Genomic DNA, 57,671 nt, shown 5'->3' with positions numbered 1-57,671 from the left:
GATACAGCAAGAGGGGATTGCAGCTGCACACGTTGATGCTGTCCAAAACCATATTAGAAATAACTATATGCGTAATCCTCTGGCTAGTGAACTCTTTAATGAAGAAATATGTAGCTTGCTGAAAAGGAAGATTAAAAGCAGTGTTTATCATCTTGATGATTTGGGAATCAAGTTTGATTACTCTGGCGAGGTCACGTTGCAAGACTCTGAGGAAATCCTAGAAAAAATCTCTGCTATCCACAGACAGGTAGTCAAAGCCTCAATATCTACCCAGAACGAAGAACGTAAGCAGTCACTTCAATTATTTGCTGAGAATTTATCGAGAGTATTTTATGGATTTGAACCAGACTTTTTTCAGCAAAACGTTTCCAGAATTATCGATGATGTCATTAGCCAATTTCACGGTTCTCTAGAAATATGGCCAACTCTAGTAGAAATCTGTTACTTCAACAAAGATAAAAAGGATCTACCACAAATCAGGGTTAAAAACAAGAAGGTCAAGTCTAGAAATGGCACAAAATCGAGTGAAATTATCGTATAAATTAGACCTTTCGTAAACAAGCCATCTATAAGAATTTACGATTCTTCATCCAGGTAAATTCTCTTAGTACACAGTTTCGTAATTTCGTGACCAATTGAGGGTTTAAGTTTAAATGCAGAGGGACGCAGAGTATAGCGCAGAGGAGCGCAAAGTTTGTTTGAGTCCATTCGCTACGAACTTAGGCAAAGCTGTACTTAGACATATTATTTCAAGACTTAGGGACTTCCAAATAAAAAAATATCCCAAATTTTCTATGGGTGTCTTACCCATCTCATATTCAGAGTGAGCAGGACTTCGACGTGAGCGCTGAGTCGAATACTGCCCACCCTAGAAGATTAGATAATTTATTTGTTGGAAATACCTTATGCTAGGATACTTTACAGGCAGTAAGGACAAGATTAACCAAAATCAAGAACTGCAAAGTATATGACAACATAAATTATTAACAAAGATAGAACGAAAAAATTTAAAGTAGCGGATAACTTATCTAGGTGCTATTCTAAGTGCAAAAACGTTCTATATAGTAGTTAATTAAGTATGTATGCAAACATTAATTATTGATAACTATGACTCTTATACCTTTAATCTTTACCAGATGATTGCCGAGGTAAATGGGGAACTGCCTCTAGTAATTTATAATGATCAGCTTAACTGGGATGAATTGAAAGAAATTGCATTTGACAACATTGTGATTTCACCTGGTCCCGGTCGTCCAGAAAGGTCAGAAGATTTTGGAGTCTGCCGACAAATAATTGAGAACGTGGATGTACCCTTGCTGGGAGTTTGTCTGGGGCATCAAGGACTTGGCTACCTACATGGTGCAAGAGTGATTCATGCACCGGAAGTTCGACACGGTAGACTCAGTAAAATTTATCATAATGATTCGGAATTATTTCAAGGTATTCCTAGTAATTTTTCTGTGGTGCGCTATCACTCCTTGTTAGTTGCTAATGAACTACCTGAGTGCCTAGAAAAAATTGCTTGGACTGAAGAAGGATTGGTGATGGGATTGCGTCATCGCCATCTACCTTTTTGGGGTGTGCAGTTTCATCCAGAGTCTATTTGTACAGAATATGGGCAAAGATTACTAGCAAACTTTCGAGATATGACGCTGCAATTTACAGAGAAATCGTCAAGAAGTCCACAAAAGCAATATTGGATTGGATATGGATCTGTTACTCCTGTTAATGATCAACCCTGCGAAGAACAGGAAGAGAAGTTTGAATTGTATACGCGCAAGTTAGATATCTGCCCAAATACAGAACAAATATTTGTACAACTGTTTGGGGATGCACCGAACGCTTTTTGGCTAGATAGCAGCCGTGTGGAACTTGGTCTATCTCGCTTCTCGTTTATGGGTGATGGCAGCGGGGTAAATAGTTTATTGGTGCGGTATCATACCCAAACCCAAGAACTGATCGTCACACAGTCAGATACTGTGACTCATCGCAGCGAAAGTATTTTTGAGTATTTGAAGCGAGAAATAGACTGGCGATTTTGTCAATCTAATGAGTTACCTTTTGATTTTAACTGTGGATTTGTTGGCTATTTTGGCTATGAACTCAAGGCAGAGTGTGGCTCGTCATTGGTACATTCTTCACCATTACCTGATGCACTTTTCTTACTTGCCGATCGCATGATTGCGATCGATCATCAAGAACAGTGTCTTTATTTGCTGCAATTAATCAAAAAAGGACAAACAGAACAGGTAGAAACTTGGTTTGATAATATCCAACAACAACTCGAAACTCTAGATCCTCTTTTTTCCCTTGTACCCCAAGAAAATTGTCAGCCAGTTAAGTTCCGTTTGAGTCGCAATTATCAAAATTATATCCAAGATATTCAGCAATGCTTGAACGAAATTCACGAAGGGGAAACCTATCAAGTTTGCCTGACAAATCAGCTTCACACCGATGCAACCCCCGATCCATTGACGTTCTATCGCACATTACGTAAAATCAATCCGGCTCCTTACTCTGCATTTTTGCGCTTTGGTGAGATTGCGATCGCCTCTTCATCTCCAGAACGGTTTCTACGCATCGATCGCCAAAGATGGGTAGAAACTAAGCCCATCAAGGGAACGATACACCGAGGAGAAACCCCCGAAGCCGATTTCGTCCTCCGTGAGAAGCTACGCAACAGCGAAAAAGACCGGGCTGAAAATCTCATGATTGTCGATCTGTTACGCAATGATTTGGGACGAGTCTGTGAAGTTGGTAGCATCCACGTACCAAAATTAATGGATGTGGAAACATACCCAACAGTACATCAATTGGTGACAACAGTACGCGGGCGGTTACGTTCAGACTTACAAGCGGTGGATTGCGTGCGGGCTGCATTTCCCGGAGGATCGATGACTGGTGCGCCCAAAATTCGCACCATGCAAATTATCGATCGCCTGGAACAAGAAGCGCGGGGAGTCTATTCAGGTGCGATCGGCTTTTTGGGCTTGAATGGTTCAGCCGATTTGAATATTGTGATTCGGACTGCTGTTTTGACTCCCAATCAAACTTCCATTGGTATCGGTGGCGGAATTATAGCGCTTTCTGAGCCAGAGATGGAGTTTCAGGAAACGCTGCTTAAAGCTAAAGCCTTAATCCAAGCTATGGTTCTGACAATGTATGGAACCTCTGAGTCAAATAATTATCACATTTTGGGATTAGAAGCAACAACTGCTGATAATTATGAAAAATTACCTGCCTAAATCAAGGGCTGAAAAAATGATGGAGAAATTACTAATTTATAATCAAAACCCCATGCATAAATGCACTTTCTTGACTAAAGAATAAATTTCAAGATAAAAAGGAGCTACCGCAAATCAGGGTTCAAAACAAGAAGCTAAAGTCTAAAAATAGCCCAAAATAGACCAAAATTACCTTAGAAACCCGACCTTTGGCAAAGAAGCCATCTGTAAAAATTTACGATTCTTGATCTGGGAAAATTTTCTTAGATATAGCTTAGGTAACAGCAATCTGATAAGATTTCCAACAAATAGAATAATTGCTTGTTCTCTTTTTCTTGAACCCACTGATTTCGGTTATTTTTTGGGAAAGGAAAATAAAAAATGTCTCATCTATTGTGGAAAACTCTGGTATTAAGTCCAGTAGTTTTGGGAGTGACGGTGTTGGTTTCCGCTAGGGCTATGGCTGCTGAAGTAGCAAGTTATTCTGAACAGACAAAGGCAAAAGCTACTCAGACAGAAGCATCAAATGCTTCAATATTCATTCAAACAGAGCAACCAAAAGTTAATCAGCAGTTGGTTGCCCAAAAGACTGATGAAAATAACGTTTTAGAAGAGGTTAATCGCTACAGCAGCGAAGCCAAGAACCAAAATTCACTGTCTCAAGTCACATCAGTTTCTCAATTTTCTGATGTACAGCCGACTGATTGGGCATTCCAAGCTTTGCAATCCCTGGTTGAACGCTACGGTTGTATTGCTGGATACCCCAATAGCACCTACCGTGGCAATCGGGCACTGACTCGTTATGAGTTTGCCGCAGGTTTAAATGCTTGTTTAGATCGAGTTAATGAACTGATTGCGACAGCAACCGCTGACTTGGTATCAAAACAGGATTTGGCGACTCTCCAGCGTTTGCAAGAGGAATACTCAGCAGAACTAGCAACTCTGCGTGGTCGAGTAGACTCTGTAGAAACACGGAGTGCCGAACTTGAAGCTAATCAGTTTTCCACTACCACAAAATTGGTAGGTGAAGCTATTTTTGCTGTTAGTGATGTGTTTGGCGGTAATACTGGCGATGCTAATAATACTGTCTTCCAAGATAGGGTACGTTTAGACTTGCAAACCAGCTTCACGGGTAAAGACATTTTACACACCCGTCTTGCAGCTGGTAATGCACTAGCCTTTAGTCAAGTAGGGAATGGTGGTGCTGCGATCAATACTGCTGAAGGCACACAAACATTTCAAATCGGCAGCACTACTAACAATAGTGTCATTATAGACTGGCTGGCGTATTACGTACCCATAGGCCCAGTCCAAGCTTACTTTGCGGGCACCGGAGGTATTCATAGCGATTATGTTGCCACTAACAACCCTTACTTTGAGGACTTTGATGGTGGTAATGGTGCCTTGTCTACCTTTGCTTCTGAAAGTCCCATCTATCGCATTGGTGGTGGTGCAGGTGCGGCGCTGACTTTACCCTTTGGTAGCGGTAGCTTTTTCAAACCTTCACTGACTATAGGCTACTTGGCGTCAAACGCTAATAATCCTGGGGCAAATCAAGGTTTGTTGGAAGGTAACTATGCAGCTCTTGGACAGTTGAACTTTAGTGTTGGCGATCGCTTGGCGATCGCTGCTACCTACGTTCACGGGTATAATGGTGCTGGTGGTGGTAATTTATTTGATTTCGGTGGTGGTTTGGGTAGTGCTAACCGCGTCGTAGGCACCGATCAAGCTAACACCCTAAGTACCTTAAACGCATCTTCCAGTAATTCTTATGGTGTAGAAGCCGCCTTCAGACCCAGTGACAAACTGTCAATTAGTGGCTTCATTTCTTACCACGATGTCATCGGCTTTGGTGTTGGTGATGATTATGAAGCTTGGAGCTACGGTCTTGGGGTAGCTTTACCTGACTTCGGTAAAAAGGGTAACGTTTTAGGGATTTTTGCTGGTGCAGAACCCTATTCCTTTAACCGACCTGGTTTTGCTGGTAATGATATACCTTATCACTTTGAAGGCTTTTACAAGTATCGCGTTTCAGATAACATCTCAATCACCCCTGGTGTAATCTGGTTGACCTCTCCTGGTCAAAACAGCAATAACGATGATGCTATTATCGGTACCTTGAGAACAACTTTCACCTTCTAAAGGTTTACCGCAGGGGCGCACATCTGTGTATTGGTGTCAACTTAAGCCTTGGCGAATAGAATTGCCTGCGGCTACACAGGCAAAGTCCGCCTCTTTTTGACTAACGGAAAACAAGGGGCTTAAGCCCCTTGTTGAAACCCACGTTCGCGTAGCGTTCCGTAGGAAAGGTGGGTAAAGTTTCGTGTAGAAGCGGTTTCTAACCGCCCATTTCGCGTTAAGTTGACTTCTTGCCATAGCGATCGCCATTTTGAATGCCATCTTAGCTAGCAGAATCGTTGAGATGCGATCGGGAGTAGCAGCCCAAGTTTTCAATACTGTGATGATTCTTGGCTGAGGCGATCGCCCTTTAGGTAGAAGGCCATTGGAGGGTTGTATCATAGGTATCGAGTTTATTTGATTTATGCAAGCCGAGCGATGACAATATTACTGATAAAATATGCAAAATGCGAGAAGTTTACCCAGCGATCAAACCTTACTTAGAAGGTAGTTTACAGGTTTCCGATCTTCATACCATTCATTTTGAAGAGTCAGGGAACCCGCAAGGTCAACCCATCGTTTTGCTGCATGGGGGCCCTGGTGGTGGATGTCCAGCTTTTTATCGGCAATATTTCCACCCAGAAAAATGGCGGTTAGTAATGTTTGACCAGCGCGGTTGTGGTCAAAGTACGCCCCATGCTGAATTACGAGAAAACACCACTTGGGATTTAGTCAGTGATATCGAAAAACTGCGCCAACATTTAGGTATAGAAAAGTGGACAGTCTTCGGTGGTAGTTGGGGTAGCACTTTATCATTAGCCTACAGTCAAACCCATCCCTCTCGCTGCACGGGATTAATTCTGCGTGGTATCTTTATGCTGAGACAAAAAGAGTTGCGATGGTTTTACCAAGAGGGTGCTAGCTATATTTTTCCTGATGCTTGGGAAGAATATCTTAAACCAATTCCCGTAGATGAACGTGATGATCTGATCGCAGCATATTACAAACGTTTGACCGATCCAGATTTAGAAATTCAATTAACAGCAGCGCGTGCTTGGTCAATTTGGGAAGGTAGTACCAGTAGACTTTTTTTAGATCCAGAACTCATGCAAAAGTTTGGCGAGAGTGAATTTGCTTCAGCTTTCGCACGTATTGAATGCCATTACTTTATGAATAAGGGATTTTTGGAAACAGAAGATCAATTACTCTTAAATGTAGACCGTATCCGCCATATTCCGGCTGTAATTATTCAAGGACGCTATGATGTAGTCTGCCCAATGATATCAGCTTGGGAATTACATCGGGCTTGGCCAGAAGCCGAATTTATTGTGGTTCCTGATGCCGGACATTCGATGAGTGAACCAGGAATTCGTAGTGCTTTGATTGAGGCAACAGATAATATTTAATTGGGTTGAATATTTAGGCTGGGGACGATACCTACTTATTTAATGGTAATTTTAATGCGATCGCTGCCAATTAAAGTTGACATTCATGATTATTTTCGCAGCAAAAGATAAGGAATTTGTCTCATCTGGCATCACGACCATTCCCCCACTGGGGACCTTTTACTACAATCCCACTGGGCAAGGTGGTGCGCCAGATCAAATTGGAACCCCGACGAATCATACCGTCATCGGTATGAGCGCCTTTGAAATAGGTTTGAGCGAGAACAGCGTACTCGAAGGAGCCAATTTGGACTCCAGGGAAGTTAGCACAATTGGCATTCATGTGATCCAAGTTACTTCCTCGCAAGTCAGCGTTATCGAAAGCGCTCCAATCCAAACAGGCGGCACGCAAATTAGCATCGCGGATAATTGCTCCTACCAAATAACAACTTTCCAAGCAAATACCGCCCAAATCGGCTCCAGTCAAATCGGCTCCAATCAGATAGACATTACGCAAATCAGCCCCTCGCAGGTTGATATCTCGCAAAACCACACCATCGAGATCGAGTCCACTATGTTTGGAGCGGCGAAATCCATAGAGTCCATAATGAGCCAATTTGATTCCGGCAAAGTTACGTTCCCCATCAGCATACCGCTCCAGCAACTCCTCAGCAGTAATTTCCCAGACCATTATTTACCTCCCGTATTAACTAACATATACGTGCAGACTTAAAACAGATGAAGTTAAGAAGAATAGTAGGTTGGGTTGAGCGTAAGCGTTACCCAACAAAGCCTTGATAATGTTGGGTTTCGTTCCTCAACCCAACCTACGCCAGTTTTAGTTTTTAGCCTTAACTTAAATGTAGACCGTATCCGCCATATTCCGGCTGTAATTGTTCAAGGACGCTATGATGTAGTCTGCCCAATGATATCAGCTTGGGAATTACATCGCGCTTGGCCGGAAGCCGAATTTATAGTGGTTCCTGATGCTGGGCATTCGATGAGTGAACCAGGAATTCGTAGTGCTTTGATTGAGGCAACAGATAATATTTAATTGGGTTGAATATTTAGGCTGTGGGACGGGGGAGTTTGCCAAATAAGCGGGGATGTAAGACTAAATCCACGACAAGGCAATCTTTACCAAGATGCGAGAGGATTATGCAGTACCTTCACTTCGGATACTTCCATCAGGCATGATAGTTTCGTGGAAGATAGCACCTTTGCAACGCCAGATACTAAACTCACTAGCTCCTCTCAAATCAGCGTAGCTAAGATTGGCATCGTCGAAAGATGTTTCAGTCAAAATAGCTCTTCTCAAGTTGGCATGGCTGAGATTAGCACCTTTGAAGGTAGTTTGCCCAAACACAGCATTACTCAAATCAGCCCCTTCCAAATTAGCTCCTGTCAAAGCGGCTTCACCGAGACGCGCTCCCTTCAAGTTGGCATAGCTCAAGTCGGCATAACTGAGATCAGTCCAATCCAGACTAGCGTTACTGAGATCCGCTTCCCTGAAAATAGCCCTGCTAAGATTCACGTCCAGCAAGCGAACTCTTGGCAGCTTAACTCCAGTAAAATCTCTCTCCCCAGCAGCGTAGCGCTGCAACAACTCTTCAGCATTCATAATTTATCTCCTGCATCAACCAACATATATAGCAATACGCTTGGGTTAAGAAGAATAGTAGGTTGGGTTGAGCGTAAGCGTTACCCAACAAAGCCTTGATAATGTTGGGTTTCGTTCCTCAACCCAACCTACGCCAGTTTTAGTTTTTAGCCTTAACTTAAATGTAGACCGTATCCGCCATATTGCGGCTGTAATTATTCAAGGACGCTATGATGTAGTCTGCCCAATGATATCAGCTTGGGAGTTACATCGAGCTTGGCCGGAAGCCGAATTTATAGTGGTTCCTGATGCTGGGCATTCGATGAGTGAACCAGGAATTTGCAGTGCTTTGATTGAAGCAACAGATAATATTTAATTGGGTTGAATATTTAGGCTGTGGGACGGGAGAGTTTGCTAAAGGGTGGATGTAAGACATCGGAGTACTCCAACACGACTTCGGAGTACCTCAACACGACTTTGGAGTACTTCAACACGACTTTGGAGTACCTCTACACGACTTTGGAGTACTTCAACACGACTTCGGAGTACTTCAACACGACTTCGGAGTACTTCAACACGACTTCGGAGTACCTCAACACGACTTCGCAGTACCTCAACACGACTTTGAAGTACCTCAACACGACTTTGAAGTACCTCAACACGACTTCGGAGTACCTCAACACGACTTCGGAGTACTTCAACATGACTTCGAGGTATCTGTTGCTTATATAACAATACACCCTAGCCTTAGAAAGTACCTTCACTTCGGATACTGGCTCCCTTCAAATTAGCTTCGATTGTAAATTTGGAAACTTACAATGTATATGAAGCATCAGTGTAAGTAGTTCATTACAAAAAAAGAAGATATGCGAATTCTAATTGTGGAAAGCAGTATGTTGTTGCTCCTGACTGCGGTGACAACTGGCTGTGTCGGTTCTCCCTCTATTACCAAACAGACACAAGCCTTACCAAGAATCACTGAACAGCCAACGAAAGAAGCTGTGTTGACCTCAACACCCACACCGGCTGCAAAACCTATAGAGCATTCTACCCCTGAAGCCACTACTGCCACGAATCCGACGCGCTGTGAAACTAGCCAATTGTCAGTGCGCCGAGTCTTTGAAGATGCTGGCGTTGGAAATGTTGCACTTACCTACGCCTTCACCAATAACGGCTCATCCCCTTGCACCCTCAACGGTTATCCGGGATTGGCATTACTGGATGGAAAAGATCAGCCTTTGGAGGGAGTTAAAATTATCCGCTCCAAGGACACTTACTTTTCGAGTCAGCAACCTCGACAACAAGTAACTCTGGCTCCTGGAAAACAAGCCTCATTTCAGATAGCATATAACCACATTAGTTCCCCAGAGAAACAGTGCCCAATGTCTAGTAAAATTCAAATCACGCCTCCTAATGCTTACCAGCACTTTACCCTCACGGAGGAAATCAAGCCTTGTACGGGCAAAGTTAGAGTGACTCCAGTACGAGCCGTTACCACTCAACCCTAGTAAATTTCTGTAATTTACTCCAAGACCCAGAAAAAGCATAAATTTAATCAAAGCCTCTGATAAGTTCAGTATTGTACTATTCACAAAGGTTAAAAAATTCTATGGAAGGAATTGATGTTGCCGATCAAGACGGCAGAGTAGATTGGACAGCAGTAAAAAACTCTGGTAAAACTTTTGCCTTTGTCAAAGCCACAGAAGGAGTTAGCATCAAAGATTCTGCTTTTGCTCATCACTGGCAGACGATGAAAACTGTTGGTATTATTCGGGGTGCTTATCATTTCTTTCACCCCCATACATCTGACCCGGTTCAGCAAGCCAAGGAATTCTTAAAAACTTTGGGCAAATTAGAACCGGGAGACTTACCACCAGTCATAGATGTAGAGGTAAATGACAAAGTAAATAGCCAAGCTGTAATTAATGCCGCGAAGCAGTGGTTAGCAGAGGTGGAAAAAGCCCTTTTACAACAAACAAAAAAACCAATCAAACCAATCATTTATACCTTCCCCAGTTTCTGGACAGAACTTGGGAATCCATCTGATTTTGCTAGTTATCCCTTATGGATTGCCCACTACGGAACCAAAAACCCAACTATTCCTGGTGCTTGGCAGGGACAATACTTAATCCATCAATATGAAGGTGATATATCTGGTGTAACTGGTGTTAGTGGTCGAGCCGATTTGAATAGATTTAATGGATTACAGCTAGGAGATTCTGGGCTAAGAGTAAAACAATTACAACAGCAATTAAAAGATATTGGATTATATACTGATGCCATCGATGGGCATTTTTCTGAGTCAGTTAAGAATGCAATTGTTAGTTTCCAAACATCTAAGAAATTGCAAGCTGATGGAATTGTCGGAATAAAAACTTGGGTAGCTTTATTGTGGATTTAAGTAAGGAACGTGGATTAAATAAAATGCAAAACTTCATCCTGTCTCACCCTCCCTCTCCTTTAGAGGATGTTTTAAAAGTCCTCTTGTCGGTATCAAAACATTTTAGATCCCCCTAAATCCCCCTTAAAGAAGGGGGACTTTGAGAGAGGTTGCCCCCCTTTTTAAGGGGGGTTAGGGGGGATCAAAGTGCCTAAAATCACAGCCAAATACTTTTAAAACATCCTCTTATAAAGGAGAGGGATTGAGGGTGAGGTAAGCCAGGGACATAAATTGTATGTTATTTAATTCTTATTCCTAAGTGGGCGTGAATAAGTAAAGGTTTGTAGTAAGGGTTGGAGCCATTTACTACAAACCCTTAGTTCATTTTATATTGCGTAATATAGTTTAATTTATTCTGGCCCACTTACTTAACATCGCAATGCACAAAATTGAGATTTAACCTGGAAAAAACCTTTAAGGATTCGTTTGAGTGAATTAAACTTAACCCGCCTGATAGCTTTATTCACCTCTACCCATTGCCGTTTTCTTTTACTTGCTTCTGGATAATCTTCACTCAGCATTTCTACTGGTAATAAATACATCTTAACTCGGTAAATTTTGCCTTGTTTGCGGTACTTATAAGTGCCTAATTCATTTGCATCTACCTGCCCTATCACCCCTGCTTCTTCCCACGCCTCTTTAGCTGCTGAAGCAGGTGGACTCATGCCATCAGGAATATCTCCTTTCGGAATCACCCAGTGTTGAAAGTCACGGGTTGTAATTAGCAAGATTTCAACTTTACCATTGTTTACTCTGTAAGGAATTACCCCGGACTGTTTAAACACTTTGCTGACTTTTCGACTCATGTAATTTACATCCTGTATGGCCTAGCTTTTTTGTACAATGTTTACTTCAGAAAGTCGAGAGCTGATATAGAATAAGTTTTGGTTAATCTTAGATTATGAAAAGGTTAAAATTGCTTTTTTACCTATAAGAGTTAATTATTCAAAGTAGGGACGCACAGCTATGTATGAGGGCTGTGCGGCCATATCATCTGGAACATCTGCAAACTCGCAGGGTATGAGAATAGCTAGGTTTGTAATCTTACAAATATAAAAGTAACTGCTGTAAAATGTGTATTCCTGATGACTGATTTACAAATGCGGCACTCTTAAAAACATCACATATTTTGGCTTAATGCCAGAATATATAGCCATCCTATTTGATTTTTTCACAAAACTCAGATCCCCGACTTCTTAAAGAAGTCGGGGATCTCGTTCTTCACAAATAATTTATGATTGCTATATGTCAGCAATATAACTAAGTTTAATTTTTCATATTTTGGTAGATATATAGCGAAGATATTGTATTTAAATCTACTTTTTTAGGCTCCTCTTCATCCTCATTAGTATTTTTAAACAGGACTGTAAACGCACCAGCACCTAACCTATCTTGAGGGAACATCCGATAACAAGGCATCGTAGTTAAATGCGATTGATATTTGGCTAAATTACTAATTTCTATTGCCTGAAAGTGGGGAAAACGTTCCAAAAACCATTCACAAACTTGCTCATTCTCTTCTGGTGAATAGGTGCAAGTCATATAAGCGAGATAGCCTTGTGGTGAAACAATTTTAGCAGAGTTAGCTATAATGCGCTTTTGCCGATTCGCACTCTTATTAATAGCAGTTGGGTGAAAACATCCGGGTGCTTTTTCACCTTTGGCAAGTAAAGATTGTCCTGTACAAGGAGCATCTACTATTACTAGATTGCTAGAGCCGGGAAACATTTGGGCAAAAATACTGGAATCTCGATTAACCACTGCGCTAGGGCTAATCTGGCAACGCTTCAAATTAGAAATTAGCATTCCCAGACGTTTACCAATTACTTCATTGCTGATGAGTAAGTCAGGTTGTAAAGCTTTCCAAGCAAAGATACTTTTACCTCCTGGTGCTGCACACATATCAAAAACTAAACTCACTGACTGAGGAATAGCTAACAAACTAGTAGCTGCAAACACCGAAGAAAAATCTAAACAATAGAAATATCCTTTTTGATGCAAGGGATGCTGACCAGGTTTTTCTCCCAGAGATAAGCGGTCTATAAATTGTGGTTGCCAAGAGGTTGGTGTTTCTACTACTAAAGGCGAAATATCAGGCTTTTCTTGACACCAAAGAATACTGGGTGAAAAAGGCTGAGGATTCATTAAAGCCTCGATAAATTTTTCTTGATCATCTAGATTAGTGAACAAACGCCGCGAGACTTTAAGTAATAAATTAGAAGGTTTTTCCATGAAGATTATGAATTATGAATTAATAGAAGTACGTTGTATCTGAATCAAAATCAAACTGTTACACAAGAACAATGTAATTAAGGCTTTTGGCTTCATACTCAAAATATAATGACCGCCATTGGGATCGCAATGGCCAAGCTACCCCACTGCACCGGAGAAGGTCATGATCTTAGATAGTTTTCCGCAAAAATTACGCAAAGAAGCACACCTATGGAGGGATGAAGGATTAATTAGTTCTTCGCAGTATGAGCAGATAGCAGAACGTTATCAATTTAAAAACCTGGAAGCTGCTGCACGCGATCGCAATAAAGCGATCGCGATCGCGATCGGCAGTATACTTTTATGCTTAGGCATAATTACCTTTGTAGCAGGAAACTGGCAGGGAGGATCGCGAGAAATCAAATTTATTCTGATGATGAGTTTGTTTTTTGCGATCGCAATCACTGGATTTTACACCTGGAGGCCACCTGAAGGAAAGAAGCCACAACAAAGCAAACGCTTACTGGGAGAAGGTTTACTAATTTTAAGCGCCTTCATTTTCGGTGCAAATTTACTGCTGATGGCCCAGATGTTCAATATTACCGGTTCAGTTTCCCAATTGTTTCTCGCCTGGGGGTTGGGTGTTGTAGTAATGGCCTTCGGTTTGTGCTTAAATTCTTTAGGACTTCTGTCAATTGTCCTTGTGGAAATCGGGTACTGGACTGGACTAGGAGACTTATGGTACGCTTCAGGTGAGTTAACTTGGTCGCGTCTAGTAGTGCAGCATCTGCCTTTGTTGGCATGGCTGGTGTTTGTACCCTTAGCATACTTATGTCGATCGCGTTGGATTTTTGGTCTAGCAGCCTTTGTTTTTGCTAGTTCCTTACAAGCCAACCTTAATCCTCTGCCACTGCTGAATTATGCTGATATAGCCCCTTGGGTGGCATCTTTTGCTTTTGCACTCCCACCTGCATTATTCTGGAGTTATGATGATTTACTGTTTCCAACCATAAATTACAGATTGTTTCAATCTCTAGCCCGTAATTTAGCGTTGGTAAGCTTCGGCGTTGTCTTTTACGTTCTGTCTTTTCGTTGGGTCTGGGAATCTCCAGATTATAGTTATAATCAGCCAACGAATGTGACAAACTTGTTCGAGTCTCTGCCGATCATCGATTTGGGGATTCTCAGCGGCTTGGCGGTATTGCAATGGTTGTTTCTACTGCGCCAAAGAAATAACCCTCCGCGCCGCGAAGTGATTTTCACAACTGCTGTCATTAGTACATTTCTTGTCTTTATTGCAATAGTACCTTTTTGGCATCAAACTATCAGCCGGATTGATGAGCTTGGCATTTTTATTTTCAATGTACTTCTTGCAACATTAGCCTGGGGACTAATTCAAGAAGGATTGAAATTAAGCAACAGAAGTTCCTTCTGGGGCGGTATGCTGTTAGTAACACTGCAAATTATCAGTCGCGTGCAGGAGTACGACACCGACTTACTTTTTAAGTCGCTGGTCTTTGTCCTGTGCGGTTCTGCTTTAATTAGCGCTGGACTCTGGTTTGAACGCCGCTTACCTGGTGGCTCTAGCTCTACAAGTAAAAAGTAGTGCAAAAGATGAAAGAATTCAGGAGTCATATCATGTCCGCCAAATTACCCATAATAAAAGAACCCCACCCCCAGCCCCTCCCCGCTCTTCGGGAGGGGAGACAAAGCACAGCTTTGGCGGGGTGGGGTTCTTCGGGTTTAATGAGCAATCAAACGGACATAATATCAGAAGTCAGGAGAAGCCCAATCATAAAGTGATGGAGTTTCAACATTGATGATTTCACCTTGCACTCCTAACTCCTAACTCCTAACTTATTCAGAAATCTCTGTGCGTCAAAATTTTTAAAGTTTCTCTGCGTCAGTCCTAATCTCGTTACTTTTGAACTCCTCAAGACCTCTGCTTTTTAGGACTACGCTCATGACTAATACTTCTTCTGAATCTAAAAATAAACCCTTGTCTCCCGAAGCCGAATTTTCCAATAAGGTGACTTTTCGGGATTACTTGATTGCTACTGAACAAAAATCGAATAAGCCCTTACCTTTTTGGCGGTTACTAGCTCCCCTGGCGCTGCAAACAGGGCTAATTATGGCAGTACCAGCCCAAGCGGTTTATACAGATGTGACAGGTAAGACGGTGATTTTGCAAACCGTACCTGTAGACCCTAATAATGTGCTAGAAGGTAACACCTTAGACTTAGATTACAACATATCCCGTACCTCAAATTTGAGCAGATTACCTGGCTGGCAAACATTAGTCAGCAAAGGTCGTGGAAGTGGCAGAAGATTGCCCGAAGGAACCAATATCTACGTGACTTTGCAAGAGCAATTATCTTCTGGTCGTGGTGTTCCGAGAGCTTGGAGACCATTACGAGTAAGTAGCGATCGCCCCACAACTCTTAGAGCCAACCAAGTAGCCTTAAAAGGTGTTTATCAGGATGGCTCTGTTAACTACGGCTTGGAAACATATTACATCCCAGAAAACCAACGGCAGCAAATTAGGAACGACTTACAAACCCAACGCGCCCGCAGAGGGCAAGTACCCCCCATTGTGGTGAAGGCGAAAGTAGATCCACAAGGTAAAGCAGTCCCAGTTAGTATGTGGGTGCGCGATCGCAACTATCGCTTTTAATTGTTGAACCCCAAGAACCCCGCGTCGTTTGCTACTGTGTACACACGTGAAAAAAATGTAGAGACGTAGCATTGCTACGTCTCTACAAGACTTCTAGGTAAAGCATATTTAATTTCTGGAGATGTCTCATGAGAAATCGCACCCTATTTAACTTTCAAAGAAGGTAAAATTATAAGTAAAAGTATTAAGAATTTTAAAAAAACTGCTCAATGTCCAGCATTTCTCTTGACAAAAGTAAATCTCATGTCGTTGTTATCGGTGCGGGAATAGGTGGACTGACTGCTGGAGCATTATTAGCTCATAAAGGTTACAGCGTCTTAATTTTGGATCAGGCCCTCGTACCAGGAGGCTGTGCTTCGACCTTTAAACGGCAGGGATTTACCTTTGATGTCGGAGCAACTCAGGTGGCGGGGTTGGAACCAGGGGGAATTCACCACCGCATTTTCTCAGAATTAGAAATAGATTTACCGCCAGCAATGCCTTGCAATCCGGCTTGTGCGGTGTATCTACCTGGGGAAACTACACCCATCAACGTCTGGCGCGACCAAGAGAAATGGCAAGAGGAACGACAAAAACAGTTTCCTGGTAGCGAACCGTTTTGGCAGTTGATGGCAACTTTATTTGATGCTAGTTGGGAATTTCAAGGACGCGACCCGGTACTACCGCCGCGTAATTTATGGGATTTATGGCAGCTAACTCAGGCGGTACGTCCCAGTACATTAATTACCGTACCCTTCACTTTATTTACGGTAGGAGATGCTTTACGGTTATGTGGACTGGGTAATGACCGACGACTGAGAACTTTTTTGGATTTGCAACTGAAACTATACTCCCAGGTGGATGCAGACGAGACAGCATTGCTTTACGCAGCAACGGCATTGAGTGTATCCCAACTGCCCCAAGGATTGTTTCACCTCCAGGGAAGTATGCAAGTATTAAGCGATCGCTTGGTACAATCCCTAGAGAGAGATGGCGGCAAGTTGTTGATGCGCCATACTGTAGAAGAAATCAAAATAGAAAACGGCAAAGCCAGTGCTGTTGTCATTAGAAATCAGAAAACTGGCGAAGTTTGGACAGAAGCAGCCGACCAGATAGTTAGCAACGTCACCGTGCAAAATTTGGTGCAGTTGTTGAGAGAACAAGCGCCATCTGGTTATAAAAATCGGGTGGAAAAACTGCCCCAAGCATCGGGTGCTTTTGTGGTGTATTTGGGTGTAGATGCCAGCGCGATTCCGCCTGGGTGTCCTCCCCACCTGCAATTTCTGTATGATGCTGATGGCCCCATTGGCGAGAATAATTCCCTATTTGTTTCCGTCAGTCATCCTGGAGACGGTCGCGCCCCGGAGGGGAAAGCGACAATTATTGCTTCTTCATTTGTCGCTCCTGCACAGTGGTGGCAGACTGAAGATTATGAAGGACTAAAAGAAAAGTTTACCCAAGAAGCGATCGCTCGTCTTGCTCAATACTTTTATCTCAAACCAGAAACTATTATTTATCAAGAAGCGGCAACACCCCGCACCTTTGCCCATTTCACAGCCCGCGATCGCGGTATAGTTGGTGGTATCGGTCAAAGAATTCCCACCTTTGGCCCCTTTGGATTCGCCAATCGGACACCAATCCCGCATCTGTGGTTAGTTGGTGACTCCACCCATCCAGGGGAAGGTACGGCTGGGGTGAGTTATTCGGCGCTAACAGTAGTCAGGCAAATTGAAGCGCAAATATAGTACTTTATCAAGTTGGTTTTGAGGGTTTGTAGTAAGCACTAAAGTGCTTAGAAAATAAGGACTGAAGTCCTGACTACGAACTTATTTACCACTATTTAGATAGAGCCGGGATTTTATTAAATGCTATAACTCATACTTATAACCGATGGCAAACAGGACGCAAAACTGATGAAATAAGGTTAGTGTTGCGAATCTGGAGTAATGACAGACAGCATTTTAATTATTGGTGGACGAGGGCGGATTGGTAGCAGTGTTGCCGAGGATCTAGCTACCCATACGCAGGCAAAAATTACGATTACTGGACGTTCTGCGGAGTTTGGGAAGGCTGTTAGCTTGTCTTCGGGGGGACAAGTGCAGTTTTTGATATTAGACTTGGTAGAAGTTGACAAGCTGCGAGATGCGATCGCAAACTCTAACTTAGTCATTCATTGTGCTGGCCCATTTCACTATCGAGATACTAATGTTCTCGAAACCTGTATTGCTCAAGGCGTTAATTATCTAGATGTCAGCGATCATCGTTCTTATACCAGCAAAGCTCTTAATTATCATGAAAAAGCTGCTGCTGCTGGCGTGACAGCAATTATTAATACTGGTATTTTCCCTGGTATTTCTAACAGCATGGTACGCCAGGGAGTTGAACAATTTGATCAACCAGAAAAGATCCATTTAAGTTATTTAGTTTCGGGTTCTGGTGGTGCTGGCATTACAGTGATGCGGACAACTTTTCTGGGGTTGCAGTATCCTTTTGAGGCTTGGACAGATGGAAAATGGGAGATAGTCAAGCCTTATAGTGAAAGGGAAATAGTTGAATTTCCATCTCCTTATGGACGCAGTGGAGTTTACTGGTTTGATATGCCAGAAACCTTTACATTGCCCCACGCCTTCCCATCAGTAAAAACTGTAATTACCAAGTTTGGCTCTGTTCCAGATTTTTACAATCATCTAACTTGGATTGCAGCACATGTTTTTCCCAAGTGGTTAATGCAGCGTCGTTACATGATTGAATTTCTCTCTCATGTCAGCCATTCGATGACAGATGTCACGAATAATTATAGTGGAATTGGGGTAGCAGTTCGTTCTGAGGTGACAGGGCAAAAAAATGGTGAAACAGCCGTTTATTGTTCAACTATAGTGCATGAAAATACAGCCGTGGCTTCTGGTTGCGGCACAGGTAGTATTGCCCAATTATTGCTAGAAGGTAAACTCAAAAAACCAGGAGTTTTTCCTGTAGAAGAAGCACTACCAACAAATTTATTTGAAGAAGTAATGCAAAGCCGAGGAATTAAAATTAATCACAGTTGGTCAGAAGTGGCTATCCGATAATCAAGTAAAAATTTCAGTCTATTTGAGTAGACTTGAGCTATTAGTCGAGAACTTGAGTTCTGGACGGGATATCAGTAAGCACGATAATTTAGGGCTATAGTGATTCTCATTTTAATGAGGTACACGGGTAAGATTATACAACTTTGTACTCCTACTCAATCATTCGTGAACAATTAAATACCCAACTTCTTAGATAAGTCGGGTATCTGAGTTTTGTGAATAAGATTACTATAGCTAAAATTAATATACCTTGAGGTAGAAGTAAGAACTGTACCTAAACACTTAGGATGCCTGTGAGCCTAAGATATTTAATCTATCTTATACGTAAAAAGGCTCATAACAAAAGATTAGGAGATTTTTTCCATGCAAAAAATTCTATTAAGTTTAAAGCAAGCGTTACGTTCAAGCTTTTTGGTTGTTGGCTTGATGGTTTTCATCAGTTTGTCAGGTTCCTTCATTTTCGTTCAGCAACCTAGTTATGCAACTACTCTTGAAGAATTAAAACTAGTACCTCCAGAATATAAACCAAATTCTGAAGAAAAAATTAATCGTGCTAATGAATACGATCCAGGTGTTGCCATTCAAGAAGAAAACCGACAAGAAGCTTATGAGCAAGCAATAAAAGATTCAAAAAATCTTAATACTATAGAGAAGACTTACGAAAGGAATTTGAAGGCTGAACAAGAACAAAATCCTCCAGAAAGTTTTGGTGAAAAAGCGAAAGAAGTTATTGAAAAAGTGACAGGTAAATAGGGAATCTAGACCTAACCGTAACCCCTTTCTTGGTAGGAAAGGGGAATTAATACTCAAAGCGCTTCTCAAGTTTGGGGTAAGGTTCAGATAATTAAATTGTAGCGCCTATCTTGAAAGCCGCTACAAAAATTGCTTTTACTCAAATTCATCGATCGTAGTGGGAGGAGTAGTCTTTCTCTTGTTAGCAAAATTGCGCTCATACCACTTCATTAATGGAGTTGTACTAATTCCATGCACAATCACCGAAACTACTATTGTAGTGTAAGTTATCCAAGCAATTTGTTCGCCTACTTCACCTTTTAAGCCATGACTAAACGCATAGGCTAGATAATATAAAGAACCAACACCACGAATACCAAACCATCCAAATAACAACCGAGTTCCTGGGTGCAAGGTTCGGCGGTGTGAATCTAGAGGGCGTTTACCTATGGTGCTAATCCAAACTCCTACAGGTCTGATGATCAAGAATAACAAAATTATCACTAACAAAGATTGCATACCATAATTCAGCATTGGCTGCAATAATAATATTGAACCCAATAGTAAAATTGTCCCAACTTCCAGCAGCTTTTCAACTTGCTCAATAAATTCTAATTGTGCTAGCGGTTTTTCAGAATTTTTGTAACTGCGTTGGACAACTAAGCCAGCAACAAATACTGCTAAAAATCCATAGGCATTCACCATTTCTGTTAAGGAATAAGTTATTAGAATTGTGCTGATAGCAATAAAGTCTTCCATTAACTTATCGGCAGCACGGCGTTTTTGAATTTTTGTTTCAATCCAAACTATAGATTTGGCAACAATAATGCCCATAATAATGCCAACTGCGATCGCCCAGATTAAATCAACCGTAATCCACTGTTTAAACCAGTTGCCCCAGTTGTCATCTTCTAAGGCATGAATGCCAAAATAAACGAAGGGAAAAGCTAAAGCATCATTTAATCCACCTTCAGAAGTTAAACCAAATCTCAACTCATCTTGGTCATTTATATCAGTCAGTTGTACTTCTGATGCTAATACTGGATCTGTAGGTGCGAGAATTGCTCCTAATAAAATCGCTTCTCCCCAACTCATCCCTAAAAACAATTTACCCACAGCAGCCAGAGCAAAAATTGAAATTGGCATCAGAAATACAATTAATCGCACTGTAATATCCCAAACCCCCAACCTTAGAGGTCGAACAATTCTTAAGCCGCAGCTAAATACAGAAATAATTACTACAAGTTCTGTTATTTTCTCCAGTAGTTCGGTGTTAAAAACGTCATCCCGACGTAATTGAATCAGCCCTAAGCCATAAGGGCCTAGAAAAATACCAACCAGTAGGTAGATAATGGCAAAAGAAAGAGGTAAGCGAGTAATCCAACCTGACCCTAACGTTACTATCAGCAAAAGTAGACCAATTACAAATAGGTCAATAATATAGATATCTACCATATAGCGATTTATATAAAAATTAGGTGTTGCTTTGTAAGCTTAGTTGCAATACCTTTGTATTAGAATTTACCTATGGGCAGATTTTATGGTATTGAAGATTCAGACGCGCCACCAAATTGGAGATAGAAGGGAATAGATAAATTTGGCGTTGGCGTAGCCTGTCGTAGATATCGCGCTTTGATTATTATTCGTTGGAAGTCCCTTAGCCCCTAAAACAATGGGATGTCGCACGGGAATATAGCTAATACACACCTGTAGGCTACTGCGAATGGTCTATATTCCTTACTTTCTGACTCAGACATCACCCATTTTAGTACAAATATACTATAATAGATATAGCGTCCACAAAGCCTAGCCAAATGCATAACGGCTCTGTGAAAACCTTCTGGAAGATGGATTCAAGGGTTAGTTCGATGATGAAGCATTACATTCTCAACCTCAATCCGACTGCCAAGCATGAATGGGATCGGTGTATTTTACGTGATCCGCTGACTGCCAAACGCCCAGACATTGCTAAACTAATTGCCGAAGCGGTTGGTGCTGATACAGGTAGTTATTTGGTCAGCGTGAATATTGAAGTTCAAGTTTTGCAGCAAGCGGCAGTACCTCAAGCAGAACAACTCTCGCTTTCATTTCCAGAGGTGGGTGTGCCGTCACAACCACAACTGCGGGAAGCAGCTTGAGCGACAGTGCAGAATTTAGCAAAAAATATAAAGCAAATGCGATCGCTCATTTGGAATATCTTGTAGCTAAGTTGGAAGCAAGATTAGCGTAGCTTGCCAAAGTAGGCATCCCTCAACAACTCTCTGATTTTGAATCTCGTGAATTAGTTGGTTTGTAGTCACACCTGAACCGTAGTCTGATTATACAACTGCTAAGGAGGCTAAGTTACCCTTGTAGCCACTAATCTCAATCACGGCATCCGTGAGGGCAGAGAATCCATTAGTGTTATCGTTGAGTGCCAGAAAAGTCTGCTGATGATTGCCTGTACCAAGGGTAAAAGTTGCCGCACCTTTAGCTACAAAAGCAGTTGCAGTCAATATCTGTTGTACATCTGAGAGATTTAGACTTGCAACTTTGCCAAGTTGAACTAAATTAGCCGCGCTAACTGCATACAGCCCATCAATTTTATCTTGACAAATGTTCAAGTCAGTTATTTTATCAAAGCTAGACAGCAGGGAATCACTCAGACTGTTGAACACAAATTTATCAGCGCTACAACCGCCTGTGAGGGTATCACGTCCAGCGCCACCATTGAGGATATCACAACCATTACCACCAATTAGTTTGTCATTTCCGGCTAATCCAAAGAGTTTATCGTTGCCGTTTTTGCCGGAAATTTGATCATTACCAGCCCCACCACTGAGTTTATCTGCACCATTGCCACCGTTTAAGGTTTGGTTTGGCACATTTCCCTCTGTGGTGGTTTTGCTGTTTAATTGACCATTGGTATCATACAGATAAGTGGCAACTGCATCAGTAATACCATCACTGTTGTTGTCAATATCTGCGGAAATTAGTTTGCCGTTGCGATCGTAGTTGAAAGTGGTAATCTCATTAGCAATGCCATCATTATTTTTGTCAGCTACCTGTGCAGCGAGTTTGCCGTTAGCGTCGTAACTGTAAGCGGTGACTTCATCAAAGATGCCATCACGATTATTGTCAATTTTTTGCGATGTCAGCTTGCCGCTAAAATCGTATCTGTAGATGCCAACTGCATCAATTACACCATCATTGTTGAAGTCATAGCTGGCGGATGCGCGTCCATAAATAGAGGTGTTGACAAAATCAACTTTGCCGTCGCCGTTGTTGTCATAGTTATCGGATGTCAGGTTGCCCTTGGCATCATAAATAAAAGTTTCGACAGAATCAACTTTGCCGTCGCCGTTGTAGTCATAGCTATTGGATGTCAGTTTGCCCTTGGCATCATAAGTAAAGGTTCCGACAGAATCAACTTTGCCGTCGCCGTTGTTGTCACGGCTATCAGATGTCTGGTTGCCCTTGGCATCATAAGTATAGGTTTGGACAGAATCAACTTTGCCGTCGCCGTTGTTGTCAGCGCTATAGGATGTCTGGTTGCCCTTGGCATCATAATTATAGGTATCGACAGAATCAACTTTGCCGTCGCCGTTGTTGTCAGCGCTATAGGATGTCTGGTTGCCCTTGGCATCATAAGTATAGGTTCCGACAAAATCAACTTTGCCGTCGCCGTTGTCGTCATCGCTATAGGATGTCAACTTGCCCTTGGCATCATAAGTAGAGGTTATGACAAAATCAACTTTGCCGTCGCCGTTGTTGTCATAGCTATTGGATGTCAGGTTGCCCTTGGCATCATAAATAAAAGTTTCGACAGAATCAACTTTGCCGTCGCCGTTGTTGTCATAGCTATTGGATGTCTGGTTGCCCTTGGCATCATAAGTATAGGTGTTGACAGAATCAACTTTGCCGTCGCCGTTGTAGTCAGCGCTATAGGATGTCAACTTGCCCTTGGCATCATAATTATAGGTATCGACAGAATCAACTTTGCCGTCGCCTTTGTAGTCATAGCTATAGGATGTCAGGTTGCCCTTGGCATCATAAGTATAGGTGTTGACAGAATCAACTTTGCCGTCGCCGTTGTAGTCATAGCTATTGGATGTCAGGCCATAGCGGTAGGTAATAACTGAGTCTGTTATTCCATCACTGTTGTTGTCTGTCCTCTCAGATATCACTTTGCCATCGACATCATAAGTGTAAGTTGTGGTTGAGGTCATAAAATTAGTGTTCTTTATCTGCTTTGATTCCACTTGTGTACTGCTATGTGTTTTCATCACACATAGCTATGTTCTGCAAAATCTTTTTATCTACCAAGTCTAGGTAGTTAAATGTATTTTTGCTGCATCAGTCACAAAAATGATATGATATATAATTTTTTAAGTCAATCTTGTTAATAACATTATTTATATGACATACATTATTGCTAACTTAACCAACTTGGTATACTCATTCCCAGGGAAACGCAAAGTTTTGAAATTCCATTGGCTGGAAACTTATCCCCCACGGGTGGAGAGGCTTTGAAACCTAATAGGGGCACACAATTACAAGCTGTGCGCCCCTACGAATTGTCTGTACTCCACGCAATTTAAAACCGCTATATGTCTATTTAAGCGGACGTGATATGAGACAGCAGTTGGGCAATTTGCTGATTAATAATTGCGATATCAAAATGCTCACTAGCAATAATCCTGGCATTCTTGGCTATAGTTGCAGTTATTTCCGTCTCCTGAAGACAAGTGATAATTACTTGTGCAAGTTCCTGGGGTTCTCCTGGTGTCACTAAAAAACCATTAAGTCCATGTTCTACTAATTCCATTACACCCCCGGCTTTGGCTGCAACTACAGGTTTTCCGCATAGCATCGCCTCTACAATCACTCTACCAAAGGGTTCTGGGGAAGTAGAGGTATGTGCCACCAAGTTGCAAGCTGCCATTAACTGGGGAATATCAGAACGAAATCCTAAAAATTTGACGCGGTTTTCTAGTCCCAGTTGGGCAACTTGTTGGTGTAACTTTTGGACGTAATCTTGTTCGCCAAACAGTGCATCACCCACTAAAATTGCTGTCACTTCTTGCGGACATTTGGCAAGGGCATCAATTAAAATATGCTGCCCTTTCCAAGGTGCAAGACGGCTAAAGTGTCCGATTACAAATTTTCCTGATAATCCTAACTGTTGTTGTAATTGCTTAATGTCAAACTCATCAGTTTGATAAATTTTTGGATTAAAGCCATTATAAACAACCTCAATGATGTCTGGGCGTCCTCCTGCTTGCACAAAGGCTGTTTGACTAGCTTGAGAATTAGCAATTACTAATGATGCAAAACGATTAGCCAAGTTAACAGCGATGCGAAGATTAGTTTGGCTAAAATGTTCTTTGGAAAGAATATCGTGTAAATGATAAACTAAAGGGCGACGACTGAAAAAACTTGCCAATGCTCCGACAACTAATGCTTTTTGGGTATTGGCATAGATTAAATCGTATTCACGCGCTTTTTGAACTACCTTAGTAATCAGAGGTGCAAGTTGTCCTAAACTCTTGAATCCTTGTAGCAAACTGCTTTCTTTGCGAACTTGGATTGCTTGAGTTGCGAGAACCTCTACCGGGATATGATTTTGCTCTAGTAAATGTTTAAATGAGCCATCTGCAAATAAACCTACCAAAGCGCGATCGCCATAAGGTTTAGCAATATCTATTAAACATAATTCGGCACCGCCTGGTTTACCACTTTGGTCTAGAAAAAGAATTTTCATCAAACCTCTTTACTTCTTTAATTTAATAGAATATTCCGTACTTGCTGGGCAATTTGATTCCAATCATAGTGTGTAGTAGCATACTGGCGACAGGCTGATCGTGAAGGTATGGGGATATTTCCCAAAAGTATTTGCTCTAATTTTTCAGCAATAGCTGAGGCATCTGTTGAAGTAGTAATTAAATCTGGTGAAAATTCTGATAAAATTTCTGGCATTCCCCCAACTGGAGTACATAAAACAGGAGTACCACAGGCTAGAGACTCGATTATTACTAATCCAAATCCTTCAAAAGATTGACTAGGCATGATAGTCAATTCAGCAGCTTGGTAAGCTATAGGTAATTGCTCATCAGGTAGAAAACCTAAAAATTTAACGTTGTCGTCTAGTCCTAACTCTGTAGCCTGTTGTTGTAGTGCAGCTTGGATGTGACCACGACCTGCGATCGCAAGCCAAACATCTGGTATTCTGGGCTTAATTATAGCCAGAGCTTGCAATAGTTTGTCAACTCCCGTTCGATGTACTAAGCGGCGTGATGTAAATAGGATACGGCGATTATTTGGCCAGCCTAGCTTTGTACAAGCCTCCTGGGGTGATAAATTTGACTGAAACCAGTTAATATCAACTCCACCAGGAATAACATTAATTTTGCTCCACGGGACTTGATATTTATCATGTAAAATTTTACCAAATGCTTTGCTCAAAACAATGAAGCGATCGCAGCGATTATAAGTGTTTTGTTCTATTAGCCAGTGCTTGATCAAAAGACTGAGGTTTTTATTAACTACCTCTTGCTGACTCTCAGAAGCCCAAGGGCCATGAAAGTTAAAAGTAACTGGTACTCCCTTTGGCAAAATATCTAAAATAGGAAAGCTGTATAATGCAAAGTGCAAATTAATAGCATCTGGTTTGCTGGTTCTTGTTTTCTGGAAATTCGTGCGAATCGACCATAATCTTTGCCAAATAGCGCTATCGGGAGAAGCCAAGTTAGTCAGCTTAATTGGTGAATTTAGTTCCGCCTCTGGTAAACCGACTCCGCATAATTCAATTTGGTCTTGATTTGCTGCTAATTTATGAGTTAGTTCATAAATATACCTTTCTAATCCTCCGGGACTTTTGGGAAACCACCCTAATCCAAGGGTGAGAATAGATGCTGATGCTGAACCAAAACTTCTTTCTTTATTACCTTCCATCGATGTGTCTCCGATAAATGTATTAAAACAGTAGGGGCAATTAATAAATTGCCCCTACTACGTGTTGTATTCCAACCTAAATTACTAAAATTTACGAATACACATTAAAAATAAGATTTTTTTTGGGAGAATACCAATTTATAAACTATTTATATGTCCACGTCAACAAGGAATTATAATCTGTGTTTTTATTAACCAGGTTACACCGACTAGGACAAATATGATACTTACCAATCAAAGACGTGAATGCTAGACAGTGAGAAGGATGAACTACTATAAATCAATAAGTACCAAAGGAATGTGTCTTAATTTTGACTAGATTTTCTGGAAGGCTAGTAACTATTCATACATTGAATAATATTTTTTTAAATATTAGCTAACTATGTTCTTTTGATAAAGTTTATGTAAATAGTATTTTTTTAATCTTGTTCCTTTGTTATTTGTATACCATTAAATTTAATCCTTACACAAAACTTGTATTTTACCCAGTTAAAAATAGTTATATTTTTTGCGGATTTTATAAAAAATGATTGTATATAAATAATTAAAAGCTTAAAAAATATATGAGAAATAAATTACTGACGCAGTTAGGAAAACTCCGTCATCAGCTCAATCAGCACATCAATAAATTATCTCAGCCTAGATATTTACAAAGAAGTAAAACTTTCAACTTTTTACTCAGTCTGACTGTTGGAGTCATTGTTACTAGCATTGGAATTACAACAGACTGGGCAACAACACAAACACCCACGCTTACATCCAAAACATCGTCGATAAGTAATTCTATTGGCAGTGCAAATCTGCTGGTACAAAAAAATACTGAAACATCTACGCTTACCTACAAAACATCGTGGATAGGTAATACTATTGGCAGTGGAAAGCTGCCAGTACAAAACAATATTGAGGCAATGTATGTTGCCCCTGATGGCACAGTTTATACCAATAGCCATTGGGATGAGGCGGGAATAGAGGCTGGAATATATCAGGATGGCAAAGTTATTAGTGCCCTTGGAGATACTCACGGCTGGAGTCGTGGCGGTGGCAAAGCTGTAACAGCAAATAGTAAATATGTTTACATTGCCATGACTCAGGGTTCGAGGGGCAAAACAAAAGAAGATTACCCACCGGAAGGAACAACTTGGCACTGCGTTAGACGCTATGACTTATCGGGAAAACCTGCACCGTTTCCGAATGGGCGTGGCTGGGATAAAAGTATGTTGATTGCCAGTACTAAAAGTGAAATCACTGGATTAGCAACTGTAGAAAGCGAGTTCTATGTGAGTGATTCTGCTACTAACCACATTCGTGTCTATAATACTGATACGATGAAGGAACTCCGCAGCTTTACCGTTGCTAATCCGGGAGCAATAACTATTGATCCACAAAAAAATCTCTGGATTATTCAAAGTAAAAATGGTGGTAATCCTGCCAAGATTTTACATTATTCCCAGAGTGGAAAGCAATTGCCCCAACAGATTGCAGATATCGTTGAACCAACAGCGATCGCAATTGATCATCAAGGTAAGCTATTAGTGGCAGAAAATGGCCCACGTCAGCAAATGTTGATTTATGACATCAAAGATCAGCCGGTGCAGGTAGGTAGTTTTGGCCGCAAGGGCGGTATCTATGCAGGAGTTCCTGGTGAAGTTCGAGATTTGAAACTTTACGGACTTACCGGAGTTGGTACAGATGCTTCAGGTAATATCTATATAAATAGTAATGGTTTCAACAAATCAGGAACAGATTTGCGGAAATTTTCGCCATCGGGAAAACTGCTGTGGCGATCGCTAGGATTGATATTCGTCGATAATGCAGATGCCGATCCTAAAACTGATGGTGTAGATTTATTCACCAAACAAGAACACTATCTGATGGATTACAGTAAGTCTGCTGGTAAGCAATGGACTTACAAAGGCTACACTTTAAATGCTTTCAAATATCCTCAAGATCCACGTTTGCATACATCCCCAGATGGAACCTTTGTTCGCCGCATCCAAGGGAAGCCGTTTTTGTTCCTCACAGATATGTATAGCAGCTTTCTGCAAATATACCGTTTCAATCCAGCCACAGATGGCCAAGTTGCCATCCCCGCCGGAATGTTTGTCGGTACTAATGGCGATAAAAAATCAATAGCGGGAAATTGGCCACCGCATCAACCAGAACAAGCGGAATGGATCTGGCGCGATCGCAACGGTAATGGCACATTTGAAAAGAACGAATATGATTGCAGTAAAGATTATCCCTATCTCGGCGGCTGGTGGGTAGACAGCAAAGGAGATGTTTGGAAAGCTTTGCGAACCCAAGATGGTACTGCTATCCGACACTATCCTTTACAGGGAATAGATGGCAAAGGCAACCCCATCTACAGCTATAGTTCGATGGAAAAGCAAACGACTCCCAAAATATTTAACGACTTGCGGCGGCTCGAATATTTCCCCCAAACAGATACCATGTATTTGTCAGGCTTCACAGTCGATCACCCTGCCTTCGGCGACGATACAGGAGTTGCTGGATCTGAGATTGCCCGTTTTGACAATTGGAGTCAAGGTAATCGTACTCCCAAGTGGCGGGTTGTGATTCCCTATGACAGCACCGGCAAACGTGAAGTCTCTACAGCTGCGATAAGTGTGGCAAAAGATTATGTATTCGCCGTGACAGTTAAAACCGCAGAGGTAAATGTCTACAATGCAAAGACGGGAGTGAAAGTACAACAGTTAAAACCAGGACCAGAAGTTGGAAGCGAAAGTGGCTGGATTGATATACCTTATGGTATCCGCGCTTTTCGACGTTCAAATGGTGAGTATCTGGTATTTGTGGAAGAAAATTGGAAAGGAAAAGTGATTGTGTATCGGCTGGCAAGTTGAGTATTTACAGCAATTACTAAGCAAGCCGCAGATCCCCGACTTCTTTGAGAAGTCGGGGATCTTGTTTCTGCGCCTTTGATTCAGGATTGCTATATGTAGAAGAATATGTGATTAAATGTATCGCATATTTAAGAAATAAATAAAATGCTCCATGCGTCGAGACTCAATTTTTTACAAACTGTTTCAACAATCCCCCACTCTTTTGTTTGAACTCTTGACAAATCCGCCGACAAATGCAGATGCTTATCGATTTGATTCGGTAGCTGTCAAGGAACCCAAATTTGAAATTGACGGGGTATTTTTACCACCAGAAAGCGAGACTCCTGGAGTTGTATATTTCTGTGAGGTACAGTTTCAGAAGGATGAACAGCTTTATGAAAGAGTATTTGCTGAATCTTCACTATATTTCTACCGCAACCGCGCCAGATTTAACGACTGGCAAGCAGTTATAATTTATCCATCTCGCAATACCGAACAAAGTAACATTTACCCTCATCGGGGATTTCTCAATAGTAACCAAGTGCATCGGATATATTTGGATGAATTGGGGGATATTCGCCAATTACCTTTATGGGTAGCACTGATGGTACTAACTACGGTAGAGTCAGAACAAGCACCTGAAGAAGCAAGGTATTTGTTAACAAGAACTCGGCAAGAAGTATCATTAGCAGAGCGTCGCGTCATAATAGAGATACTGACGACGATAATGATGTACAGATTTGAACAATTGAGCCAAGCGGAGGTAGAGTCTATGCTAGGAATAACACTACAGCAAACGCGAGTTTACCGAGAAATCAAGGCAGAAGGACGAGAAGAAGGACGAGAAGTGATGGCTAATGCTATTTCCCGACTATTGACTAAGCGGCTTGGAGAATTGTCTGAGGAAATGCGCTCCTCAATTTCTGGTTTATCTTTGTCTGTTCTCGCAGATTTGAGCGATGCGCTGCTTGATTTTACTACCTTGACTGATTTGCAATCTTGGTTACAAGGGCGAATAAATTAAACTACCTCTTGGTGCTTTTGAGTTAAATACATCGCAATTCCTTTCTCGTAGTAAGCTGCTTCATTAATAAAAATAGGATAAACAGTAGACGCTCCCTCATAGAAAATATCTTTTCCTTCAAAAGTCAGAAACATTGGATCACCGGGATTCAGAGGTTGATAATCTCTAAACTGAAGCTGGGGATGAATCATGGCTTGAATCTCCCCGCTATCGCTTCTAGGATAATCGATAGTCCCAATGTATTGATAGAGTGTAAGCGTGCTGTTTATCTGCGGAATATTACCTTGGTTGCACCCTTCAAAATAATCTAAAACTGCATAAATAAGCTGCTCTGTTTCCTGAAATAATTCGGCGTTTAAAACATTCTGAGCCACAGCACCAACTTCTATAACAAAACCCAATTCGCACAGAGAACGGAGAAAACCATTTTCTTTAGATTCCTGATTAACACAGACTTTCACCAAAGGATTAATAGAACTTAAATAAGCACCTAACCGAAGTAATAAAGGATGCATATCACAAAAAATCAGAGTTAACCCCATGTTTGCAGTTGTGCTGTGCAAATCAACAATTACATCGACAAATGGCTGATTTTGCGGTTGCAATATTTGGTGAATTGCTTTTGCCCGCGTATCTTCGTAACTTGAGAGTTGGGGATTTTGTAAGCCTTCATTAGTGAAGCAACGATTTAAATCTTTTTCAATGTATCGTTTGCCTTCTTCAATAGCTTTGAGATTGCCAAGTAATGCCAGAGTTTCAAAACTTGCTCTGTTGATTAAATTAGGAAACTTCTGAAACTTTTTAACTAGATGTACTCCTGTTAACTCATTACCGTGGTTTCCTCCAACGATCGCAACTCGTTCAATCTGACTCATAACAACCTCATATCTAAAAAACTACCCTGCGGTTATTGAGAATGGTGCAAGATACAAGATAGAAGTATACCTGCTGCTGACTAAATCTTGTAAAAGACTGACGCGATGTCTACGACGGGCTACGCCTACGCTCCATGCTCAAGCCAAAATATGATAACTGTTAAGCTGTTGGTTCCAGCACAAAAGGGGAGGAAATTTATGGAGAAGGACTTTCAAGCGATGCCGAAGGCGGGCTACGCCTACGCTGAACTTTACAAAAACGCCCTCCTCAACGATGTACTCCCATTTTGGGAAAAATACTCCCTCGATTGGCAGCAAGGCGGCTATTTCACCTGTCTCGATCGCTACGGCAAAATTTATGATACAGACAAATTCATCTGGCTGCAAAACCGTCAGGTGTGGACTTTTTCCATGCTTTACAACCAGCTAGAAAAACGCGAAAACTGGCTAAAAATTGCTAGCAATGGCGCTAATTTTCTTGCCCAACACGGCAGAGATAGCGATGGTAACTGGTACTTTGCCCTCACCCGTGAAGGTAAACCACTGGTTCAGCCTTACAACATCTTTTCTGATTGTTTTGCGGCGATGGCATTTAGTCAATATGCACTCGCTGGCGGCGAAGAATGGGCAAAAGATGTGGCAATGCAAGCTTATAACAACGTATTACGCCGCAAAGACAACCCAAAGGGCAAATATAATAAAACCTATCCCGGCACACGCCCGATGAAATCATTGGCTGTACCGATGATTTTAGCCAACCTGACTCTAGAAATGGAATGGTTGCTGCCAAAAGAAACACTAGAGAATGTTTTAGCTGAGACAGTCCGCGAAGTGATGACCGATTTTCTCGACCCAGAACGGGGACTAATGTACGAAAACGTTGCCCCTGACGGTTCCCACATAGATTGTTTTGAGGGACGGCTGATTAACCCAGGTCACGGAATCGAAGCTATGTGGTTCATCATGGACATCGCCCGTCGCCAAAACGATACTAAAACTATTAACCAAGCCGTTGATGTGGTGCTAAATATCCTGAATTTTGCTTGGGATAGCGAGTATGGCGGATTGTATTACTTTATGGATGCAGATGGTCATCCCCCACAACAATTGGAATGGGATCAAAAGCTGTGGTGGGTTCACCTAGAGTCTTTGGTTGCATTAGCGATGGGCTATCGCTTGACCGGGCGTGAGATTTGTTGGGACTGGTATCAAAAGATGCACGATTACGCCTGGTCACATTTTGCTGATTCAGAATACGGTGAGTGGTTTGGCTATCTGAATCGGCGTGGAGAAGTATTGTTGAACCTCAAAGGTGGCAAATGGAAAGGATGTTTTCACGTACCGCGTGCATTGTACCTTTGTTGGCAGCAATTTGAGGCGTTAAGTTTGTAGTCAGTTTAATCTTCAGGGAAAACGCATCTTATTTTTTATGCTCAAAGAATTATTTGACGGCGTAGACTATACAACCGATCCACTTTGGATAGTGAAGTATTACTTTAATGCAATAGGGGGTATCTCTTTTCCTTATGCAATCAATACTCTTCCTAAAGGTACTGGTTATGGCAATGAATATAATATGTGTGCATTTCCTTGCGAAGATGAGGATGATATGTTTGATGGAGTTCGCTTTAGCTTTCTTGATGAAGATAAAATAGTTTCTGAAGACATATTCAAAAAATATCTCAAAATAGCGGCTGAAAGCTACATTGAACTTAATCCAGAAAGGGCAGATGAGGTTCAAAATGTACTCAAAAAACTATCTGAATAGCACTAGGAAGTTAAATAATTAGACAAAATAAACACAAAATGATTTGATTGAAGGTATTGCCCAAACAAAAAACTTTTAATATGAGAAAACTGTCTCTGCTTCTCCCCTTAGCTATCCTAGCTTTTAGCAGTGTAGTTGTTAACAGCCAAGAAACGTCCTCACCCAATACTTACACTCAATCTGTTACCCGTGAAGTTTTAGCGAGTGGTTATCCTACTCAAGATAAAAAGCAGATTCTTGAGCTTGTACGCTATACCATCGCAGCAAGAGCAAAACTCCCTACTCATACTCATCCGGGAATGCAGATTGAACGAGTAGAGGCGGGAACTTTAACTTATACTGTTGTGGAAGGAGAAGCTAAAGTAACGAAAGCTAACGGCACAGAATTGATTCTTCAAAAAGGGAAAACTATACAGCTTACAGTGGGAGATTCTTTAGTTGAATCTGCCGGAATGGTTCATTATGGAGAAAACCAAACGAACAAACCGATTATTCTGTTGTCTGCTTCTCTATTTAATGCTAATCAACCAAAAGCTATTTTAACCAATCCTGAAAACAGATAAATTTGATGAAAGATTTCGACTTTTGCCAGATGTTTACTCATTACTATTTGAAATGGCATCATACAGATGAGGATATGAGTCGCCAGAGTTCTCAGCAAAGTACCATCTGCCAGACTTTAATCGTGTTAACCCTCTCAAGTTAAATGTGGAAGAGCTTACCAACTTTGCAAAGTGTTACAGAAAACTGAAGATTTAAATAATATTCTAAAGAAGGTTTTTCAATCTGCTTATAGCGGTTCTCGGTTCAGTGAGGTACAAGAACCCCACCCCCAACCCCCTCCCCGCAAGCGATGAGGGGGCTATGATGTACCTCATCTGGTTAGGAAACGCTATATTATTTTGGCTCAGTGTCTTGATTATTAATCACAAACTAAATTCTGCTGCGCCATCTTCATCCACATCTGCATCCTCACCCATAGCAGTAGGTTTAAATTTAGAGCCATGAATTAATTCAGCAAACGCAATTCCTGGATTTTGGTGAAGAATATTCAGCACACTCATAAAATCTCGCACAATTTCCCCTGGTGTCAGTAATGCTTCTGCACCCAAGCGATTAATAATTTCTCGCACAAACTCCTTCAACTCACGATTTGTCAAAGTCTGTTCATACCCAAAATTGAGTGCATGAATCTCAGCTAAACGTTGCAAAAGCGTCAAAATTTCTGCTTCACTCAACGGATTTAGCCGAATCACTGGCCCCAAATATTCCTGAACATTAGCTTGTGCAACAAAACGACTTTCTTTTGTACGTCTTTGCCAAGCTTGGTCTGCAAAAAGTCCCCGTTTGGGGTCTTCTAAAAATTTGGTTGTTCCACCAACGACAATGCCAAGATGTTCAGCTTTGCACTGCATGGTGTCGTTAAACATTGCGAGGAGTCGGTTATAATTCTTTTCCCGCGTAACCGTAGTAGATATTTGATATAAATGTACGGCCTCATCAAGTATAATTAACAGTCCTTTATAGCCAATTTCAGCGACAAATTTACCAAACAGTTTGATGTAGTCATACCAACTATCATCATCAATAATGACGCGCACTCCTAAAGCTGCTTTCGCCTCAACTTTAGTAGTAAATTCTCCACGCAACCAGCGCATCGCCGCATTTTTTAAATCATCATCATCCAATCGATAGCCACGCCAATAAGCGATAATCACGCTACCAAAATCAAAACCGTGAACTAAGTCTTCAATATGCTGAACTACTTCCCTAATTTTCGATTCAACTTGGTCATCAAAACCATCGTCATTGGGACGCATTTCAGTTTCTTTAACCACTTCTTGTTGAATTTTATTAATCCATCCCTCTAAAATCGAGACTAAAGCACCACCATCAGGACGAGTTTTTGTAGCTAGGTGGCTCATTAATTCTCGATAGGTAGCTACACCTTCATGGTTGCTTCCAGCTAATCGACGTTCCGGGGATAAATCAGCATCAGCTACTACAAAACCTTGCTCCATCGCCCGGTTACGAATTAGTTGCAATAAAAAACTTTTCCCGGAACCGTAGTTACCAATTATAAAGCGAAATGCTGCTACACCTTCTGCAATATCATCGAGATTTTGTAATAGGCTTTTGAGTTCTTTTTCTCGACCTACTGCTATATATTCAACTCCCACTCTTGGTACTACTCCCGCACCAAGTGAATTGATTAAAGCAGTGGAGATTTTTTTCGAGATTTTCAGCTTTGCCATGTATTACACTTTACTTTATTCTAAACGCAGAGGCACGCAGTAAGTAGGTAAAGTACATATTCACTTTACGACTAAATCTTACGACAGCAATAATAGTTTAATTTGACGAAGTATGTCTAGCCATGAGGTCTTCATACATTTCAATCATTTTTTTGATATGGGTTATATGCTCGTGATAAACTTCTGGACTTTCCGAATCTGTATTAATTATTAATTCACCAATAGTATCATTTGCCCGTTCATTTATAGAATCGATTAATAAATTTGGCATAGTAATGTTTGCTTCGGCAATTTTTTTAATCGCACCATTAGGATTATCTTGTTCAACTATAGCTTTTAATACTTGTAACTCATATTCTGGGAGATTTTCTAAAAAATTAGTCCATTCTTCGGGTATATTCTCCGATGTCTCAACTTCCGAAGTGTCTCCGATTGCTGAATTTTCAATTATTTCCGAAAAAGGAAACAATTCACTATCATCTTCTGGAAAATTCTCAGATAAAGGCTGTGGATTGAATGTTTCTACTTGTTGAAGTAATTCCCATACTTGATTTTGCAATGAGTCTCGTTCTTCTTGCAATAATGAAGTTTGCCCTTGCAACTGCTGTAATTCAGCTTGTTGTTCTGCTAGTTGAGTTTGTGAATAATTCAGGATAGCTTGGATATTTTCTCTTTCGGTTTTTGTCGCTACAAGCAATTGATTTTTTTGGGTTGTCTCAACTTCTAGCTCTTGAATTGCAATTCGCAGTTCGTATAGTTTTTCTTCTAATTGGGGTTTGAGTCTGCCTAAAAGAGTTAAATTGCTTTCAACTTCTTGTTTCTCGTGTTGTAGTTCGTAAATTTGACTTTGCAATTGCGTGATTTCAGCGCGAGATACATTACAATTTGACTCTAGACGGCGCTTCTCTGCTGTGAGGATAGAAAAAGCATTGTTCAATTCTGTTTGATTTTTCTGCAAATTATTAATTTCAGTTTGCAGGCTAATAATTTCGGTTTCTAATTGCTTCTTTTGTCCGGCAAATGTTCTTAATTCTCGATGTAGACTATCTCTTTGGCTACGGCTTTCTATGACTTGATTTTGCAGATGTTGTGATTCAGCATACAATAAATTATGATGTTCTTCAATTTGATTGATTTCTCTGACAACACGAGCCTTCAATCCCTCCATATCTTTAATTCGCTTGCGGAGAGAACCTAAAACAAACATTTCATAATTTCGGCGTCGCTTATCTACGAATAATGCTGCTGCATAGATAGTAACGGCAGTAATCATACCTGTGAGAAAGGCTTTATTAAAATCCCAGCTTGGGACAAGGCTCAGACCAAAACTCACACTAAAGGCAACTATCACTAGTATAAATCGATTGCTGATCATTACTGATTGCATATTGCTGGTTTTTAGCGTAGTTAAATTATCAGAATAAGTAGCTCTCATCGTCGTAATTCGTAATTCTTAATAACGCTCGATAGCGTTCGCGCAGCGTCTCGTACAGAAGCGTTAGCGAGTCATCGAGCGTCGGACTCGCTAACGCTGCGCTAACGTAATTCGTAATTAAAATATACATAGGAAAATACTTAATGCTAGGTGTTGGATGTATTGTTATTTGCATGAAAAAGTGTTAAGTCTGCTTTTAAAAAATCAACAAATTGCCGTGCTGTGCGTCCAGAACGACCATTATGGCGAGTTGCCCATTGTAATGCTTGAAATTCTAAATCTTCTTGGGTAATATTAATTTCAGCTTGGGCGGCTAGATGTTGTACAATTTTTAAATAAGTTTTTTGATTAGCTGGTTCAAAGGTCAAGGTTAAACCAAAGCGATCGCTAAACGAAAGCTTCTCCTGCATCGTATCCCAGGCATGAATTTCCTCGTTATCCTTGGGGGTAGGTCTATCCACAAAAAACTCCCGAATCAGGTGGCGGCGATTGGAAGTAGCGTACACAACTACATTTTGAGACCGCGCAGTTAAATTCCCTTCTAAAACTACCTTGAGAGCTTTAAAAGCATCATCATCTTCTTCAAATGAAAGGTCATCGACAAAGATAATAAATTTTTGTGACACACCCCGTAAATGTTCCACAATTTTTGGTAAGTCTTTTAAATCAGATTTTGCCACTTCCAACAAGCGGAGGTTGCGTTGGGCTTTGCCCTTGCCGGAGGCATTGCTATATTCATTCAACAAAGATTTCACCAAAGAAGATTTGCCTGAACCGCGACTACCGTAAAGTAATACATGCAGTGCCATCTCTCCTGATAATAAAAACTCTGTATTTTTCAGCAAAGCATCTTTTTGAGACTCGTAACCGACAAGCGCACTCAGCTTAACCGGGTCAGAATGCCGGATACCGATAAACTGCCCCGCTTGCCACCGGAAAGCGCGATATTGTGCAAATAAACCAGAGCCACATTGTCGATAATAAGCTGCTAACTCTTCTACAGCATCACCCCAATTATCTAACTCTTGTAAATATGTAGGGAACTTTGTCTCTACTCCTAGCAATTCTTGCTCTTTATACCACACTACTGGTGAAATCGGCATATAAGCAACGCCTTGTACCCACTCGCTCAAAGAAGCGCTGCTACATTCATAGAGACTTTGCAATATTTGTAAATCATGCTGAACTGCTGCTACTAAAGCTGGGGACAAATCTTCAAATTCTCGCACTCCAGCCAGCCTTGTAAAAGGATTCTCAGAGAAGAGAATTTGAGTAATTAAATAGTCTTCCCAGTTTTGATTTTTAGCAGCCAAAGCGTGGAAGTAACTGCCGTAGGCTTGGAGACAACCTCTTGCATCGGCTTCAGTGTAACGTATAGCTTGTAACAGTTCTAGAAATGCCATCCCCACTTCGCCTTGGAGAACAGACTGGTACAGTAAAAGTGAGGCTGCTTGGCGCTGGAGATATTGAACCTTTGTATATAAGGAAGTATTTGCCATTGGCATCGCTTGATTATCCATCAATCAACTGTGTGGTATAGCTAAATAGCTATGGTAAATTGTCTGCTGACCCTGGCAGTAAAGTCAAAGTCTACATAGGTTTTAACAATGAATTTAAGTATAGTTGCTGCTTTTGCCTATGGCATATTAGCGATTGTTGGTGGCATTATTGGCTACGTTCAGGCTACAAGTATAGTTTCACTCCTAAGTGGTAGTATTAGCGGTTTATTGCTAGTAATTGCCGCTTTCTTTCAACTCCAAGGGCAAACCTGGGGTTCAATTTTAGCAGTGTTAGTTACTGCCGTTTTAGTAGTCTTCTTTGCATTTCGACTTGCAAAAACACGCAAGTTTATGCCAGCAGGATTAATGACGATTTTGGGTATGCTGGCATTGGCGGTGATGGTAAATCAAATTGTGGCTTTCAGGTAATATCAGTCTCGAAGCAATAACCATCCTCCTGTTTTTTTGATATGGTATGACTCTTTTGCTTTGAATTATACTAGTACATTTATATTACTATGACTTGTTACTCTTGCCTGATTAACTTCCAGCATTCTCAATGAGTTATGGTGATTTTTGTTTAAATAAGCTATGTGGGTAGAGAGTTAAACGTACTTTAACGTGAATTCGACGGACAATATATGAGCCGTCGAATTAGCTGAATCAAAAGACCACTAAAAATTGGCGTTGCTGCTCTGTTTCAACCTTCACAAAAGTACAGTTAGATAAGATGCGCTCATGTAGCCTTTGTTTGCGATCGCCCATAGTCATCTACAATTTGTAGGTGACAAAAATAACGTGATAACAAAGCTTCCAGACATAAATTCGGAAAATTAAATCAAAAAATAATTACGAATTGCCGAAAAACTCCGGTTTTTTTAGCTTTGTGATGATAAATAAAAGTAATAGCGTTGAATGTCATGCTTCGTACCGCGAAGGATTACTGAAATTCTTCGCTGCTTTCAGGATGACTACTGAACATCAAACAACATTCGTGGCCAATCAGTTTTTTGCTAGGGATGCTTCTTTGCCACAAAAAAAGGAGATGCAGCTACATCAAAAAGCTCTACCACAAAACTTACTCTAGATGTATCTAAGTAACTATGCTGATAAAGTGTAAAGATGTGACGGTATCTAGGAGCAAATTTTAAAGGAATTGCCAAGGACTTGGTGCCATTTTGGCAGGTTTTTCTCCCAAATATGGGATATTAGTAGATTGTACAAATCTTTATTGTTATTCACATCTGCCTTTTTGCACTAGTTACTATCTACTGAAAACTGTTAATACCAAGCAAATTTGACACAGATAAATTTAAGTAATTTAACGAAGTAGGAAATAATACATGGTATTATCACTGTCTTCTCATAACGTTAGCCAGTATCTGCAAGACGCGGGTCTGTGTAGCTCAGAAGATGGCGTATCAGACAAATCTGAGTTGCCAGGAAGTAGTAAGAACAATTTCAATTTACTAGTGACTTTAGCAGATAATCGTAAACTGCTCCTTAAACAAGAACGTCACGTTAACAACAATGACGCCGCGCCTCATGAATTGTTTCAGGAGTGGCTCTTTCACCAGTTGCTCCAACAGTTTCCAGTTCTAGGTAATACTTCAGCTATCGCACCATTAGTTGTGCATTTTGACGAAGAAAATTCGATTCTCGTCCGTAATTACTTGAGTGAATATCTGGAACTTGCGACATTATACCACAACAATGAGATTTTTCCCCAAGAAATTGCCTCTGCGATCGGCACGACTTTAGCGGGATTGCATCGCGCCACCTACAACCGCCGAGAATATCGGGATTTTATGGCAACTGCTCCGCAAGGAGAGTTTCGCTATGGCTTTTACAATCCGGCGCAAGGTGTAGGGTCAATTGGGCCGGAGATTTTTGGGAGTGTTCCCACGGATGCACTGAAATTCTATCTTCTCTATCAACAGTACGAGAGTTTGGAATCTGCGATCGCAGATTTGGCATCTAGCTGGAATCCTTGCTGCTTGACTCACAATAACCTGAAATTGAACAACATTTTGGTTCATTCCAGGTGGGAGCAACTAGACAATTGTCTAGTACGACTAATTGACTGGGAAGCTTGTTCCTGGGGAGACCCAGCCTTTGATTTAGGAACGTTACTAGCAAGCTACTTAGGAATTTGGCTCAAAAGCCTCGTTGTAGACCCCACCATTGAGTTAGAAGAATCTCTACATTTGGCGTTGACACCGTTAGAGATTTTACAACCTTCAATTATTGGCTTAATTAGGGCTTATATAAATGCTTTCCCGATGATTTTGTCATACCGCAGTGACTTTATTTCGCGCGTTATCCAGTTTGCGGGGCTGGCACTAATTCATCAAATTCAGGATATGATTACGTGCCATAAATACTTTAATAATGCTGATATCTGTATGCTCCAAGTAGCTAAAAGTTTGCTGACAATGCCGGAGCAAGCTGTATTGACCATTTTCGGGATATCAGAGTCAGAAATCCTAAATCCTGTGGCAAAAATCCATAAATTTCCTCAGCCTGTAAAGGAGCCGCAGTTACTTCGCATTTATTACGAAAAAACTCGGCTGCGTGGTTGTTAATAGCAGGAAGCAGAACCATTTAAAAGCCATATTGAAAATTTAATTAGACTTTGGGAATTGTTCTGCGTCTTCTCTTATCAGAAATCTCCGAGTATTTTTGCCCCAGAGTGGCTTGATAATTTTTGATTTTAAAGTTTAAGTTCTGAATGGATTAATGCTAAATTCCTCTATCAATCAACCGCTAACTTCTCTATTTGATATTGCTAAGAATATCCAGATTGAGGCCAATTTTTGTATTTATCATCCCAAGTATCAACCCTTTGCTCTGCCGACTAAAATAGCCGACAGATTTCAGCAAAATTCCGTAGATTTACAACAGAAGTATCTGACTCTCCTGCTGCGAAATTTTCTCTATGGAATCTATTACAATGGCTCCCTGCAAAGTACTTTGGCAGTCAATACTGATAGTACTAATCATCCGCCAAAGCATAATTTAGCAGATAATTCCATTTTGGAGATTGATTGGGAATTTTACGAGCAACTGCACACCAGTAATCACGGCATAGGTTACTTTGACCCTCGATGGCAGGTGTTGCGAAAAGAACCTGATGGGACTATGGCGGTGACTAAAGGCAGTTTAACACTTTATGTTGAGCCAGACTGCCATCTAGAATCCAGTAAAAAATCTACCAAAGTGGGTGACATGGTAGCAATCTGGATGCCCAAAAATCGACTGCAAAATGGCTGTTACTTAGCAGTTAGCAATGTTGGACAGGAACGGCAAAGTAACCCAGACGCCGATTTAGGAGCAGGGCGAATCTACTTTAATTTTACGGCATCAGGTGCGATCGCTCTCATGGAAAGCTTGACACTGCAACTAAATGCAGCCTCCATTCCCTTTAGTTTTCAGGTTCTCCACAACCCTTCTGCATACGGACGCTATGATTCGGGGCTACTTTACTTTGAACTCCCCGACTATCCAGCAATCCGCACCATCCTTCAGACTGTTTATATCGAAAATCAATCCCATTTTCAGCCCAAAATTCCCTTGTTTACCAAATTTTTAGCCCCAGGATTAGGTTTAGCTGAGGAACCAACCCAAAAATTTGCAGCACAAGAAAGTTTTGGGATGAACCGTTGCCAAATTGTTGCTAATGCTTTATTAGAAGCTTGGCAAAAAGGTAAGAATGCGATGGAGGAACGGATGAGGACGATTGACCAACACTTTGCGCGGCATCTAATAGATTTACAGCGTCCTTATCTGAACCCTAGTTCTGAGGATATATATAAACCGTTAAATTGATGGGGAGTAGGGAAGTAGGGACTGGGGATTGGGGACTAGAAGACCGATTCAGTATTCAGGGTTATGACGAAAAATTTGGATTTTAGGCGCAAGAAGGGAATTGTGCTTGAAATGACCTAAAAATCTGGTTGTCCAGTCTCGCGTTTTATTACTGAATTGGTGTTCTAGGGACTAGGGAGAATAATAATGCCCAATCCCCAGTCTCCAGTCCCCAATCCCCAATTTAAAATTCCACAATTACCGGCACATGGTCGCTGGGTTGCGTTAATTTTCTAGGTGCGACATCGATGATACAACTTTTAGCACGATCATATAGTACGGGTGTCAAATAGTGATGGTCAATCCGCCAACCTAAGTTGCGCCGGAAGGCGGCAGAGCGATAATCCCACCAGCTAAAATTTCCGCCTTCTGTGGTGAATTTGCGAAAAGCATCGGCAAATCCCAGTGTCAGAATAGCTCGTAAGGCTTGGCGCTCTGATTCTGTGGCCATAATGTGATTTTCTGTACTCACTTGCTCGTGAATATCCTTGTCTTCCAGGGCGATGTTGAAGTCGCCGCACACACAAATTGCAGATTCCGACAGCACGAGCAATCGCAAATACTCGTGTAGGGCTGTTAACCAGCGCAGTTTGTATTCGTATTTTTCAGTTCCTACCGCTGCACCATTAGGAACATATAAGTTAACAATCCGAACACTACCAATTACACCTGTAATCACCCGCTTTTGCTCATCCCATTCGTGGTGTAAATCTGGCAAAATCGCCCGAAAGCCGCTACTTACGTCTATCAGTGGCTGGCGGCTAATCAGGGCTACGCCGTTATAAGATTTTTGTCCTGATATATAAAGGTTATAGCCTAACTGCTCAAAAGGCGATCGCGGAAATTCAGCTTCCACAACTTTGGTTTCTTGCAAGCAGAGAACATCAACAGGATTCAGGGTTAACCAATCGATAACCTGTTCAAGGCGAGTGCGAATTGAGTTGACGTTCCAAGTAGCGATTTTCATTAGTTAATTATCAGAGTTTTTGTAAATTACTAATTACAAATTATGTAATTATTGTACAATTAGTTAATATTTATAATTTATGTTCACTTTCCCAATTACGTTTAAATGAAGCTTTAATGACTTGATCCTATTGAGTATTTTAGTATTGTCAGCTACCAAATATGCAATTTTGTAAGTTCTGCTACAAAATATTCTACCTCATTATGATCCCCAAGACAGATGCAACAAATAATAGATTAGCTATACGGTTAGAAGTGTAGCTCAGAGTTGACTTTTGCCGATAGTGCGTTAGATTTGTCGGTAGAAAATTTCCGGTACGGTTAACCTTTATTGCGCTTTTGGTAGCCTGTTAGGTTAATTTAAATGTCAAAAGAGTAAGTACAAATGCTCTTTACTCATAAAATAATGATGTAGCTCATTATTGAGGACAATTTCATCGACTGAACCAAAAAAACTTATGAAAATCGCTCAAGTTGCCCCCTTATGGGAAAGGGTTCCACCTCCAAATTATGGAGGAATAGAATTGGTAGTGAGTCGATTGACTGATGAACTTGTTCGTCGCGGTCATCAGGTAACTTTATTTGCCTCTGGTGATTCTGAAACTTTGGCTCATTTAGAAGCAGTTTATCCACGTGCATTGCGCTTAGACCCAAATGTGAAAGAGTATGCAGTGTACGAAATGCTAGAACTAAGCCAAGTTTACCAACATGCTGACCAATTCGACATTATCCATTCTCATGTAGGGATTTCGGCATTACCTTTAGCGAGTTTGATAACAGCAACTTCTACAGTTCACACCCTGCACAATAATTTTACAACTGACAACCAGCACGCATTTAGCTACTACCAAAAGCAACCATACATCAGCATTAGTAACTCGCAGCGTCAAATCGATCTTAATTATATTGGCACGGTTTATAACGGAATTGAGCTAGCAGATTACCCATTCGTAGCCCAACCGTCAGAACCTCCATATTTGGCATTTTTAGGTCGTTTTTCGCCAGAGAAAGGCCCCCAACATGCGATCGCCATTGCTAAACAGAGTGGTTGGCGCTTGAAGATGGCAGGAAAAGTTGATGCAATAAACTCAGAGTTTTTTGAACAAGAGATTGCTCCCCACATTGATGGTCAGCAAATCGAATATCTCGGCGAAATTAACCACGCCGAAAAAACTGAACTTCTGGGCAATGCTGCCATAACTCTTTTCCCCATTAACTGGCAAGAACCTTTTGGCTTAGTAATGATTGAATCGATGGCAACCGGTACACCAGTGATTGCCATGAATTTAGGCTCTGTACCTGAAGTTATTGCCCACGCTAGAACAGGTTTTATCTGCAATAGCTACGCAGAAATGGCAGCAATGATTCCACCAGCTTTGGAACTCAATCGTCAAGCCTGTCGAAAATATGTAGAAAACAAGTTTAGCGTTAGCCAAATGGTTAACGGATATGAAGCTGTTTACAGACAAATTATTAAAGACCGCATAGAATCGAATGGCCGCATTCATGCAGCTAAGATTCAGTTTTAATCAACTGTTTTTTTTATTGAGTTTAAAACAACAATTTTTTTAAGGAGAATATTGGTATGAGTACGAGAGCCAACACCTGCCCATGCTGCGGTGGTTCCCTCCTGCGTCATGCCCGTCATGGTGAACTATATTGGTTTTGCCTGTCGTGCCGACAAGAAGTGCCACTGTTAACTGCAACTCGCCTGCCTAATGTGGAAACGCGGAACACCGGAGTTGTACCACAGCCAGCGGTGAATAGCTAGTTTTTCAACAGATAAAACTTACTAAAAATCAATAGTGATTTAATTTAGACCTATCAACTAACTTCAACTGGTAAAATCGGATGGAGTTAATTGATAGGTTTAAATTTTTGTTAGCAGCGTTACTTTATGGTCAAGAAGATTTACGCCTAGAGGAAGTTACTGACCCCACTCCGGCGGCTGGCGAAATTGTGATCCAGGTGGGGGCAGCAACAACTTGTGGTACAGATTTGAAAGTCTGGCGGCGCGGTGGTCATGCCAAAATGCTGATACCGCCGACGCTGTTTGGTCATGAAGGTGCTGGGCGAATTGTTGCTTTAGGTGCAGGGGTGACAAATTGGCAAGTAGGCGATCGCATTATCGCTAATAATTCTGCACCATGCATGAAGTGCTTTTTTTGTCAACACCAAGAATATTCATTATGTCCAAATTTGACCTGGAATAATGGTACCTTTGCCCAATACCTGAAAATTCCCGCCCCGATAGTAGAGCATAATTTGTTGCAAATTCCCGATGAGTTGCCGTGGGAATTGGCAGCGATGACGGAACCTTTAGCTTGTGTGTTGCATGGTGTAGCGCGTTCTAATATTAAGTTCAAAGATCAAGTAGTCGTCTTGGGAGATGGGGCGATCGGGCTAATGTTTGTGGCAGCATTGAGTGAGAAAGCTGAAGTTTTGCTGTGGGGAGGTAATAACCACAGACTAGAAATTGGTCAGAAATTGGGTGCAGCCCAGACCTTTAATTATCATCAGATCCCGGATATTCCCAGTGTGGTGAAAGAACTTACCCAAGGATGGGGTGCAGATGTCGTAATTGAAGCCACTGGTGTACCAAGTGTTTGGGAAACTGCGATCGCTTGTGCCCGTCCGGGTGCAACAGTCAACTTATTCGGTGGATGTCCACGCGATACCAGTATTACTGTGAATACAGAACAGCTACACTATAGCGAGCTTACCATCAAAGGCGTGTTTCATAATACACCAGAGTATGTGCGAGCGGCGTTATCAATGATAGCTAGTCGCAAAATTCCCTTTGAGTTACTTATTAGTGAACAGCGACCATTAAAAGATTTAGAACAGGTGTTTTCTGAAATGAAGGCGCGTAAAGTAATTAAGGTGGCGATGATTCCTTAATTTTTTGGCAGCCAATTCACAGCGTACACTACAATGACTAGATATAGAGGCTAAAGTACTATGACTCCTCAAGTCATTACCCCAGTATTAATGATTCAACCCTCGTCATGGCTCCGCTCTGGCATCACCATCGAGAAAGTTGATAATGTTAACCTTGCTAAGTTCACAGATGAGTTACATACTCGTCTAGAAGAATTGCTTGAGAAGCGAAAAGCTGGATTGCTGACTCCTGAAGAAGAAGCCGAATATGCTGGAATTGCTGAACTAGAGCGCATCCTAACTTTTGTTAACGCTAAACTGATTGCCAGTCGTGGGTGTTAAAGATGGCACTCGGCAGTTTGTGCGCGAAAGAGCTAAATATCTGTGTGAATATTGCCACTCTCCAGAACGCTCCAGTTCAGATCGCTTCACAATCGATCATCTTGTTCCACAATCATTAGGCGGCTCAGATACAGATGACAACTTAGCTCTAGCTTGTCGTCGCTGTAATGAGCGTCGTTACAACTTCACAACTGGCGTTGATGTTCAAACTCAGCAAGAAGTTGCCCTATTCAATCCTCGTCAGCAACGGTGGGTAGATCACTTCATCTGGACACGCGATGGACTAAAGATCATTGGCAAAAGTGCTACAGGTCGAGCAACTTGTCATCGACTAGATATCAATGATGAATTTCACAACCAAGGATTTATCCAAGAATCTAGGCAGTTATGGATACAAGGAGGGTGGCACCCACCTGTAGACGATCCTCGTCTTTGATGCTTGAACTTACAAACTAGCCGGTAAGCGTAGAGCTACGTCACTTTGGTGCTGAGATATAAGCGATTCGTGCGGTTTTAACCGCATTCAGAATTAATTTTTGGTACGAGGCCTAGTATAATTGCGTTATACCACAGGTAGAATAACCGCGCTTCTCAAATGGATAACCAACCCCAAAACGACTGGCTAGGAAAAAATAATTGTTTTGTGGGTAGCGAAAACACTCGCGTTTTTGTTTACAATTGTTTCAGATTCTTTATGTCATAATTCATCTGCAAGAAAGTAAGTAATAAAAATTCCAATATAATTAATACAATCAATAAATTTGTTACATAAAATAGTAGTGATTAAGTCTGTATTATTAATACTCTGTATACTGCTCATAACATCTATCAAAGCGTGTTTAAGAGTTTCTGTTAACTGCTTTTTAATCTCTGGTTTACCAGTTTGACCTGCATAATTATAAGTACACATCTGTCTGCCACGAATATCAAATGGCAGTTCTTCAACTTGACCTTGAGAAGTGTTCACAACACAAATTATTTTCTCCCAACCAAGAGTACTAGCTGCAAAACCTAATTCAATTAATACATTAGGATTAGATGTTAATCTTTTGGATTTTGGGGCTAATAAGCGAGTTATTTTTCGATTCTAGACGAAGGATTTATTATGGTAGTATCGCATACAAATATATGACTATTTGATATTTTATTAAAAATAGATGCAGCAATATCTGGAGATCCAGAGAGGCTGTCTGTGGCAGTATCTATACGCATCTCAAGTTTGATCTCTTCGCTGCCTTTGTTAAGTGATTTTATAGCCTTCTCTAGAGCATCTTTGATTAAATTTCGATTTGTATACAAGGGTGAATCTGACTGCCAGGAATAAAATATATTAATCATATTACAAATTCAAATTGTTCTACCTGCTTGTCCAATAGATTCACGATATTGGTTATTATCGTTCTAGCTTGGGAAAGCTAACAAGTTGTTGACATTTTTGATTAAACGCATATAAAAGTCGCTCACCAGCCTCAACATTTTCTACCGCGAAATAATCTGCGATCGCTTGTAAATCACGAGAAGCAGGGAGCGAGATAATGTACCGATTCATTCCTAAGCCTCTTTTGCTTGCTTCAATTGTGTTAAAAGCTGATTCACAAAAGTTTCACCATCAATTCCTTCTCCTCTTTCAAGTGATGCTATCCCTTCATCAATCTTGGTGCGAGTTTCTTCAAGCCATCCTTGGTAAGAAAGAGTCTCTTCTGCTAAAAGGCGTAATGCAGTTTGAATTACTTGATCAACACGGTTAAATCTACCTGTTGCTAGTAAAACTTGAATTATTTGTTGTTGCTTTGGGCTGAACGTAATGCTCATAACGATTCCATTCCTTGGCTTTTTCTATGATAGAGCGTTGATAAGTAAGATCCCTGATGTCTTAAGTTGGGTTGACGCTTGAAATAATCTTGCTGAAAAACGGGAAGACTATGATTACTCCCTAATGGGGAAATTTCCATAAAAGTCCTGAACAGCAAAATGCTCAAAAAATCTCTGCTTAACTGTTTAATTTTGCCTTTATCCCTAGTGCCCTGGCTGTGCGTGGGAACGCTTTTTGATTCCCAAGCCAATGCTTTACCAGGGCAAAGTACAGAGGAAGTAGGCACCTGGATTCAAGCACATCCCACACTCCGCCCCAGAAGTGGGGAAAAATTATTTGTGCAAAAGACTGATACTGCTGCCCAACGATTCACTTTTCAAGCGTCGGTATTGCCTCCCGGTAGAGTGGAGTTTTCCAAAGACCGAGGCAGAATTCGGACTGAACGTATTGCTATGTATGATGCTATTAACGGCATGACATTTGCGCGTCTCCAAGAATCCTTGCGGGTGATTTATGGCTTGGAGATTTATCAAGACTACGATCGCGCCCAAGTCGTGTATCAATATCCCAACCAGAGCGTAATTAACTCGGCGCGTCTTGCCAAAACTCCCATTCGGGAAGCTTTAAAGGGAGAATTACGAGTAGGCGATCGCTATGTATATTGGGTGGAAATTGCCCAACCCAAGACTGGCAAAGCTTTTACCGGTCAAATGACGGTTTTGCTCAAAACTGACCTAGACAAGTTAGAAAGTGAACTGAAAATTCGTTAATGGGCATTGGGCATTGGGCATTGGTTATTTTCCTCTGTTCCCTCATCCCTTCTCATTTAAAGATTACTGAATCCGTATTCTACAACTTCCCCAACTCCATCTGAGCTAGGGTTTGCCATGTACCCGAAAAGATACTTTCAGATGCTAAGGAAATTCGTAGCAAATCTTCTTTCAGTAGTGGCGGCCAATCAACCCCGGCTTTACGCCCTGCGCTAAATAGCTGTTGCGCCTTAATGCTTAACTGATAAAGGGCTAAAGCCAGTTCTCGGTCTAGGCTCTTTGCATCTTTGAGGGCTTCAAACACCACTTTCAATGCTAATAAAATCGAAGTGATCTGACCGGGTACCGGCGGTTTCCCCTGTTTCATACGCGTTAACAGCGCATCTGGGTTTTCCTCGGTTGTGATTGTCTGATCTATGAGGAGTTTCCTAGCTGTTTCGTAATTCATGTAGCCAGTTTAGCGTACATTTTGCTTCAGCAGGAATACCTAATTAAAAAGTCATAAAACTGGCTTTTGATTATTTATAGCAATCTCTGATAATTTGTGAAATGATAGGCGTGGGGAAAATGATGGGGAATTAGCGATGCTCTAGGTTAACCAGATAGACTGAATATAATATCTTTGAAAAATACACCTTACTGAGAATCAGAAGCAAAATGATATCACCGAATTTACTAGAAATTGAGCGCTCCGTCCGTGCCTTGTCTGTAGAAGAACAACTTTGGCTGTTAGAGAGTATTGCTCGACAAATCCGAGAAAGTGAGTATATAAAAGATAAATTGGCTGATGATAAAAATCTAGAAGAACAACTGGAAGTAAGGGCTACTGAGCCAAATATTCAAACAGAAATTACTGCTATAAACGATGAGTTTGCGATTTCTGAAATACTCTGAGATGTAAGAGTAAAAATTATGAGATTGCCTAACTTAAAAAGTCAAATATAGAAGTTATTGGTGAGCGATCGCTAAGAAAATTGCTGACTGCGATCGCAGTCTCTAAATTAATCATTTACATAGCAAAAGCAGTGCTAATCAGTAATTGCAACATTTTTTTATGTCACCAAGATAGCCAAGTATTTTCTGTTTACACGGGGAAGTGGCGATCGCAAAATCAGATTATTACCCAAAATACCCATAGTTAAAATTAGGAGATTTCCCGATTCTCTTTTAATTTTGTTTCATCTATCTTTACGATTTAACCCTGTTATGGTATACCACTGTGGTAAATACGCTCTGATGATGTTGCTGATTAATCAGTCAATAGGGGCAATCTCGCAAAAACAAATATCTTGGGTGCTTATTACATTGTTTGAAGTTATGTAGCCTTTTGATTACGGCCTATCAACCACTGCGGTAGACTATGCGTTGATTATGATTCTTTCGCAGAGAAGAACACTCGAAAGGAGCCGTTTATTCAATGTCTCATTCCGTAAAAATCTACGATACCTGCATTGGCTGCACCCAATGCGTCCGCGCTTGCCCTACTGATGTACTTGAGATGGTTCCTTGGGATGGCTGTAAAGCTGCTCAAATTGCCTCCTCACCCCGTACAGAAGACTGCGTAGGCTGTAAGCGTTGCGAAACCGCTTGTCCCACCGACTTTTTGAGCATCCGGGTTTATCTGGGCGCTGAAACAACTCGCAGTATGGGTCTAGCTTACTAAAAAGCTGAGTGCTGAGACAGAAAGAAGTAAATCAGAAACACAATTTCTTGATTCTTCACTCAGCACTCGCAACTCGGCATTCAAGACTTTTTGAATGTCTCAATAGCAAGCACCTTTAGCAAGCATTTTGAGAGCGGATACAATCTCTGAGTATCTAAATCTTAGAAGCCGTATTTGTACCGTCAGGTCAAAAGCTGACGGGGAGTCCGCTGTCAAAACCCAAAATCCATAACAATACCTAGTGGTAGAGGGAGTAAATTACTCCCTTTTTTCTTTGCAAAACGTCCACTTTGTGCTAGATACTATACTGGATTTAATCATCCTGAAAAAAAGTGGCGTGAACAATGTGCGGAATTGTTGGATATATAGGCACTCAAGCGGCGACAGATATTTTACTGGCTGGGCTAGAAAAACTAGAGTACAGGGGCTATGATTCTGCTGGAATCGCCACTATTTGGGAAGGTGAGGTAAATTGTGTGCGGGCAAAGGGTAAACTCCATAACCTGCGTTCTAAACTAGAACAAATAGAAACCCCCGCTCAAATTGGTATTGGTCATACACGTTGGGCAACTCATGGTAAACCAGAAGAGTACAACGCCCATCCGCATTTGGATACAGCAAAGCGAGTGGCTGTGGTGCAAAATGGCATTATCGAAAACTACCGCGAGTTACGCGAGGAACTCAAAGCAAAAGGACACGAATTTCGTTCTGAAACCGATACCGAAGTCATTCCCCATCTGATAGCCGAATTTTTAAAGAATCTTCCTCCCTCATCTCCTTCATCTGCCTCATCTCCCTTCCTAGAGGCAATTCGCCAAGCCGTTAATCACTTACGTGGGGCGTTTGCGATCGCAGTTATTTCTGCTGACTACCCCGATGAATTGATTGTTGTTCGCCAACAAGCGCCTTTGGTAATTGGTTTTGGGCAAGGGGAGTTCTTTTGTGCATCTGACACACCTGCGATCGTTGCTTACACCCGTGCAGTGCTACCTTTGGAAAATGGCGAAATTGCCCGCCTCACACCTTTGGGCGTTGAGATTTACAATTTTGCTGGCGACAGGTTGAAAAAACAACCCCGGCTGCTCAACTTCAATCCGGCAATGGTTGAAAAGCAGGGATTCAAACACTTCATGCTCAAAGAAATCCATGAGCAACCAGGAGTAGTAAGAGCTAGTTTAGACGCTTACTTTAATCCAGGCGAATCTACCGAATCGCCAATCAATCTTGGTTTACCTGCCGATTTATACACTGATTTAGAACAAATTCAGATCGTCGCCTGTGGTACCAGTTGGCACGCAGCATTAATCGGAAAATATTTACTCGAACAACTAGCAGGAATTTCAACTCAAGTACATTACGCTTCTGAGTATCGTTATGCACCATCACCCGTGACGGCTAACACCTTGATCGTTGGCGTTACCCAATCAGGTGAAACAGCCGATACCCTAGCAGCTTTGACGATGGAAAAAGAACGTCGCCAAGGGAAAGAACCCAAATATCAAGCGCGACTACTGGGAATTACCAATCGTCCTGAAAGCAGCCTTGGTCATTTGGTACCGCATATTATTAGTACCCTAGCGGGAATTGAAATTGGGGTAGCAGCGACGAAAACTTTTACCGCTCAACTGATGGCGTTTTATGCTCTGGCATTGGATTTAGCAGCTCGTCGTCAGACAGTTTCAAAAGATACATTAGAGAAAATTATTAATGGGTTGCGGCAGATTCCCAAAGAAATTGAAGCAACTTTAGAAAGTCAAGAACGTTTAACCGAACAGCTAGCCCACGAATTCGCCGAAACCCAAGATTTCATTTTTATAGGAAGAGGAATTAACTTCCCCATTGCTTTAGAAGGGGCATTGAAATTAAAAGAAATCAGCTATATTCACGCCGAAGGGTATCCGGCGGGAGAAATGAAACACGGCCCGATCGCACTTTTAGATGCGAAAGTACCAGTAGTTGCGATCGCAATACCTGGTAGTGTTTACGAAAAAGTTATTTCTAATGCCCAAGAAGCCAAAGCCAGAGATTCTCGGTTAATTGGCGTGACTCCCGTCAACGATGGCGAAACTGCGGAAATCTTTAACGATCTTCTTCCCGTCTCTCATGTGGACGAGTTACTTTCTCCGATTCTCACAGTAGTTCCTTTGCAATTGTTCGCTTATCATATTGCCGCCCGTCGTGGTTTGGATGTCGATCAACCTCGTAACCTTGCTAAAAGTGTCACTGTAGAATAGTATAATTCTATACTTTTTATATGACTGTAGACAAATAAACAAGTTGTATAATAAATAAAAAAGTTATACAATCCTGTGGGTGCATAAGCAAGCATCTACAGGAATTTTTATGAAACCAACAGTAATCTAATATCGATAATATTACATCTTCTCACGATCGCCAGCGTTTTCTCAGCCACCAAACCATAAAACCAACAATAATTCCAAGTATTAGACTGCCACTTAAAGGATACTTGCAAAAGAAGTTAACTTGCTTAAAAATATCATCACAACCTTTTGCCGTCTCTCTTACCAGAGATACTGTTGCTATACCAGCACCTGCAACAGCTACAAGCTCTTGGAAGTTACGCTCTCGTTCAGATTTTTCGACTTCTACACGACTGCGAGTAGAGTTAATTGTATCTTCTAAAAGTTGCAAGCCAAGCTGCATATTTTCGATATCTTTGGTAATTTGTGGTAAGTATTTTTTGTTGGCTATGCCGCTAAATTTTTCTAAAAAATCTAGCTGATTATTTTGACCTGCTTTTTCTTTAATCAAAGCCAAGCGAAGTTGATAATTAGATAAATTAATTTCAATAATGTTTTTTTGAAAAGAGAGGTTGAGTAAGTCGATTGTATATTGCTGGAGAATGTTATCAATATTATTTAAAATTTTGCGAGAGGTGGTAATATTCTGCTTTTCTTGCCGAGAATTACTTTGATTGGTAATTTTTCTATTTTCTTCAATCTGTTTATAATGATTGAGCAGAGATTTTTTGACTAAACGACTTTGCCAATAAGCCCACGAAATCTTATTTCGATAACAAAATAACCCCATCCAATCTTTATAAAATTCCGCAGCTTGTTCTGCGCTCTCTCGATTAGTATAAATAGCAATAATCACATGATGCTCATGACTATTTAGAGCATTGGTTGCTTTCTCTAAGCTGTAATTTTTATTTTCTGAATGCCATATCTCAAAAATTTTACCGTCTAAAAAAGTACCTTCTTCTGGTTGCCAATAATTATCTTTAAATAAAGCATGGTAGCAATCTTTGGCAATATCCTCAGGATTTTGAGACGAGTTTTCTGGTAGCCAACCAGAAAGTAACCAGGTTTTTCCAATTGTTGCCAGTTCTTTATTTAGTTTTTGTTCGATTTCAGTTTTTAAGATTGCAAAAGACTTAGCTGGTTGAGTTTCAACTTGATTATTAATAGAACAATCAAGTTGTAAGCCATAAGTGTCATTTAATCTCACAGCATAATAGTATCCTTCTAAAGTTTTCTTCTGGGAAATAAAGTTAATTTGAGTAGGATAGGTAATCTCTAAATACTCGGTTTCAATGTCAGGATCGTGGAATTGAGTGTCAGAGGGCAATTGAGCTAAAAAAGCTGCTTGGTTTTTTTGTGTTTCTGCATCAGTTGTGTTTAAAGAAGTTTTTAAAGCATATAAAAACAAATCGAGTGTAGGATAGATTAAATTGCTCATCACAATGGAAAAACTAATTTGATGGATTGGATTGAGATAAAAGTTGTTTCCATTTCTCTAAAAATGTGGCTTGTTTAACTGTTTCTTCTGGTTTTTCAGAACTACCAACAATGACTACAACATTATTGAGTTGGCTTTCGTAGTCTGTAGCCTCATATTTTGGTTTAAAGCCTTTAGCTATTGGAGCCTTGTCACGAGAAACGAGTCTACTAATTTCAGTTTCAGTAGGAAGTAAATTATGAGGAATCTCTTCTATATTCTCTAATTGAGACTGATAAAATTGATAAGACTGATTTAATTCATAATTAGCAGCAATTATCTCTAACAAACGTTCTTTAATATGGACTTCCCAAGCTTTAGGTTGGGTTTCTAATTGCTTTGCAACGTCCTTTAAATTCTGTTTATGTTGTTCTCCGAGGGCGGTTTTTAAGTCTTGAAATGCTAAGAGAAAAGCGATGATAGTATTGTCAGGCTTTGTCTTCATAGGTTTTTATATCAAACTTAACTTACTACGACTATTATAAACATAATTCAAGTGAGATGATTACAGCAGATATTAGATATTCTGTTTTGATTTTTTATGTCTAGAAAGAATAATTTACATAATCAAACGTTGTTTATTATACATTTTTTTGCGTAAATTAATATAGCTGATTGCACGGTTTTCTAGTTATTTTCCGTAAAAACTAAAGAATGCTGTGAATTAGGTATTAAAGCTGTGGACAGATTTTGCCTACAGTTTAACAAAAAGTTCTAATGGTCAGTCAGGTAAGAAAAATGGCATCGGAATGGGCTGCTCAAGTTATTGGAATTAATTATTACCCAGAGTACACCACCCTAAAGCCGCTAACAGCAGCAGCAGAGGATGCAGAGAAAATTGCCCAACAATTAGAACAATACGGTTATAGACCTTTTCACGCTCAGTGTTTACCTAGAACTTTAAACCAGAAGGGAGAAAGTAAAATCGATCGCCAAGGGGCGGTAAAGGTGCAAGAATTGATAGAAGCGATCGCTAATCTTTTCAATCCTCCTCCTCCTAACCCCATCCCAGAAACAGCGTTATTCTTCTTTTCAGGACATGGGTGGTGCAAAACTGTGGCGGGTAAAGAAGAAGTATTTCTAGCTACCAGTGATGTCCTACCTGATGCAGAAATCTATGGTATTCCCTTAAGTTGGTTGGGAGAGCAGTTGCAAACAAGTCAGGCTAAACGAGTCGTTGTTTGGCTAGATTGCTGCTATAGCGGTGAATTGTTAAAATTTATTCCCACAGATAAAGACTACTGTTTTATTACTGCAACCCGTTCCTACGAAACTGGATTAGAAATTCCCCATACGCAGGGGTTGTTGACGGAGGCGTTACTTGCAGGATTGAATCCTGAAAATGACGCAGATGGGATCGTCAACAGCCACAACTTGGCAGATTTCATTATCAGAGGAATGTCGAATACAGTCCAGCGTCCGTTAATTGCCAATTCCACACGAGCAATTCTGCTGACAACTAAGTTTTCTCAAAAAAGCTTTCAGGATAAGTGTCCTTATCGTTCCCTGTCATATTTTACCGAAACAAAGGAAGATGCTGAGGTTTTTTATGGGCGGAGTGCGCTGACTCAGGAGTTGATTCAACAGGTAAGAGAGAAGCATCGCCTAATTGCCGTATTAGGTGCTTCCGGTAGTGGAAAATCATCTATGTTACGGGCTGGGTTACTCTACCAGCTAAAGTTAGGACAAGATATTCCAGGGAGCGATCGCTGGACTTATATTACTCCGTTTACGCCTAAAGAAACTCCTGTTAACAGTTTACAGGAGGCTTTTGCACTCTCCTTGCCTAATCTTTCGTTCACCCCCCTTAATCCCCCCTTGGAAAGGGGGGAAACCGGAAAATCTAACTCCCTCCCCTTTACAAGGGGAGGGTTGGGGAGGGGTAATCTTGCCCATGTCATCGCCGAGGGCTTAAAAGCATTAAACACACCAGTCATCTTGATTATCGACCAGTTTGAAGAATGCTTTACTATGTGCGATGACAGCCAGCGCCAAGAATTCTTTGACTGTTTGCAAGAATTAATTGACTGTACAGATAACCTCTATATTTTCATTGGGATGCGATCGGATTTTCGGGCGAGATGGCGAGAATATCCCAAATATGCCAGCAGAATCCATAAACCTTACATCAACGTCGAACACTTAACCCGTGAGGAAATTGAAGAAGCGATTACTAAACCGGCTGATTGGGTAGGATTAGGCATAGAGGGCAGGTTAAAACAGCAATTAATTAATGATGTTGAGGATTACCCCGGAAGTTTGCCCTTGCTGCAATATACCTTGACAGAATTGTGGCGTGAGTCGAAAAATCAAGGCGATGAGGTTCTCAGCCTGAAAACTTATCAGGATTTAGGCGGGGTGGAAGGAACACTACAAAAACGCGCTGATGCAGTTTATGAAAGTCTTTTACCAACAGAAAAAACTGTGGCGCGGCGGCTTTTTCTAGAATTGACGCAAATGGGAGAAACCACAGATGTACGGCGGCGCGTGCGTTTGGGCGAGTTGGTTAATTCCCATCATTCCTTGGAACTTTTGCAACAGGTGAGTGAGAAGTTAGCCGATAAAGATGCACGATTAATTACAAAGACGGATGAGCCAGATTCCCAGGATGTAATTTTAGATGTTGTCCACGAAGCCTTAATCCGCCACTGGCAAATGTTGCGGAATTGGAAAGAGGAATATAAGTTGGGAATAGCTATTGAGCGACAGATGGAAGCGGAAGCCCAAGAATGGGAGAGGAATGATAAAAAACCAGGGTTTCTTAGGAAAGATGACAGATTAGCAGTAGCAGAAGCATATTTAACTAGATTTGGTGATTGGCAAATGCTGAATGGGGTAGCCGAGGAGTACATTCAGGAGAGTCAAAAACTGCGAAATCGCCTTGAGCGAGAGGAGAAAGAACGCCAAGAAGAAAAGCTGAAAGCAGCACGGCGGCAAAATCGAATTGTTATCTTGTTTAGTATGGGGTTAGCTGGAGTAGCTATTTTTGCCGGTTCTCAATGGTATGATGTCCAAAACAAAACCAAGCAAGTAACAAACAAAGCTAAGGAAGCAACAGAACAAAGTGCGATCGCTCTGGCGCAAAGTTCTGAAGCTTCGCTACTATCTAACAGGCAAATTGAGGCTTTAATTGCAGCTACACAGTCAAACAGACAATTTTCAGATAGAACACCTAGGGAAGATGTCAATTTAGAACAAAGAGCCAAACAGCAAGCTGTAGTCGCACTAAGGCAAGCAATTTACAATATGCAAGAGCAAAATTGCTTGGAAGGGCATAGCAATTATGTCTATAGCGTAGCATTCAGCCCCGATGGCAAGACCATCGCCTCTGCTAGTGGTGACAATACCGTGAAACTCTGGAATGCGGCTACAGGGAAGGAAATTACTACCCTCAACGGGCATAGCAATTATGTCTATAGCGTAGCATTCAGCCCCGATGGCAAGACCATCGCCTCTGCTAGTGGTGACAATACCGTGAAACTCTGGAATGCGGCTACAGGGAAGGAAATTACTACCCTCAACGGGCATAGCAATTATGTCTATAGCGTAGCATTCAGCCCCGATGG

The 57,671-nt window shown here is 41.1% G+C and carries 50 protein-coding genes and 2 pseudogenes (1 of these 52 running past the window's edge); 32 read left to right on the top strand and 20 right to left on the bottom strand.

What is annotated here, in order from left to right; translation table 11 throughout:
* The 3 genes from V7K62_RS17605 to V7K62_RS17595 all read left to right on the top strand — a co-directional run.
* On the top strand, positions 1-541 hold the 3' portion of the coding sequence (locus V7K62_RS17605; RefSeq protein ID WP_334866156.1) for a hypothetical protein. The gene continues 920 nt to the left of window position 1, outside the view; 541 of the gene's 1,461 nt are visible here — the last part of the coding sequence; its start codon lies off the left edge, out of view; it ends in the stop codon at positions 539-541.
* A 541-nt stretch (positions 542-1,082) separates the two neighbouring features.
* Positions 1,083-3,245, top strand: a complete 2,163-nt coding sequence (gene pabB, locus V7K62_RS17600; RefSeq protein ID WP_334866154.1) for an aminodeoxychorismate synthase component I — start codon at positions 1,083-1,085, stop codon at positions 3,243-3,245.
* Between the two features lie 360 nt (positions 3,246-3,605).
* Positions 3,606-5,366, top strand: coding sequence for an iron uptake porin (locus V7K62_RS17595; protein ID WP_334866152.1), 1,761 nt, complete (start codon positions 3,606-3,608; stop codon positions 5,364-5,366).
* A gap of 36 nt (positions 5,367-5,402) precedes the next feature.
* Here the strand turns inward: V7K62_RS17595 and V7K62_RS17590 are convergent, their stop codons facing one another.
* Positions 5,403-5,744, bottom strand: a complete 342-nt coding sequence (locus V7K62_RS17590; RefSeq protein WP_334866150.1) for a hypothetical protein — start codon at positions 5,742-5,744, stop codon at positions 5,403-5,405.
* 65 nt (positions 5,745-5,809) lie between these two features.
* On the opposite strand from V7K62_RS17590, the gene pip reads away from it, so the two are divergent.
* Entirely contained in the window at positions 5,810-6,748 is a 939-nt protein-coding gene (pip, locus tag V7K62_RS17585; RefSeq protein ID WP_334866148.1) for a prolyl aminopeptidase, read from the top strand.
* Between the two features lie 121 nt (positions 6,749-6,869).
* Here the strand turns inward: pip and V7K62_RS17580 are convergent, their stop codons facing one another.
* Positions 6,870-7,418, bottom strand: coding sequence for a pentapeptide repeat-containing protein (locus V7K62_RS17580; protein ID WP_334866146.1), 549 nt, complete (start codon positions 7,416-7,418; stop codon positions 6,870-6,872).
* 159 nt (positions 7,419-7,577) lie between these two features.
* Between V7K62_RS17580 and V7K62_RS17575 the strand changes: the two are divergent.
* Positions 7,578-7,781: pseudogene (locus V7K62_RS17575) on the top strand (alpha/beta hydrolase); the annotation flags it as partial.
* A gap of 102 nt (positions 7,782-7,883) precedes the next feature.
* Here V7K62_RS17575 and V7K62_RS17570 read toward each other — a convergent pair.
* Positions 7,884-8,348 (bottom strand): pentapeptide repeat-containing protein, encoded by a 465-nt coding sequence (locus V7K62_RS17570; RefSeq protein WP_334866144.1) that lies wholly within the window; start codon positions 8,346-8,348, stop codon positions 7,884-7,886.
* Positions 8,349-8,499: 151 nt separating this feature from the next.
* Between V7K62_RS17570 and V7K62_RS17565 the strand changes: the two are divergent.
* The 3 genes and pseudogenes from V7K62_RS17565 to V7K62_RS17555 all read left to right on the top strand — a co-directional run.
* Positions 8,500-8,703: pseudogene (locus tag V7K62_RS17565) on the top strand (alpha/beta hydrolase); the annotation flags it as partial.
* 490 nt (positions 8,704-9,193) lie between these two features.
* A complete protein-coding gene (locus V7K62_RS17560) occupies positions 9,194-9,835 on the top strand; it encodes a DUF4232 domain-containing protein (protein ID WP_334866142.1) in 642 nt (213 codons plus the stop codon).
* A gap of 101 nt (positions 9,836-9,936) precedes the next feature.
* The gene (locus V7K62_RS17555; protein ID WP_334866140.1) at positions 9,937-10,728 is read left to right on the top strand and encodes a GH25 family lysozyme; all 792 of its coding nucleotides are present in this window, start codon (positions 9,937-9,939) and stop codon (positions 10,726-10,728) included.
* A 407-nt stretch (positions 10,729-11,135) separates the two neighbouring features.
* Here the strand turns inward: V7K62_RS17555 and V7K62_RS17550 are convergent, their stop codons facing one another.
* Positions 11,136-11,573, bottom strand: a complete 438-nt coding sequence (locus V7K62_RS17550) for an NUDIX hydrolase (protein WP_334866138.1) — start codon at positions 11,571-11,573, stop codon at positions 11,136-11,138.
* A 460-nt stretch (positions 11,574-12,033) separates the two neighbouring features.
* The gene (locus tag V7K62_RS17545; RefSeq protein WP_334866136.1) at positions 12,034-12,999 is read right to left on the bottom strand and encodes an RsmB/NOP family class I SAM-dependent RNA methyltransferase; all 966 of its coding nucleotides are present in this window, start codon (positions 12,997-12,999) and stop codon (positions 12,034-12,036) included.
* Between the two features lie 163 nt (positions 13,000-13,162).
* On the opposite strand from V7K62_RS17545, the gene V7K62_RS17540 reads away from it, so the two are divergent.
* The 5 genes from V7K62_RS17540 to V7K62_RS17520 all read left to right on the top strand — a co-directional run bounded on the left by V7K62_RS17540 (position 13,163) and on the right by V7K62_RS17520 (position 19,452).
* Positions 13,163-14,584 carry a DUF2157 domain-containing protein gene (locus tag V7K62_RS17540; RefSeq protein WP_334866134.1) on the top strand — a complete coding sequence of 474 codons (1,422 nt, stop codon included), beginning with the start codon at positions 13,163-13,165 and terminating at the stop codon, positions 14,582-14,584.
* A gap of 357 nt (positions 14,585-14,941) precedes the next feature.
* On the top strand, positions 14,942-15,652 hold the full coding sequence (locus V7K62_RS17535; RefSeq protein WP_334866133.1) for a GDYXXLXY domain-containing protein: 711 nt from the start codon (positions 14,942-14,944) through the stop codon (positions 15,650-15,652).
* 209 nt (positions 15,653-15,861) lie between these two features.
* Positions 15,862-17,376 carry a C-3',4' desaturase CrtD gene (gene crtD, locus V7K62_RS17530; protein WP_334866131.1) on the top strand — a complete coding sequence of 505 codons (1,515 nt, stop codon included), beginning with the start codon at positions 15,862-15,864 and terminating at the stop codon, positions 17,374-17,376.
* 201 nt (positions 17,377-17,577) lie between these two features.
* Positions 17,578-18,699: a saccharopine dehydrogenase family protein gene (locus V7K62_RS17525; protein ID WP_334866129.1), complete on the top strand. Its 1,122-nt coding sequence runs from the start codon at positions 17,578-17,580 to the stop codon at positions 18,697-18,699.
* A 363-nt stretch (positions 18,700-19,062) separates the two neighbouring features.
* The gene (locus V7K62_RS17520; protein WP_334866127.1) at positions 19,063-19,452 is read left to right on the top strand and encodes a hypothetical protein; all 390 of its coding nucleotides are present in this window, start codon (positions 19,063-19,065) and stop codon (positions 19,450-19,452) included.
* Positions 19,453-19,587: 135 nt separating this feature from the next.
* Here V7K62_RS17520 and V7K62_RS17515 read toward each other — a convergent pair whose 3' ends face one another.
* Entirely contained in the window at positions 19,588-20,886 is a 1,299-nt protein-coding gene (locus V7K62_RS17515) for a cation:proton antiporter (protein ID WP_334866125.1), read from the bottom strand.
* 413 nt (positions 20,887-21,299) lie between these two features.
* Here V7K62_RS17515 and V7K62_RS17510 point away from each other — a divergent pair, with 413 nt between their 5' ends.
* The gene (locus tag V7K62_RS17510; RefSeq protein WP_334866123.1) at positions 21,300-21,569 is read left to right on the top strand and encodes a hypothetical protein; all 270 of its coding nucleotides are present in this window, start codon (positions 21,300-21,302) and stop codon (positions 21,567-21,569) included.
* A gap of 180 nt (positions 21,570-21,749) precedes the next feature.
* Here V7K62_RS17510 and V7K62_RS17505 read toward each other — a convergent pair whose 3' ends face one another.
* The 3 genes from V7K62_RS17505 to V7K62_RS17495 form a co-directional block, all read right to left on the bottom strand.
* The gene (locus tag V7K62_RS17505; RefSeq protein WP_334866121.1) at positions 21,750-23,639 is read right to left on the bottom strand and encodes a bluetail domain-containing putative surface protein; all 1,890 of its coding nucleotides are present in this window, start codon (positions 23,637-23,639) and stop codon (positions 21,750-21,752) included.
* Positions 23,640-24,028: 389 nt separating this feature from the next.
* Entirely contained in the window at positions 24,029-25,174 is a 1,146-nt protein-coding gene (locus V7K62_RS17500) for a glycosyltransferase family 4 protein (protein ID WP_334866119.1), read from the bottom strand.
* A 17-nt stretch (positions 25,175-25,191) separates the two neighbouring features.
* Complete coding sequence (locus V7K62_RS17495; RefSeq protein WP_334866117.1) at positions 25,192-26,364, bottom strand: glycosyltransferase family 4 protein; 1,173 nt, start codon at positions 26,362-26,364, stop codon at positions 25,192-25,194.
* 563 nt (positions 26,365-26,927) lie between these two features.
* Between V7K62_RS17495 and V7K62_RS17490 the strand changes: the two genes are divergently transcribed.
* On the top strand, positions 26,928-29,228 hold the full coding sequence (locus V7K62_RS17490) for a hypothetical protein (protein WP_334866115.1): 2,301 nt from the start codon (positions 26,928-26,930) through the stop codon (positions 29,226-29,228).
* Between the two features lie 151 nt (positions 29,229-29,379).
* Positions 29,380-30,231 (top strand): Rpn family recombination-promoting nuclease/putative transposase, encoded by an 852-nt coding sequence (locus V7K62_RS17485; RefSeq protein ID WP_334866113.1) that lies wholly within the window; start codon positions 29,380-29,382, stop codon positions 30,229-30,231.
* Here V7K62_RS17485 and V7K62_RS17480 read toward each other — a convergent pair.
* The gene (locus V7K62_RS17480; RefSeq protein WP_334866111.1) at positions 30,228-31,106 is read right to left on the bottom strand and encodes an aspartoacylase; all 879 of its coding nucleotides are present in this window, start codon (positions 31,104-31,106) and stop codon (positions 30,228-30,230) included. The genes V7K62_RS17485 and V7K62_RS17480 overlap by 4 nt on opposite strands.
* Positions 31,107-31,304: 198 nt before the next feature.
* Between V7K62_RS17480 and V7K62_RS17475 the strand changes: the two genes are divergently transcribed.
* The 3 genes from V7K62_RS17475 to V7K62_RS17465 all read left to right on the top strand — a co-directional run bounded on the left by V7K62_RS17475 (position 31,305) and on the right by V7K62_RS17465 (position 33,437).
* Complete coding sequence (locus tag V7K62_RS17475) at positions 31,305-32,498, top strand: AGE family epimerase/isomerase (RefSeq protein WP_334866109.1); 1,194 nt, start codon at positions 31,305-31,307, stop codon at positions 32,496-32,498.
* A 37-nt stretch (positions 32,499-32,535) separates the two neighbouring features.
* Positions 32,536-32,874, top strand: coding sequence for a ribonuclease toxin immunity protein CdiI (cdiI, locus tag V7K62_RS17470; RefSeq protein ID WP_334866107.1), 339 nt, complete (start codon positions 32,536-32,538; stop codon positions 32,872-32,874).
* An 80-nt stretch (positions 32,875-32,954) separates the two neighbouring features.
* Positions 32,955-33,437 carry a cupin domain-containing protein gene (locus tag V7K62_RS17465; RefSeq protein WP_334866105.1) on the top strand — a complete coding sequence of 161 codons (483 nt, stop codon included), beginning with the start codon at positions 32,955-32,957 and terminating at the stop codon, positions 33,435-33,437.
* Positions 33,438-33,800: 363 nt separating this feature from the next.
* On the opposite strand, the gene V7K62_RS17460 is transcribed toward V7K62_RS17465, so the two are convergent.
* From V7K62_RS17460 to V7K62_RS17450, 3 genes are all read right to left on the bottom strand, one after another.
* Entirely contained in the window at positions 33,801-35,129 is a 1,329-nt protein-coding gene (locus V7K62_RS17460) for an ATP-binding protein (protein ID WP_334866103.1), read from the bottom strand.
* Positions 35,130-35,226: 97 nt separating this feature from the next.
* Entirely contained in the window at positions 35,227-36,564 is a 1,338-nt protein-coding gene (locus V7K62_RS17455) for a tellurite resistance TerB C-terminal domain-containing protein (RefSeq protein WP_334866101.1), read from the bottom strand.
* A 146-nt stretch (positions 36,565-36,710) separates the two neighbouring features.
* Positions 36,711-38,084, bottom strand: coding sequence for an ATP-binding protein (locus tag V7K62_RS17450; protein ID WP_334866099.1), 1,374 nt, complete (start codon positions 38,082-38,084; stop codon positions 36,711-36,713).
* Between the two features lie 87 nt (positions 38,085-38,171).
* On the opposite strand from V7K62_RS17450, the gene V7K62_RS17445 reads away from it, so the two are divergent.
* From V7K62_RS17445 to V7K62_RS17435, 3 genes are all read left to right on the top strand, one after another.
* Positions 38,172-38,492, top strand: a complete 321-nt coding sequence (locus V7K62_RS17445) for a TMEM14 family protein (protein ID WP_334866097.1) — start codon at positions 38,172-38,174, stop codon at positions 38,490-38,492.
* Between the two features lie 914 nt (positions 38,493-39,406).
* On the top strand, positions 39,407-40,648 hold the full coding sequence (locus tag V7K62_RS17440; protein ID WP_334866095.1) for a phosphotransferase family protein: 1,242 nt from the start codon (positions 39,407-39,409) through the stop codon (positions 40,646-40,648).
* A 154-nt stretch (positions 40,649-40,802) separates the two neighbouring features.
* Positions 40,803-41,891 (top strand): T3SS effector HopA1 family protein, encoded by a 1,089-nt coding sequence (locus V7K62_RS17435; RefSeq protein WP_334866093.1) that lies wholly within the window; start codon positions 40,803-40,805, stop codon positions 41,889-41,891.
* A gap of 223 nt (positions 41,892-42,114) precedes the next feature.
* On the opposite strand, the gene xth is transcribed toward V7K62_RS17435, so the two are convergent.
* Positions 42,115-42,897, bottom strand: a complete 783-nt coding sequence (gene xth, locus V7K62_RS17430; protein ID WP_334866091.1) for an exodeoxyribonuclease III — start codon at positions 42,895-42,897, stop codon at positions 42,115-42,117.
* Positions 42,898-43,354: 457 nt separating this feature from the next.
* Between xth and V7K62_RS17425 the strand changes: the two genes are divergently transcribed.
* From V7K62_RS17425 to V7K62_RS17405, 5 genes are all read left to right on the top strand, one after another.
* On the top strand, positions 43,355-44,425 hold the full coding sequence (locus tag V7K62_RS17425) for a glycosyltransferase family 4 protein (RefSeq protein WP_334866089.1): 1,071 nt from the start codon (positions 43,355-43,357) through the stop codon (positions 44,423-44,425).
* A gap of 56 nt (positions 44,426-44,481) precedes the next feature.
* Positions 44,482-44,667: a hypothetical protein gene (locus V7K62_RS17420; RefSeq protein WP_118166720.1), complete on the top strand. Its 186-nt coding sequence runs from the start codon at positions 44,482-44,484 to the stop codon at positions 44,665-44,667.
* Between the two features lie 107 nt (positions 44,668-44,774).
* Positions 44,775-45,797 carry a zinc-dependent alcohol dehydrogenase gene (locus V7K62_RS17415; RefSeq protein ID WP_334866395.1) on the top strand — a complete coding sequence of 341 codons (1,023 nt, stop codon included), beginning with the start codon at positions 44,775-44,777 and terminating at the stop codon, positions 45,795-45,797.
* A 60-nt stretch (positions 45,798-45,857) separates the two neighbouring features.
* Positions 45,858-46,118 (top strand): hypothetical protein, encoded by a 261-nt coding sequence (locus V7K62_RS17410; protein WP_334866086.1) that lies wholly within the window; start codon positions 45,858-45,860, stop codon positions 46,116-46,118.
* A complete protein-coding gene (locus tag V7K62_RS17405; RefSeq protein ID WP_334866085.1) occupies positions 46,108-46,554 on the top strand; it encodes an HNH endonuclease in 447 nt (148 codons plus the stop codon). The genes V7K62_RS17410 and V7K62_RS17405 overlap by 11 nt, the downstream gene beginning before the upstream one ends.
* A gap of 261 nt (positions 46,555-46,815) precedes the next feature.
* On the opposite strand, the gene V7K62_RS17400 is transcribed toward V7K62_RS17405, so the two are convergent.
* The 3 genes from V7K62_RS17400 to V7K62_RS17390 form a co-directional block, all read right to left on the bottom strand.
* Positions 46,816-47,085 carry a hypothetical protein gene (locus V7K62_RS17400; RefSeq protein ID WP_334866083.1) on the bottom strand — a complete coding sequence of 90 codons (270 nt, stop codon included), beginning with the start codon at positions 47,083-47,085 and terminating at the stop codon, positions 46,816-46,818.
* Positions 47,086-47,511: 426 nt separating this feature from the next.
* Complete coding sequence (locus tag V7K62_RS17395) at positions 47,512-47,667, bottom strand: type II toxin-antitoxin system RelE/ParE family toxin (protein ID WP_334866081.1); 156 nt, start codon at positions 47,665-47,667, stop codon at positions 47,512-47,514.
* A gap of 2 nt (positions 47,668-47,669) precedes the next feature.
* The gene (locus tag V7K62_RS17390; protein WP_334866079.1) at positions 47,670-47,930 is read right to left on the bottom strand and encodes a ribbon-helix-helix domain-containing protein; all 261 of its coding nucleotides are present in this window, start codon (positions 47,928-47,930) and stop codon (positions 47,670-47,672) included.
* A 159-nt stretch (positions 47,931-48,089) separates the two neighbouring features.
* Here V7K62_RS17390 and V7K62_RS17385 point away from each other — a divergent pair, with 159 nt between their 5' ends.
* Positions 48,090-48,701: a hypothetical protein gene (locus V7K62_RS17385; RefSeq protein ID WP_334866077.1), complete on the top strand. Its 612-nt coding sequence runs from the start codon at positions 48,090-48,092 to the stop codon at positions 48,699-48,701.
* 79 nt (positions 48,702-48,780) lie between these two features.
* Here V7K62_RS17385 and V7K62_RS17380 read toward each other — a convergent pair whose 3' ends face one another.
* The gene (locus tag V7K62_RS17380) at positions 48,781-49,149 is read right to left on the bottom strand and encodes a Dethiobiotin synthetase (protein WP_334866075.1); all 369 of its coding nucleotides are present in this window, start codon (positions 49,147-49,149) and stop codon (positions 48,781-48,783) included.
* Positions 49,150-49,358: 209 nt separating this feature from the next.
* Between V7K62_RS17380 and V7K62_RS17375 the strand changes: the two genes are divergently transcribed.
* The 3 genes from V7K62_RS17375 to glmS all read left to right on the top strand — a co-directional run bounded on the left by V7K62_RS17375 (position 49,359) and on the right by glmS (position 52,598).
* Positions 49,359-49,595 carry a hypothetical protein gene (locus V7K62_RS17375; RefSeq protein WP_334866073.1) on the top strand — a complete coding sequence of 79 codons (237 nt, stop codon included), beginning with the start codon at positions 49,359-49,361 and terminating at the stop codon, positions 49,593-49,595.
* Between the two features lie 523 nt (positions 49,596-50,118).
* Positions 50,119-50,364 carry a photosystem I iron-sulfur center protein PsaC gene (gene psaC / locus V7K62_RS17370; protein ID WP_015175986.1) on the top strand — a complete coding sequence of 82 codons (246 nt, stop codon included), beginning with the start codon at positions 50,119-50,121 and terminating at the stop codon, positions 50,362-50,364.
* 344 nt (positions 50,365-50,708) lie between these two features.
* Positions 50,709-52,598: a glutamine--fructose-6-phosphate transaminase (isomerizing) gene (gene glmS, locus V7K62_RS17365; protein ID WP_334866071.1), complete on the top strand. Its 1,890-nt coding sequence runs from the start codon at positions 50,709-50,711 to the stop codon at positions 52,596-52,598.
* Between the two features lie 151 nt (positions 52,599-52,749).
* On the opposite strand, the gene V7K62_RS17360 is transcribed toward glmS, so the two are convergent.
* Positions 52,750-54,066: a hypothetical protein gene (locus V7K62_RS17360; protein WP_334866069.1), complete on the bottom strand. Its 1,317-nt coding sequence runs from the start codon at positions 54,064-54,066 to the stop codon at positions 52,750-52,752.
* A 13-nt stretch (positions 54,067-54,079) separates the two neighbouring features.
* A complete protein-coding gene (locus V7K62_RS17355) occupies positions 54,080-54,550 on the bottom strand; it encodes a hypothetical protein (RefSeq protein ID WP_334866067.1) in 471 nt (156 codons plus the stop codon).
* 293 nt (positions 54,551-54,843) lie between these two features.
* On the opposite strand from V7K62_RS17355, the gene V7K62_RS17350 reads away from it, so the two are divergent.
* Positions 54,844-57,671: nSTAND1 domain-containing NTPase (locus tag V7K62_RS17350; protein ID WP_334866065.1), on the top strand; the 2,828-nt coding region annotated here is incomplete at its 3' end.

Origin of the sequence: Nostoc sp. (assembly GCF_036917935.1) — a bacterium.
Taxonomy (GTDB): domain Bacteria; phylum Cyanobacteriota; class Cyanobacteriia; order Cyanobacteriales; family Nostocaceae; genus Nostoc.
The sequence above is the reverse complement of the archived record's forward strand: the minus strand, read 5'-3'. Positions and strand labels throughout refer to the sequence as shown.

Coding starts and splice junctions, on each gene's coding strand:
- pabB (WP_334866154.1), top strand. CDS start 1,083: ATGCAAACATTAATTATTGATAACTATGACTCTTATACCTTTAATCTT.
- V7K62_RS17595 (WP_334866152.1), top strand. CDS start 3,606: ATGTCTCATCTATTGTGGAAAACTCTGGTATTAAGTCCAGTAGTTTTG.
- V7K62_RS17590 (WP_334866150.1), bottom strand. CDS start 5,744: ATGATACAACCCTCCAATGGCCTTCTACCTAAAGGGCGATCGCCTCAG.
- pip (WP_334866148.1), top strand. CDS start 5,810: ATGCGAGAAGTTTACCCAGCGATCAAACCTTACTTAGAAGGTAGTTTA.
- V7K62_RS17580 (WP_334866146.1), bottom strand. CDS start 7,418: ATGGTCTGGGAAATTACTGCTGAGGAGTTGCTGGAGCGGTATGCTGAT.
- V7K62_RS17570 (WP_334866144.1), bottom strand. CDS start 8,348: ATGAATGCTGAAGAGTTGTTGCAGCGCTACGCTGCTGGGGAGAGAGAT.
- V7K62_RS17560 (WP_334866142.1), top strand. CDS start 9,194: ATGCGAATTCTAATTGTGGAAAGCAGTATGTTGTTGCTCCTGACTGCG.
- V7K62_RS17555 (WP_334866140.1), top strand. CDS start 9,937: ATGGAAGGAATTGATGTTGCCGATCAAGACGGCAGAGTAGATTGGACA.
- V7K62_RS17550 (WP_334866138.1), bottom strand. CDS start 11,573: ATGAGTCGAAAAGTCAGCAAAGTGTTTAAACAGTCCGGGGTAATTCCT.
- V7K62_RS17545 (WP_334866136.1), bottom strand. CDS start 12,999: ATGGAAAAACCTTCTAATTTATTACTTAAAGTCTCGCGGCGTTTGTTC.
- V7K62_RS17540 (WP_334866134.1), top strand. CDS start 13,163: ATGATCTTAGATAGTTTTCCGCAAAAATTACGCAAAGAAGCACACCTA.
- V7K62_RS17535 (WP_334866133.1), top strand. CDS start 14,942: ATGACTAATACTTCTTCTGAATCTAAAAATAAACCCTTGTCTCCCGAA.
- crtD (WP_334866131.1), top strand. CDS start 15,862: ATGTCCAGCATTTCTCTTGACAAAAGTAAATCTCATGTCGTTGTTATC.
- V7K62_RS17525 (WP_334866129.1), top strand. CDS start 17,578: ATGACAGACAGCATTTTAATTATTGGTGGACGAGGGCGGATTGGTAGC.
- V7K62_RS17520 (WP_334866127.1), top strand. CDS start 19,063: ATGCAAAAAATTCTATTAAGTTTAAAGCAAGCGTTACGTTCAAGCTTT.
- V7K62_RS17515 (WP_334866125.1), bottom strand. CDS start 20,886: ATGGTAGATATCTATATTATTGACCTATTTGTAATTGGTCTACTTTTG.
- V7K62_RS17510 (WP_334866123.1), top strand. CDS start 21,300: ATGATGAAGCATTACATTCTCAACCTCAATCCGACTGCCAAGCATGAA.
- V7K62_RS17505 (WP_334866121.1), bottom strand. CDS start 23,639: ATGACCTCAACCACAACTTACACTTATGATGTCGATGGCAAAGTGATA.
- V7K62_RS17500 (WP_334866119.1), bottom strand. CDS start 25,174: ATGAAAATTCTTTTTCTAGACCAAAGTGGTAAACCAGGCGGTGCCGAA.
- V7K62_RS17495 (WP_334866117.1), bottom strand. CDS start 26,364: ATGGAAGGTAATAAAGAAAGAAGTTTTGGTTCAGCATCAGCATCTATT.
- V7K62_RS17490 (WP_334866115.1), top strand. CDS start 26,928: ATGAGAAATAAATTACTGACGCAGTTAGGAAAACTCCGTCATCAGCTC.
- V7K62_RS17485 (WP_334866113.1), top strand. CDS start 29,380: ATGCGTCGAGACTCAATTTTTTACAAACTGTTTCAACAATCCCCCACT.
- V7K62_RS17480 (WP_334866111.1), bottom strand. CDS start 31,106: ATGAGTCAGATTGAACGAGTTGCGATCGTTGGAGGAAACCACGGTAAT.
- V7K62_RS17475 (WP_334866109.1), top strand. CDS start 31,305: ATGGAGAAGGACTTTCAAGCGATGCCGAAGGCGGGCTACGCCTACGCT.
- cdiI (WP_334866107.1), top strand. CDS start 32,536: ATGCTCAAAGAATTATTTGACGGCGTAGACTATACAACCGATCCACTT.
- V7K62_RS17465 (WP_334866105.1), top strand. CDS start 32,955: ATGAGAAAACTGTCTCTGCTTCTCCCCTTAGCTATCCTAGCTTTTAGC.
- V7K62_RS17460 (WP_334866103.1), bottom strand. CDS start 35,129: ATGGCAAAGCTGAAAATCTCGAAAAAAATCTCCACTGCTTTAATCAAT.
- V7K62_RS17455 (WP_334866101.1), bottom strand. CDS start 36,564: ATGAGAGCTACTTATTCTGATAATTTAACTACGCTAAAAACCAGCAAT.
- V7K62_RS17450 (WP_334866099.1), bottom strand. CDS start 38,084: ATGGATAATCAAGCGATGCCAATGGCAAATACTTCCTTATATACAAAG.
- V7K62_RS17445 (WP_334866097.1), top strand. CDS start 38,172: ATGAATTTAAGTATAGTTGCTGCTTTTGCCTATGGCATATTAGCGATT.
- V7K62_RS17440 (WP_334866095.1), top strand. CDS start 39,407: ATGGTATTATCACTGTCTTCTCATAACGTTAGCCAGTATCTGCAAGAC.
- V7K62_RS17435 (WP_334866093.1), top strand. CDS start 40,803: ATGCTAAATTCCTCTATCAATCAACCGCTAACTTCTCTATTTGATATT.
- xth (WP_334866091.1), bottom strand. CDS start 42,897: ATGAAAATCGCTACTTGGAACGTCAACTCAATTCGCACTCGCCTTGAA.
- V7K62_RS17425 (WP_334866089.1), top strand. CDS start 43,355: ATGAAAATCGCTCAAGTTGCCCCCTTATGGGAAAGGGTTCCACCTCCA.
- V7K62_RS17420 (WP_118166720.1), top strand. CDS start 44,482: ATGAGTACGAGAGCCAACACCTGCCCATGCTGCGGTGGTTCCCTCCTG.
- V7K62_RS17410 (WP_334866086.1), top strand. CDS start 45,858: ATGACTCCTCAAGTCATTACCCCAGTATTAATGATTCAACCCTCGTCA.
- V7K62_RS17395 (WP_334866081.1), bottom strand. CDS start 47,667: ATGAATCGGTACATTATCTCGCTCCCTGCTTCTCGTGATTTACAAGCG.
- V7K62_RS17390 (WP_334866079.1), bottom strand. CDS start 47,930: ATGAGCATTACGTTCAGCCCAAAGCAACAACAAATAATTCAAGTTTTA.
- V7K62_RS17385 (WP_334866077.1), top strand. CDS start 48,090: ATGCTCAAAAAATCTCTGCTTAACTGTTTAATTTTGCCTTTATCCCTA.
- V7K62_RS17380 (WP_334866075.1), bottom strand. CDS start 49,149: ATGAATTACGAAACAGCTAGGAAACTCCTCATAGATCAGACAATCACA.
- V7K62_RS17375 (WP_334866073.1), top strand. CDS start 49,359: ATGATATCACCGAATTTACTAGAAATTGAGCGCTCCGTCCGTGCCTTG.
- psaC (WP_015175986.1), top strand. CDS start 50,119: ATGTCTCATTCCGTAAAAATCTACGATACCTGCATTGGCTGCACCCAA.
- glmS (WP_334866071.1), top strand. CDS start 50,709: ATGTGCGGAATTGTTGGATATATAGGCACTCAAGCGGCGACAGATATT.
- V7K62_RS17360 (WP_334866069.1), bottom strand. CDS start 54,066: ATGAGCAATTTAATCTATCCTACACTCGATTTGTTTTTATATGCTTTA.
- V7K62_RS17355 (WP_334866067.1), bottom strand. CDS start 54,550: ATGAAGACAAAGCCTGACAATACTATCATCGCTTTTCTCTTAGCATTT.